Below are 56,833 nucleotides of genomic sequence, written 5' to 3'. Positions count from 1 at the left end.
CGCTTTCTCGCCGATGCGGCGCATGAGCTCAGGACGCCGATCGCAATCGTACGCACCAGAGCCGACCTCTTGCCCGATGACGCGCTGAGCCATCAGATCAGGGCTGATATCGATCGCCTCACCCGCGTTGCGCATCAGTTGCTGGAGATGCAGGCTGTGGGTGCGGTGGAACTGCCGGCGGAGCCGCGGGATCTCAATAAGCTTGTCGAACGCATCGCAACAGACCTTGCCCCGATTGCAATGGATGCCGGATATGAATTCGATTTCGAGCCAAGCGCGGATGCGGCCATCTTTACGGTGCAGGCATCAATTATCGAGATGGCGGTCGTCAACCTCCTGCGCAATGCAATCGATCATGCGGGCGGCAGAGGCGCAATCACGATCCGGGTCGACCCGGCAGGTGCGATTGAGGTCCGTGATGAAGGGCCGGGCATCCCGGTCTCCGAACGTGAGCAGGTATTCGAGCCGTTTCATCGGATCAACACCAACTCGCCCGGAGCCGGCCTTGGGTTGAATCTGGTCCAGAAGGCAGCGGAGCTTCATTGCGGCCGTGTCTTGTTCCTCGATCTCGATCCCGGCTTTTGTGTTCGGCTCGAAATTCGCTCGATCGCCTCAAAAGGCATTGCGGCTGGCACCGTTTAGCTGATGAGATTCTCGGCGAACGAGCTCCGATGACGAAATTACTTGCGATTTGGTTAAGGAAATTCCTCTAACTTGTTTAAATAAATAGATTATTTTGAATAATGCGCGCTCCATGCAATGCAAGCGCAATTCTCGCGGGGAAAATCCCCTTATCTGCTGAGCGCATCCACACGTCATGTCGGCCGGCGCAGCAGACAAACGGGAGCCGGTTTCCGGTTCTTCAACGCGAACTGAAACTTGGCTGCGCCGGAAGAAGGCGCATCGGTTTCGTCTGGAGTCATTCATGTCGATCATCAAGAAATCGCTTGTCGCCGCGACCGTCGCTGTTGCGGTTGCAGGCAATGCCTATTCCGCCGATCTTACGAACTATAATACGCAGCAGTCCTTCGATTATGGCAGTCAGCCGGCCTTCTCCTGGGACGGGGCCTATGTCGGTGTGCATGGTGGCGTCGCTTCCCCGAAATTCAACCCATTGGCCAGCGGCCGCGGCCTGACGGGCGGTGTTCAGGCCGGTTATAACTTCCAGTTCGGCTCGGGCGTGGTCGGCGCGGAACTCGAAGGTTCCTATCTCGGAAATGAGGCGCGTGTGCCCAACGGCCGGTTGCGGGAGCGTTTCCGCGGCGCGGCCAAGATGAAGGCCGGCGTGGCGCTTGACCAGACGCTCATTTACGGCACTGCCGGCCTGACCACGACGAAGTTCAAGGACGGCAATGGCGTGACGGGTCCCGATGGCTGGAAACAGGGCTATCTGGTCGGGGCAGGCGTCGAACAGAGCTTCGGCGGCGGCCTGTCGGCAAAGTTTGAATATAATTATTTGAGCACAGGAAATGTGGCCACGACGACTTCAAGCGGCAGGTCGAAGACCGATGTCAGCGATCATGTCATCAAGGCCGGCCTGAACTATCGTTTCTGATCGGCCCGCCCCATGACAGGCCCAGGGAGAATTTTCAAAAGAAAACCGCCGCTTTCAGCGTGAAGGCGGCGGTAGAACAGCATGGACCGCAAAACATGCGGCGCCGGATGAAATCCGGAAATGATTATTCGCATTCAAGCGAAGGCTGCCGGAAGCTTGTTACGTACCACTCGTTGCCGGAACTGCGCGTATAGAACGTATAATAGCAATCGATGCGTTCGACATAACCTGGCGTTTCCGACACTTCATATCGCTCACCGCGCCGCGTTGTCCGCACCTCACCACTCGATGACCCGGCAACGACCTGTGTCTTTTTCTTCCGCCATTGAAAGGCCTGCTGGCCGGGACCCAGGCTGTAAATATTGTCCGGCGGCCCATAGTCCAGCATCACGCTGGTAATGGGCGCGCCGATATAGCTTTTCATGACGGTCGAGGCGCAGGCCGTGAGCAGCATGGACGCGCCGGCGATAAGGATAATTGCTGTCGGGACTGCGAGTGATGCTCTGCTGGACATGGAAATTCCTTTCAGCTGCGGGGACATACCGCAGGGATAGGAACAGCTTGTTGCAAGTACATTGCACGGGAAGATCGTTGGGCGGGCCGTGACTGCCGATCGGTCTCAGCTGGAGAGCTAGTTCGCCGGCTATCTGTGTCAGAGGCCGGCGATGTTGCGGCCGATATGGCGCAGGATGCTTTTGAAAAGTTTTGCCTCAGTGGGATCGAGACCTTCGATGGCGGTTTTTTCGAACATGGCGGCGATAGGCATGAGTTCATCGGCCAGTTCCTCACCCTTCGGGGTGAGGGTGATGCGCACGATGCGGGCATTGTCGAGAGGCCGTTCACGGCTGACGAGGTTACGCCGGACCATGAGCCCAACGAGCCGGGACAGTGTGGAAATTTCCACAGACACCATGTCCGAAAGCTCGGTCAGCGTCTTGCTCTCCTGCTGCCGCAGCGTCGCCAGCACGCGGTACATCGGCAGGGTGATGTCATAGGAGGCCAGTCTCACGGAAAAGCGCTCGCCAAGCCGAACGCCCACCCAGTTGAGCAGGTAGGGTACCGAGTCGGTGAATTGATAAGACACGAGCAAATCCCCGTTTGAGAACCATTTGCGCAAATGCTGATGTGCGCCTATCGGCTGTACCGGCACAATCCATCGGTTTCAATAGCTTCGCCCCACAAGACGGGGAATGCGAGGTCCTCGCTCGCTCAATAAATGACGAAAAACATTTGCATTGACAAATGTTGCAAACGCAAATAAATAAGAACGCAGGATTTGGGAGGATCTCATGACATCAGCATTGTTTGGCCTGAGCGGCCTTGCACCCGAAGGCGTCGGCCAGAATTTTCGTTCGACGATGCGCCGTTTTCCAGCCACCGTAACCGTCATTACGGCCTGTGCTTCGGGTGATCAGCGCGACCACGGCATGACGGTTACGGCTGTCACTTCAGTTTCGATGGAGCCGCCGTCTCTGCTGGTTTGCCTGAACAATCGCACCCTGCTGCATGAATTGCTGCTGTGCCGGCCTGATTTCATCGTCAATGTGCTGACGCAGGACCAGATGGCCCTGTCGGATGCCTTTAGCGGCAAGGTGCCGCCGGAAGAGCGTTTCCGCGACGGTCAATGGCAGCGCCATGACAATGGCGTTCTCTATCTGCCGACGGCCCATGCCGCAATCGCCTGCCGTCGGGTTGCTGCCATGCCCTATGGAACCCATACCGTCTTTATCGGCCAGGTGGTTTCGGCCGATGTCAGCGAGACGACGCGGCCGCTGCTTTACGAAAACGCCCAATATTGCGCCGCAAGCCCCGCGAGCCTGCCCGCCTGATCATTACCGCTCAGACAATTCCGGCGGGATAACCGCCGGCCAGCAACGTCCGGCCAGTAACGTCCGGAAGGAGACAATCATGAACGATATGAGCCATGCGCCGCTGCCGGCGCAAACGAACCCGCGTGTCCGCCTCGCAAGCCGCGTCGCCGGCATAGCCGATCTTTTCCGGATGAGCGCCAGACAGACGGAGGAGGCCCGGCGTGTTCCCGCAAGCCATATCGAGGCGCTGCGCGGCATTGGATATTTCGATATCGTCAAACCTCGCGCTTTCGGCGGCAAGGGTGGAGATTTCGCCGAACTGGTCGAGGCTAATATCGAGCTTTCGGCCGCCTGTGCGTCGACCGGTTGGGTCGCCGGCCTGCTGTCGGCCCATCAATGGCTGCTGGCGATGTTTCCGGAAGAGGCGCAGGCCGATGTCTGGGGTGAAAACCCCGATGCGCTTCTGTGCGGTTCCTATGCGCCGGTGAAGATGGCGGAGCTCGCCGATGGCGGTTACCGCCTGAGCGGCAAATGGGCCTTCGCCTCCGGCTGCGAAAACGCGCAATGGTCCCTCTGTGCCGCCATCCTGCCGCCGCGGGGCGAAGGAAAACCGGTTCCGGCCTTCCTGCTCGTTCCTGCCGGGCAATATGTGATTGAAGACACCTGGCATGTGGTGGGCCTGGCCGGCACGGGTTCCAAGACGCTCGTTCTCGATGATGTCTTTATTCCCGAACACCGGGTTCTGACCTTTCCCGACGCCACCAGCGGAAAGACGCCCGGCGGGCATTATTATGCGGAGGAAGGCCTGTTCAACATGCCGCTTCTGACCGGCATTCCCTCCTGTCTCGCGGCGGCTGGCGTCGGCGCGGCCAAGGGTGCGCTTGCCGCCTATGTCGATCACGTCGGCGGCCGGGTCACACGCGGCGCGGTGGCGGGTGGCAATAATCGCATGGCCGAATTCCCGACCATTCAGCTGCGCGTCGCGGAAGCTGCCGCGAGCGTCGATGCGGCGTGCGAAATTCTGCTGCGCGATGTTGCCCGGGCACAGGCGCTCTCGCAGGCTCGTGTTGAAGGCCGGGCGGAATTTACGGTGGATGACCGGCTTCTCAGCCGTCGCGGCCAGTCCTTTGCGGTGTCTCTGGCACTGCGCGCCGTGCAGGCGCTCAACGATTCCACCGGCGGCGTCGGGCTCGATCTTTCCAACCCCGTGCAGCGGGCGTGGCGGGATGCGAACGCGGTCGGTCGCCACATCAGCATGAACTGGGATGCCGTGGGTACGATGATCGGCCAGAGCATGCTCGGGCTGGAACCCAAGGGTCAATATTGATCGCCTCTCGGGCGGCACATCACACAGTGAATTCGGAGGAAACTACATGCAAGGCAAGGTCGCTCTCGAGGAGCATTTCGCAATCCCGGAAACACTTCAGGATTCGGCCGGTTTCGTGCCCGGCGACTACTGGAAGGAATTGCAGCATCGCCTGCTCGACATTCAGGATACGCGCTTGAAGCTGATGGATGCGCACGGCATCGAAACCATGATCCTGTCGCTCAATGCGCCGGCGGTGCAGGCTATTCCTGACAGGAAGAAGGCAATCGAAAGCGCGCGGCGGGCGAATGACGTTCTCGCCGAAGAATGCGCCAAGCGGCCGGATCGCTTCCTTGCCTTCGCAGCATTGCCTTTGCAGGACCCCGATGCGGCAACCGAGGAATTGCAGCGCTGCGTCAACGATCTCGGCTTCGTCGGCGCGCTCGTCAACGGCTTCAGCCAGGAGGGCGATGGCCAGACGCCGCTTTATTACGATCTGCCACAATATCGCCCGTTCTGGGGTGAAGTCGAAAAGCTCGACGTGCCTTTCTACCTGCATCCGCGCAATCCGCTGCCGCAGGATTCGCGCATCTATGACGGCCATCCCTGGCTGCTTGGCCCCACCTGGGCTTTCGCGCAGGAAACGGCGGTCCATGCGCTGCGTCTGATGGCATCAGGCCTGTTCGACGAGCATCCGCGTCTCAACATCATTCTCGGCCATATGGGCGAGGGCCTGCCTTACATGATGTGGCGCATCGACCATCGTAATGCCTGGGTGAAGCTGCCGCCGCGTTATCCGGCCAAGCGTCGTTTCGTGGATTATTTCAACGAGAATTTCCACATCACCACCTCGGGCAACTTCCGCACCCAGACATTGATCGACGCCATTCTGGAAATCGGTGCGGATCGCATCCTGTTTTCCACCGACTGGCCCTTCGAGAATATCGATCACGCCTCCGACTGGTTTAATGCGACAACCATCGCCGAAGCCGATCGGGTTAAGATCGGCCGCACCAATGCGCGCCGTCTGTTCAAGCTTGACGGGCACTGAACCATGCAGCCGTTCGTCTATACGGCCGCTCCCGCCCGTATCGTTTTCGGCGCGGGTAGCTCGGCGGGCTTGGTGGAGGAAATCCGCCGCCTTGGCCTGTCGCGGGCGCTGGTGCTTTCCACGCCGCAGCAGAAGGGTGACGCGGAGGCGCTTGCTGCCCGGCTCGGCCGGCTTGCTGCCGGTGTCTTCTCCGATGCGGCCATGCATACGCCGGTCGAGGTGACAAAAAACGCGGTCGAAGCCTATCGCACCGCCGGTGCGGATTGCGTCGTGGCGCTCGGCGGCGGTTCCACCACCGGCCTCGGCAAGGCCATTGCGCTGCGCACCGATACGGCGCAGATCGTCATTCCGACCACCTATGCCGGTTCCGAGGTGACGCCCATTCTCGGCCAGACGGAAAACGGGGTGAAGACCACCATGCGCGGGCCGGAAATCCTGCCGGAGGTGGTGATTTACGATGCGGAACTGACGCTTGGGCTGCCTGTCGCCATCAGCATGACGAGCGGCCTCAACGCCATGGCCCATGCGGCGGAGGCGCTCTACGCGCGGGATCGCAATCCCATCGCCAGCCTGATGGCGGTCGAGGGGCTGCGGGCGATGATCGAGGCCCTTCCCGGCGTGAAGGCCGAGCCGCGGGATATCAAGGCGCGCGAAACCACGCTTTATGGTGCGTGGCTGTGCGGTTCGGTGCTTGGCGCCGTCGGCATGTCGCTGCATCACAAGCTTTGTCACACGCTGGGCGGCAGTCTCGACCTGCCGCATGCGGAAACCCATGCGGTGCTTCTGCCACACACCATCGCCTATGTGGAACAGGCGGTGCCGGATCTGCTCGCACCGCTCGCCGCTCTTGTCGGCGGCAGGGCAGGGGCCGGGCTTTATGATTTTGCCGCCCGGCTTGGCGCGCCGGCAAGCCTTGCGGCTCTTGGGGTCCGGTCGGACGATCTCGACCCCATGGCAGAGCTGGCGACGGCCAATCCTTACTGGTGCCCGCGGCCAATCGAAAAAACTGCGATCCGCGACCTTTTGCAACGCGCCTTCGAGGGCGCGCGGCCGGAGTAATGGGAGGAGACGATGGATATGAAGATGACCAGAGATGACGGCTACTTCGTCGAGGAGCGTTCGGCTGAAACCGTGATCGCGCGGATGCGCGATTGTGACGATCCGCGTCTGATGGAAATCATGGCGGTCGTGACGCGCAAGCTGCACGAGGCGGTGAAGGAAATCGAACCGACCGAGGAGGAGTGGATGAAGGCCATTCATTTCCTCACCGAGGTCGGCCAGATCTGCAATGAATGGCGGCAGGAATGGATCCTGTTTTCCGATATTCTCGGCGTCTCCATGCTGGTCGACGCCATCAACCATCGCAAGCCGAGCGGTGCGTCGGAATCGACCGTTCTCGGCCCCTTCCATGTGGCCGATGCGCCGGAAATGCCGATGGGTGCAAACATCTGCCTCGATGGCAAGGGCGAGGACATGGTGGTCACGGGCCGCATCCTCGATACCGGGGGAGCGCCGGTCGTCGGTGCGCGTATCGATGTCTGGCAGGCCAATGACGAAGGTTTTTATGACGTGCAGCAGAAGGGCATCCAGCCCGATTTCACCCTGCGCGGCGTTTTCATCACCGGCGAGGACGGGCGCTACTGGTTCCGGGCGGCGAAGCCGAAATATTATCCTATCCCGGATGATGGCCCGGTCGGGCTGCTGCTGCGGGCCATGGGACGGCATCCTTACCGGCCGGCGCATCTGCATTATATCGTTTCGGCCGAAGGCTTTACCACGCTCGTCACGCATATTTTCGATCCCGATGACCCCTATATCCGTTCGGATGCGGTCTTCGGCGTGAAGGAAAGTCTGCTCGCCGATTTCCAGCGGGTGGAGGATGTTAAGAAGGCGCGGGATCTGGGTTTCGTCAGCGACTGGTTCTGGTCGGTGAACCATGATTTCGTGCTCGCCCGATGAGCGGCGGGAGTAATCGACCCGGGCTTTACGTGCGTTTTGCCGAGAGCGATCCCGCTGCGGCGGTTGAGCGCGCGGCGCAGTTGAGCGCTCACAAGGCTCATCTGCGCAATGGCGAAGCCATGGCCGAAGGGTTTAGAATTCTTGCTTCCGGCCCGATGAATGCCGTCGCCGGCGGTCCTTCCGCTGCACTCATCATTGCCGAGGCGCTCTCGATCGAAGACGTCATCGCATTCAGCGATGCCGATCCCTTCGTCATTCACGGTGTCTATAACCGCATTCATATTTTGAGCTGGACGCCGACACTGTCGATAATTTCCGGGCTGGAACCCGACTGAATTTCGTCGGCGCGATGTGCTTGGCGTTTGTTAATATTTCATTTGCAATTTTTGCAAATGCAACATTTAATCGAAGGCGGGTGATGCCGGCGATATGTGGCTTGACAGGAGCGGGACACATATCAGGGTGGAGCACGCCGGGCACTCACGGAGGATATCGCAGGGACGGGAAGACGCTTATCCATTCCGGATGGCGCGTTCATGCGTGAAAGGGAGGAACATGTACACGAATTATCTGAGCGCCGCGTCAGTGCGGACGAAGAACCCGGCCGGCGTTATCGCGACATGCGGCCTGATGATCATGTTTGACGGTTACGATCTCGTCGTTTATGGCGCGGTCGCACCGGCGCTCTTGAAAGAAAGCGCATGGGCGCTCAACCCCGCCATGGTCGGGCGCGCAGCGGCGCTGACGCTGGTGGGCATGCTGCTAGGCGCGCTGTTTGCCGGCACCATGGCCGATCGCATCGGCCGCCGGAAGGTGGTTCTTCTCAGCCTCGCCGGTTTTTCGGCGATGATGATCGCCTCGGCCATGACGCCGAATTTTCTCGCCTTCGAAATCACGCGCTTCTTCGCCGGTCTCGGGCTGGGCGCGCTGTTGCCGACGGTTACCGCGCTGGTGCTGGAATTTTCGCCGCCGCAGCGCAGGGCGCAGGCCAATTCCCTGTCCTTCCTCGGTTATCTTATCGGCGGCATTATCTCCGGCGTCATGGGCATCCTCCTTCTGGAGACCTATGGCTGGCGGCCTTTGATGCTGATAGGCGGTCTGCCGCTTGTTCTTCTGCCGATCTTCATGCGGTTTCTGCCGGAATCGCCGGAATGGCTGGCAAGCAAGGGCCGGCAGGCGGAGGCTGACGGCATTTGCGACAGCTACGGTTTGCAACGCATCGCGCCGCATGCGAAAATTCAAAAGGGCGGTGTCGGCGCGCTGTTCTCGGAAGGCCGGCTGCTCTCGACGCTGAATGCCTGGGGCATCCACTTCTGCTCGCTGCTTCTCACCTTCGGCATGGTCAACTGGCTGCCCACCATCATGAACAGGATGGGTTATGACATCAGTTCGGCGCTCAGCTTTTCCGTCATGCTCAATGTCGGGGCCGCGATCGGCATCCTCATCGGCGGGCGATTTGCTGACAAAGGCAACGTCAAGGTGGTCGTGGCGATCCTGTTTGCCATCGGCGCCGCCTCGATCTTTGCCCTGACGGTGAACAAGGGTCCGCTTCTTTATGCCTTCGTCGCCCTTGCGGGAGCGGGCACCATCGGAACGCAGATTCTCGCCAATGTTCTGGTCGGGCGGCTTTATCCCGTCCATATTCGCGGTACGGGTCTCGGCTTTTCGCTGGCGGTCGGTCGGCTCGGCGGCATTGCCGGCCCGATGATCGGCGGCCTCGTGCTGCAGCGTGGTCTGGCGCCCGAATGGAATTTCTACATTTTCGGGTCGGTCGCACTCGTGGGGCTGATGCTGACGGTATTGACCCTGCTTTACCGCACCTCCGGTGACGCGCGGGTTTGATGAATGAAACGGCTGGCCGCGGAGGACTGAAATCCGCGGCCGGAGCATTTCCGGCAAAGCTGCGGAGCGGTTTTACGCCCGGAGAATGCTAGAAAACTCTAACTCATCATGCCTTACGGGAAACCGGTGCGATCGTCGCCATCTGCTGCAACGTCCGTTCGTTTGTGCGTTTGGCCCGTGCCAGCGCATCGTCGCGATCTTCCGGCAGCGTATAGGTCATATAGGAAAGCGACGTTTCGAGGTCGTTATTGTTGTGTCCGAGAATGGCGGCGAAATAGCTGTTCTTGGTCACATGCGGCGGCGCGAAATTGTGAAAGGCCACCTCGGCATAGAGATGCCGGAGGCCATACGGCTTGGGAAGCTCCTCCTTCGGCCAGAGATCCTCGAAAAGGTTAAAGACCGTATCCCTGAGCAGCAGGCGGGTTTCCGAAGAAAAATCATCGATCGACATGCCATGCCACAATTTTCCCTGCCCGCTTTCGCGCAGGCGCTTATAGGCAGCCAGAATGGTTTCCGAGCGGGCAAGCACCGGGATTTCATAGGTCACCCCGAATTTCGTTCCCTCACCCTGCTTCGTCTTGGCCTGGCCGTTGAACAGGAGGCTCCATTTGGAAACGCCCTTGCCATAGGGGGCAGGTGAAAATTCCGCCTGGGTAAAGACCTCATAGGGGCGGCGTCCGGTCATGCCGATCAGGCCGATGCCGATCATCAGGGGATCGGCGGACAGGAGTTTATCGGCGCAGATCTTCAGAACCTGCCGGTAATTCTCGAAGGTGATCAGTGCGCCGTGCTTTCTGGCGATCTTCTCCATCTTCACCCGGCGTGCATCGTCATACATCGCGGCATCGCCGGTGGCGATCTTCAACATCGGGTGATCGTCGCCGAAGGCCTCGCGGATGGCGTTACGATATTTGGTGATATAGGAGATGATCGTGGTCTGGGCTCTGCCCTTCATGGTGCTGATTTCAGCATTCCACAGGGTCTGCATCTCGTCTTTCGTTCCCATGCCATTCATCGCCGAAATGAAATCCGCGATGCGCAGAAGAACGGTCGGCTTGCGGCCGGCGGTATTGAATTCCGCCCGCTCGATTTTTTCGACAATCGATGTCGCGACGCCGTTTTTCGGATAGTCGGCCCGTTCGATATAGGTTTTCAGCCGCTCGCGCAGCTTCTTCATGTTGCAGATGGCAAGCGGAGTGCTCTTTGGGCCGAATTCAGCCTTCAGGGCATAGCGGTATTTCATGATGTAGAGTTCGAGCGTCTTTTCGGTGCGGCCATTGTCGAAATGATAGCGGACCTCGGCATCCCACAGATCACGGATTTTTCTGTTTCGCAGCGTCTCATCGCTTTTCATCGCCTCCCTGACCTCACCAACGAATTGATCGATGCGTTCGACGAGGACCGGTGTTTTTGTTTTTCGTTTTAAGGCGGGCATGCGGCGGCTCCCTGAACCGGTCGGGAAATATAAAATCCATCTTTGGCGATCAACAACAGCATGGTTGCGGGAATATGATGAACATTCGCCGCAGGCCGATTTCTTTTGAATAATAGTTTGACCGATTCCGCAAGCATGGCGGTGATTTAGGAAAATATGGGAAACGGTTTCCGAGCGGCGTCGCTCGCCCAGGAAGCTGGAAAATGCTGCCGGCTTCCATGGTTCATACCGGTAAAATCCAGCGGAATTATCCGCGCGGCTTCGGAATGTCTGCCAAGCCTGCCGCGATTGGCCGGCTTACTTCGGCAGTCGGGTCTTCAGCGCTGCCACGATCTTGTTGGCAAGCGCCTCGTAATCCTCGTCGAAATGATGGCCGCCTTCGATGCCGAGCGTTTCCACGCCCTTCGCCTTCAGGCCGGGGCAGGGGTCTTCATCCTCTTCCTCCGTACCATAGATGCACTGCACCAGTTTCGGATCGATCTTGGCGATATCATCCACGGTCTTGCCGCCCTTGCCCTCTCCGGCAACGCCGAGCCAGCCCTGAACGGAAATTTCGAAATCCACTTCCGTGGACAGGCCCATGAGAGTGAGCTGCACGACATGTGATTTCGCCCGTTCCGGCAGGAGGTTATAGGTGGCGGGAATGATGTCGGCACCGAAGGAATAGCCGATCAGCACGACGTTGCGAACCTTCCATTCCTTGCGATAGGTGTCGATGATGCGTGCAAGGTCGCCCGCCACTTCCTGTGGCTGTTTTTCTTTCCAGAAATAACGCAGCGCATCGACGCCGATCACGGGAATACCCTGCTTCTGCAATGCGCCGCCCACCTCTTCATCGAGATCGCGCCAGCCGCCGTCGCCGGAATAGATCACCGCCATGGTGTCCATGACCGGGCTGGTTTCCAGAACCTTGATCGGCAGACCGAGCGGGCTGTCGGTGTCGCCTGCGGCGTCGATGTGGTCGGACAGGGTCTGGGTCAGAACCTCGTCCGCCTTGTCATCCACATCCGTCACGTCGATATCGGGATGCAGCTTGACGAGTGCGTTGACGTGATCGCGGCCCTTCTGGTCCGCAGCCGGCGTGAACAGCACGCTCACGGGGGCGGGCAGCGGGCCATCGGTCAGGCCATAGACCGTTTCACCATCCGCCTTGTCCTTGGTGGCGGGGGTGCAGAGGATATTCTCCAGCGGCAGGCCTGCCTTGGGGTCGACGGCGATGGCTTCCCGCACGGTGGAGACCGGGCTCTGCGCAATCATCGCCAGTGCCAGCGTTCCGCCCTTGCCGATGCCGGAGAGGATGGGCTGGCGATAGCTGCTGGTGCCGGCGGTGCGCTGGATCTGCTGCGACAGCGACTCGATGTCCGAGATCATATAGATGCATTCGTCTTCATCGGCCTCGAGCGCCTTCAGATATTCCCTGAAGTCAATGCCGACCACGGCGGCGCCCTTTTCCACCAGCGTCTTGGCGCGGGTCTCGTCGGCGCTCGTCCATCCATCCGCGTCGGAAATCAGGAAGACGCTGGCGAGAATTTCGCCATCCGGCACCATGATGTGCTCGGCGGGGATCATGCCAGTCTCGTAAGCGGGCTTGTCCTCAGCAAAAACTGCGGTGGAGGCAAACAGGGCGGAGGCGGCAAGGACCGCTTTCAACACGCTGGATTTTCTCATTTTCCGATTACTCCTCTGACGCCGCCGCTAATCAGAACCGTCGCGTCCATCAGCGCCAGAGCGGCGTCTGCGCCATTCTGCACGGCGAGGTAACGCGGTTCCCATTTCGGGTGGAACTTTGCCTTGAAGGCGCGAAGTCCCTTGAAGTTGTAGAAACGTTCGCCGTGTTCGAACAGCGTGCTGCCGATGCGGTCCCAGACGGGCGCCGCATCGCGCTTCGACATGCCGGACATCGGCGCCATGCCGAGATTGAAGCTCTCATAGCCGGCCTCGCGCAGATATTGCATGATGCTGACGAAGAGAAAATCCATCGAGCCGCGCGGCGCATCCGGCGAAAAACGCATGAGATCGACGGTGGCTTCCTTTTTCGTGGCGGTCACCATCAGATTGGCGAAAGCGGTGATCTTTCCATCCTTGCGCAGCACGGCGACGGGTTGCGACAGGATGTAATCCGGCTCGAAGGCGCCGAGCGAGAAGCGCTTTTCCCGGGTATTGTGGTGGGCGAGCCAGCCGTCGGACACCTGTTTCAGCTCATCCATAATATCCGCTACCTGCGCTTGCTCGATCACCTCGAAGGTCAGTCCGTCGCGCGCGCCGCGGCTCAGCGACTGGCGAAGATTGGCGAGCTTGCCGCCCTTCAGCTCGAATGCGGTGAGATCGACCAGCGCCAGTTCGCCCAGCTTGAAGGCGCGCAGGCCCGCATCGGCGCAATGGGAGAGGAGGAAAGGTGAAATCTGATAGAAGGCGGCGCGTGCACCGGCAGCGCGGGCGGCTTCCACAAATTGCCAGACCAGATCCGGGAAATCATCCTCATCGCCGACCGGATCGGCAAACGCGATCCAGGAGCGGCCCTGAATGCCGTACATGATGAAGGCGTTGCCGCTTTCGGAAAACATCACATGCTTGTCGCCCATGCGCACCAGATTGGCGTCGGCCGCATCCTGTGTCATGACGATGCCGGTTGCGCTCGTGACGTCGTCGGCCTTGATGGCGTCCGGCCGGAAGGCCACCGGCCGCATCAGGCTGAAAATGGCGATGGTGGAGGACGCAAGCACGAGGCCTAAAAGGGCGCGCAATCCGCGCGGCGCTTCCTCTGAGAATTCGAACTGCCACCATAATGTCTGGCTGTAATCCGTGTCGCGGTAAACGAAGAGCAGGATTGTCGCTGCGCCGGCAATAATGACGGCCATGGCGGCGAGCCAGCTTGGGCCCAGCGCCTGTTTCACCAGCGAGGCATGGCGGTTGAAGCTGCGCATATTGACGGAAAGTGCCGCAATGAAGACGCCGAGAATGGCGGCTTCGAACACGGCAATGGCCTTGAGGAGGGAGAGAACCAGCGCCAGCGAGGCGGCGACCAGCGCAATCCACCAGGCGCCATCCAGCCGCTGCCCGAGGCCGCGCGAGGCGACGACAAGCACGAGGCCGAGAATGCTGGTCAGAAAATGCGCCGCCTCAACGATCGGCAGCGGCACGAAATTGGACAGGAAATCCAGATTGCTGTCGGGTGTCGGCGTCACGCTCGAGAAGATCAGCATGGTGCCGAGGATCATCGCGAAGGTCGATAACAGCGGCGGCGCGAGCCGCACGGCAAGCTGGCTGATATCGGAGACAACAGGCTTTGCCGCGAACTGCTTCATCTCCGAGACGAGCATGACCAGAATGGCCACCACAAGCGGCAGGACGTGATAGATCACGCGGTAGAGAACGAGGCTTCCGAGCAGCTGGTCGACGCTGATGGCGTTGCCAAGCCCCGCGACCATCACGGTTTCGAAGACGCCAAGGCCGGCCGGCACATGGCTGAGGACGCCGAGGCCGACGGCGGTGGCGTAGATTGCGAAGAATGTCGGCCAGCCGAGATGCGTGTCGGGCAGGAGGACATAAAGCACGGAGGCGGAGGCGGCGATATCGAAGGCGGAGACGAGGAACTGGCGCGACGATGTCCGGCTGTCGGGGAGGCGCAGCCGCCATTTGCCGAGCCGGATCGCGTGCCCGTTACGCCCGACATAGGCCGCCACCACGAGAACCGCGATGATGGCGAGCGCCGCACCTCTGAGGATGACGGCATCAACGCCGATAATGGCGGCGATGCGCGGTGCAACGATGAAGGTGGAGATCGCGCTGACCGAAAGCAGGCCAAGCCCGAAGGACAGCGTGACGAAGGCGATGACGCGGGCGATTTCGCCGGGCGACAGACCCAGCCGCGAATAGGCGCGAAAGCGGATGGCGCCACCGCTCAAAGGGCCAAAACCGGCGGTATTGCCGATGGCATAGGCCGCGAAGGCCGTTGCGGCCATGGGCGGAAAGGGCAGCTTGCGGCCGATATATTCGATCGCATTGGCGTCATAGAATATCAGCGCCAGAAAGCTGAGCGCGGTGAAAACGATGGCGAGCAGCACCGCCGAAGCCGAGGTCTGCGTCAGCGCATCGATGACGTCGTCATAACGGACTTCGGAGGTCAGGTGATAGATGGCGAAGGTCATCATCACGAAGACCAGCGTGATGGCAATCGCGGTCAGATAAGGACGGTTTCTGGCAAAAAAGCTTTCAACCGCGGATTCAGTAACATCGGTTTGTGTAATTTCGCTCTTGTCTGCCATTTACTTTGCCCAGCGCCCGTTCCTGTTGGCGAACCATAGGATTGTGTCGCTAATTCGTTTCTGTTGCGGAAATGTGATTAGCAGAAAAGCATGAAGTGTCGATGTGAAGTTTGTGCCCGATCATGCGCGAATTTCAACAAGTCTGGAGCGAGAAATACAACTATAGAATGCATGGTTTACGGGATTGTTCCGAAAGGCGGCAAATTGACCGTTGTGGTTGCTTGGTGGTGCCGTTTGATGCGATTACACGCTCCTTTCGATTGAAGGAGATGCCAATGAACATGCCCACAAGAATAGTTGTTTCACTCGTCGTCGCCCTCGTGGCCGGTGGCGGATACATGGCGGTGGACAAGATGCGCGGTGCCGAATGGGTCGTTTCGCCGCAACAGATTGCGGAGGCCAAGGCGAAAGGGCAGATGGGTTATGAATCCCGTCCGGGCACCGTGACCGTTTTGCCGATCCGCAGCGAGACGGCGGATGTGCTGCCGATGAAATGGGCGATGATCGGTGTTGTCGCCGGGCTTCTGGCTTTCCGGGCGAGCGGCAAGAAAAAAGCGGCAAAGGCTTAAGGGCCTGCCGCTTCCTGTCTCCGGCGCTCAGCGCCGGAGACGAATTGCAATTTACGCCTCACGCGCCCCAGGTTTTTTCGAGCACGCGGATCCAGTTGCCGTGGCAGATCTTGGCAAGCGCCTCGTCGTCGTAACCACCGTTTCGCAAGGCCTGGACCAGCAATTGCAGGTCGGCTGCATCCTTCATGGCGGCGGGAATGGTGGTGCCGTCGAAATCCGAGCCGAGTGCGACATGATCGATGCCGATACGGTTGACGATGTAGTCTACATGGCGCACCAGCTCGTTCAGATCGGTATTCGGGTTCTTCACGCCGTCCTGGCGCAGGAACAGAACGCCGAAATTGATGCCGGCGAGACCGCCCGTGTCACGGATGGCGTCCAGCTGACGATCCGTCAGGTTACGGCTGTGATTGCAGAGTGCATAGGCGTTGGAATGGGATGCCACCAGCGGCGCATCCGATATCTTGGCGATATCCCAGAAACCCTGCTCGTTCATGTGCGACAGGTCGATCATGATTTTCAGTTCGTTGCAGGTCTTTATCAGCCGCTTGCCGGCTTCCGTCAGGCCGGGGCCGATATCCGGCGTCGAGGGGAAACGGAAGGGCACGCCGTAAGCGAAGATGTTCGGGCGGCTCCAGACCGGTCCAAGCGTGCGAAGGCCCGCTTCGTAGAGAACGTAAAGCGCATCCAGATCAGCGCCGATCGCTTCCGCGCCCTCGATATGGAAGACGGAGGCGAAAGCGCCTTTCGCCATGGCATCGCGGATATCGGCGGCCGTGCGGCAGACCTTGAGCGCGCCTGCTGATTGTTTCTCGGCCCGGAACAAAAGGCCGGCCATGGCGAGCGTCGCCTTCAGCGCGTCCGCCTCGGTGGGTGTCGGATAGTCGCCGTTAGCGTCCTTGTCCATGCTGGGTGAAGGCACATAGGCGGCGCAGAGGCCGCCAGCGAGGCCGCCTTTCTTCGCGCGCGGAAGATCGATGTGGCCGACGGTATCCCCTTCGATGAGGAGCGTTTCGGGAGAGGCATTGCCCGATCGCCATAACCGCAGAAGCACGTCGTTGTGGCCGTCGAAGACGGGTACGGGTTTTTGATCGGTCATGGTCATTCACCTTCGGATAGGGGGAGGGCGCGGGCGCGCACCTATTCAGACTTTTGAGAATTGGTAGAGGAAAGGTCAAGGTCGGAGCAAATGCAATCCGTGCATAGGCTCTGCCAAATTTGGAATTGGTCGCGCCTCGTTTGCTCGTGGTAATCGCGGGAAAACATAAAAAAAATGACTGGATTGGGGCGAACCCATACCGTTTCCGAAAAATAAGGTCCGAAAGGGGATTTTCGATGATTTCAAGACGCAACCTGCTGATTGCCGGCGCTGCCGTACCGTTCCTGTCCTATGCGCGCATTCCGGCCTTTGCCGCAACGCCCAAGGATATTCTGGTGGTCGCCCAGCAGCTGGACAATATGACGAGCCTTGATCCGCATGAAGGTTTCGAAGCCGTGGGCGGTGAAATCATCTCCAACATGTACCAGAAGCTGGTGCGTGCAAACCGCGAAGACTCCACCAAGGTCGATCCGGTCATCGCGAAATCCTGGGAAGCCGATGCGGACAGCAAGGTCTTCACCTTCGTGATCGGTGACGAGGCAACCTTCTCGAGCGGTGCGAAAGTCACGGCGGAAGACGTTGCCTTCTCGCTGCAGCGCGCCATCAAGATGAACAAGAGCCCGGCCTTCATCATCAGCCAGTTCGGTTTCACGCCTGAAAATGCCGAGACGACCATCGTTGCCGCCGACGACAAGACGGTGAAGCTGACGACGGCAAAGCCGACCGCCATCTCCTTCCTGCTCTATTGCCTCTCCGCCAACATCGGCGCGATCGTCGAAAAGAAGGCGGTTCTTGCCAATGCTTCGGGCGAAGACCTCGGCAATGGCTGGCTGCAGAAGAACAGCGCCGGTTCCGGCGATTTCATGCTGCAGGCCTGGAAGCCGAGCGAAAGCGTAGCACTCACCGTCAACCCGAACGGTCCTTACAAGGGCAATATCAAGCGTATCGTGCTGCGCCACGTCACCGATCCGTCTTCCCAGCTTCTCATGCTGCAGAAGGGCGATATCGACATTGCCCGCGACCTCACCTCGGAACAGCTGCGCAGCGCCCAGAACGACGCGAACATCGAGCTGGAGCGCAAGAGCATTGCCTCGCTGGTGCTGATCTCGCTCAATCAGGGCAATGAGAACCTTGCCAAGCCGCAGGTCTGGCAGGCGATCAAATGGGCGCTGGACTACAAGGGCATGCAGGAAAACATCGTGCCGCTGTCCCACAAGGTCCACCAGAGCTTCGAGCCGGAAGGTTTCCCCGGCGCCGTCAACGACACGCCGTACCAGCGCGATGTCGAAAAGGCCAAGGCGCTGATGGCGGAAGCCGGTCTTGCCGACGGTTTCGAAATCACCATGGATCACTATTCCGCCCAGCCTTACCCGGATCTGGCGCAGGCCATCCAGGCAAATCTTGCCGATATCGGCATCAAGGTGCGTCTGCAGTCTGCTGAGAACCGTCAGGTCCTGACCAAGATGCGCGCTCGCGAACACCAGATGGCGCTTTCCGCATGGGGCACGGATTATTTCGATCCGCATTCCAACGCCGATGTCTTCAACATCAACAAGGACAATGGCGACGACGCCAAGTCGAAGCCCTTCCTGTGGCGTTCGCGTTTCAAGAACGACGATTTCGCCGCCAAGGCGGAAGCCGCCCGTGACGAGAAGGACCCGGCAAAGCGCGTGGAGCTTTATGAAGCGCTGCAGCGCGAGCACATGGAAAACAGCCCCTTCGTCTTCATGTTCCAGTGGAGCAAGACGGCCGCGTTCCGCAAGGGCGTTTCCGGCTTTGAACTCGGCGTTCTCTCCGAGGGCAATTCCTACCACGATGCTAAGAAAGCGTAACATTGAACAAGCGCGTCAAAAGCATATCGTCGACACTGAGCAGCGTCATTCTGACGCTGTTCGGGTTGATGGTCATCACCTTCCTGATCGGGCGCGTCATGCCTGTCGATCCCGTCATTGCGGCAGTCGGCGACAACGCGCCTGAAGACGTCATTGTGCGGGTTCGGGCCGAAATGGGCCTGGACCAGCCACTGGTCGTTCAGTTTTTCCACTATGTGTCGCAGGTGCTGCACGGTGATTTCGGCAATTCCATCCTGACCCGCAACCCGGTCTGGATCGATATCAAGCGCGTTTTCCCCGCCACCTTCGAGCTTGCTACGGCAGCACTCATTCTCGCTGCGCTGATCGGCATTCCGCTCGGCGTATGGGCCGCCGTGAAGCAGGGTAAGTTGACGGACCAGATCATCCGCGTCGTCTGCCTTGCCGGCCATTCCGTGCCCGTCTTCATGCTGGCGCTGATTTCGCTGCTGGTATTTTACGCCACGCTTGGCGTCGCACCCGGACCGGGCAGGCAGGACATTATCTATGACGGCATGATCTCGCCGGTCACGGGGCTAATGACGGTCGATACGCTGCTTGCGGGCGACTGGGACGCGTTTTACGACGCCATCGCCCATATGGTGCAGCCGGTCTGCATTCTTGCCTATTTCAGCATGGCCTATATCACCCGCATGACACGCGCCTTCATGATCGATGCGCTGAAGGGCGAATATGTCATTACCGCCCGTGCCAAGGGGCTTTCGGCAATGACCGTTATCTGGGGGCACGCCTTCCCGACGGTTGCCGTACAGCTCGTCACGGTTCTCGCACTCACCTATGCCGGCCTTCTGGAAGGTGCCGTGGTGACGGAAACCGTCTTTAGCTGGCCGGGCCTTGGCCAATATCTCACCGTCTCGCTCATGAACGCGGACATGAACCCTGTCGTCGGAGCGACCCTGTTGATTGGCCTGATCTATGTCGGCCTCAACCTGCTCGCAGACGTACTTTACCGAGTAATGGATCCCCGCGTTCGATGATGTTAGCAACTTTCAGAAACTGGGCTCTGGATGAGACGCCGCATTCCCGCAGGCAGGCTGCCTGGGGAAACCGGTACCGCATCTGGCTGAACCTCAAGTCCAATCCGCTGGCGGTGGTCGGTCTCACGATCATCATCGTCTTCATTGCGCTGTCGCTGCTGGCGCCGTTCATCGCGCCTTACGATCCGGCCGCGCAGAACCTCGGCAACCGCCTTGCCTTCCCGAGTGCCGAGCACTGGTTCGGCACGGATGAGCTGGGTCGCGACATTCTTTCCCGCATTCTTTATGGTGGTCGCGTCACGCTTGGCATGGTCATTGCCGTCGTCGTTCTCGTTGCGCCGATCGGTCTCGCCATCGGCTGCATCGCCGGTTATTTCGGCGGTATCGTCGATACGGTGTTGATGCGGGTGACCGATGTGTTCCTGGCCTTCCCGCGCCTCATCCTGGCGCTTGCCTTCGTCGCGGCGCTGAAGCCTGGCGTCGAAAGCGCCATTCTCGCCATCGCGCCCACCGCCTGGCCGCCCTATGCGCGTCTCGCTCGCGCCGAAACCATGACGGTTCGCGGCAGCGATTTCGTTGCGGCCTACCGGCTGACAGGCGCTTCCGCCTGGCGCATCATCGCCCGTCACATCGCGCCGCTCTGCGTGCCGAGCCTCATCGTGCGCATCACGCTCGACATGAGCTCGATCATCATCACCGCCGCAAGCCTCGGTTTCCTCGGCATGGGCGCGCAGCCGCCTTCGCCGGAATGGGGTGCGATGATTGCGACGGCCAAGCGCTTCATCTTCGAACAATGGTGGGTCGCCACCATTCCGGGCATCGCCATTTTCCTCGTCTCGCTCGCCTTCAACTTCCTTGGCGATGGTCTGCGCGACGTGCTCGACCCGAAGGGACATTGAGCCATGCTGGTCGAAATCGAAAATCTGAAGATCGCGTTCCAGACCCGCACCAGCCGCTTCGAGGCGGTGCGCGGTGTTTCCATGAAGCTCGGAACAGAAAAGCTCGGCATCGTCGGTGAATCCGGTTCGGGCAAGAGCCTCACGGCGCGCGCGCTGATGAAGCTTCTGCCCTCCAATGCTGATATCAGGGCCGACAAGCTTTCCTTTGACGGTATCGACGTGCTTTCCGCCAGTGAAAAGCAGATGCGCCAGATCCGAGGAAAACGGGCAGGTTTCATCCTTCAGGATCCGAAATATTCGCTGAACCCGGTCAAGACCATGGGTGCACAGATCGCGGAAGCCTGGCGCGCCCACAAGGGCGGCAGCAAGCGTGCGGCCATGGAGGCGGCAATCGCTCTGCTCGATCAGGTGAAGATCCGCAATCCGCGCCAGGTCGCTTCGTCCTACGCTCACGAGGTTTCCGGCGGCATGGGCCAGCGTGTCATGATCGCCATGATGCTGGCGCCCGATCCCGAGCTTCTGATCGCCGACGAACCGACGAGTGCTCTCGATGCCACGGTGCAGGCGGAAATCCTGCGGCTGATCGAGGAGCTGGTATCGGAACGCGGCATGGGTCTCATCCTCATCAGCCACGACCTGCCGCTTGTCTCGCATTTCTGCGACCGCGTGGCTGTCATGTATTCCGGCCGGGTGATGGAGGAACTGAAGGCTTCCGAACTCCTGAAAGCCCAGCATCCTTACACGCAGGGTCTCTTGAACTGCATTCCCTCGCTGACGCATCCGCGCGAGCGTCTTCCCGTTCTCAACCGTGATGCAGCGTGGTCCAGCCTATGATCGACGTCGAAAATCTCCGTATCAAGTTCGGCGACCGTGAAGTGGTGAAGGGCGTGTCCTTTTCGGTCGAAAAGGGCGGCAGCTTCGGCATCGTTGGCGAAAGCGGCTCGGGCAAGTCCACCATCCTGCGCGCCATGGCGGGTCTCAACGAAAGCTGGGAAGGCCGCATCGCCTTTGCCGGCAAAGACGCACCGCTGAAGCGCACGCCGGAATTCTTCCGGCAGGTGCAGATGGTGTTTCAGGACCCCTATGGTTCGCTGCATCCGCGCCAGACCATCGACCGCATTCTCAGCGAATTGCCGCTGGTTCACGGCATGGACAATATCGAAAAACGCATCCAGCAGGCTCTATCGGATGTTGCCTTGCCGCAGGCGGTGCGCTTCCGGTTTCCACACCAGCTCTCGGGCGGCCAGCGCCAGCGTGTGGCGATTGCGCGTGCCCTGATCGCCGACCCTGAGGTTCTGCTGCTCGATGAGCCGACCTCGGCACTCGACGTTTCGGTGCAGGCGGAAATCCTGAACCTGTTGCAGGATTTGCGGGCGGCGCGCAACCTCACCTATATCCTCGTCAGCCACAATCTGGCTGTTATCGCGCATCTGTGCCCACAGGTGGGCGTGATGCTGAATGGCGACATGGTCGAGAAACTGAGCGCCGGTGATCTGCGCGAGGGCCGCATCAAACATCCGCATACGGAAGAGCTGCGCAGCCTGAGCATCCGGCTGGAAGAGCCGGCCTGAGATAGGTCTTTGGGGATGATGGAGAGGCAGCACAAGCTTTCCTCCGTCATCCTCGCCCCTGAGGCGAGGATCCATGCACCCGTGAGAGGTGGATCCTCGGGTCAAGCCCGAATATGCCGTGTCGGTTCCCACGTCCGTCCGGCTTTCAATGAAGACACAAGAGACCGAACAATGTCACAGCAATTCGACTGGAACGCCGCTTCAACGCTTGCCGAGAGCTTCGTCTCGCAATGGGCGGGCAACGAGCCGGGCGGGGCGGTTATCGGTTTCGATATCGGCGGCATCCGGTTTGCCCATGCTGGTGGCGTTGAGAGCCTTTCGACCTTTGCGCCCTTCACGCCGAAAAGCGTGGTGCGTTATGCCTCCGTCACTAAACATGCCTTCTGCGCCATGGTGCTTGCCCATTCCGATCTGATCGGTCTTGACGATCCACTCGGCAAACATCTGCCGGAGCTGCAATCGCCGCTCCGCGAGGTGACGGTCGGGCAGGCGCTGGATATGAGCGGCGGCCTGCCGGATACGCGGGAATGCCTCTCGCTGCTTGGCCTTTCCGTTTACACCGAAACGAAGGCCGGACCGCTTCTCGGCTATCTGTCCAGGCTGACCCGACTGAATTTCGATGCCGGCAGTGAGGTGTCCTATTCCAATACCGGTTATCGTCTGGTGGAAGCGGCGCTGGAGCGTCGCGGTTTCCGTTTTGACGATTTCGTGCAGGAGCAAATTGCCGGTCCGTTCGGCGTGTTCCTGAAGGCGCCGGATGTCTGGAACGATCCGGTCGACGGCCTTGTGCCGGGTTACTGGAAGTCGGAAGACAACTGGCAGCTTTCGGCGGCCGGTCTGCATATCTCCGCTTCCGGCAGTCTTGCCGGCAGTGCCGAAGCGCTGACCCGCTGGCTGCAGGGGCTGATGCGGCGCGAGGGCAGTTTTGCGGGTGTTCTTGACAGGCTTTCGGCTGAGCGGCCGCTTACCGACGGGCGGATGAGCGAATATGGCCTCGGCCTGCGCTGGTCGCATCTGGGGGATACGCGTTTCGTCGGTCATGGCGGTTCGCAACCCCGCTACAAGACTTACTTCCTGCTCGATCCTGGAAACGGCACGGGTTTCGTCGGGGTGGCCAATCGCGAGGATCCCACCGGCTTCAAGATCGCGCTGGAAAGCATGGCGGCTTTGACCGGGCTGCCGCTGCCCAAGCCCGCCGCCAGCCTGCCTGATGGTCTTTACGTGACAGAAAGCGGGCCGTGGTGGCTGGAGATCAAGGGCAGCACCTCGACTTTCATCGATGGCGACGACACGCTTTATGAAGATGTCGATGGCTGGGTCTCTTCCCGCTCCGCATCCTCTCCGATGCGTCTCAGGCTTGAGGGCGATGCCATTGTCGGCGAGGTCGGTCACGCCGCCCGCTGCTTCCTGCCTGTCGCCGATCATGCCGTGCCGGATGATCTTTCGGGAACGTGGCGTTCGGATGAGGGGGCAGAATTTTCGATCAGCGGTTCGTCGCTGACGATGGGCATCGGTCCGACCCGCCGCAGTATGGCCCTGAAGGCGCTCGGTAACGGCCGTTTTCTCTTCACGCTCACAGATGGCCCCTGGACGAAGCGCGTCTGCCTCAACCGGCTGGGCGATGACCGGATCGAGCTGATCTCCAGCCGGGCGCGGATGATCGAATATTATCGAAGCCGCTAGGTCGTCAGGCCGATCCGGCGATTGGCCGCAGCCCCGCGCCTTACAAGAGGGTTTCATTCACGCCTCATTGCACCTAATAAAGACGCTTCTGAATAACCGGGAAGATATTTTTGTTGGGAGTGTGAGCCGTGGAAGTCAAATGGCTCGAGGATTTCCTGGCGCTGGCCGGAACGCTCAATTTCTCGAAAGCGGCGGAGGAGCGACATGTCACGCAATCCGCCTTTAGCCGGCGTATCAAGCAGCTTGAAGCCTGGGTAGGCGCGACGTTGGTCGATCGCGCCTCCTATCCGTCGCGGCTGACCGAGGCGGGCGTGAAGTTCGTGCCGGTGGCGCAGGAAACGCTGAAGCAGCTTTATCATGCGCGGCGCACCCTGCTGCAGGAAGAAGGAGCAGATGCCAGGACTGTTCGGCTGACGGCCCTGCATACCCTGTCCTTCACCTTCTTTCCCGACTGGCTGAAACGGGTCAACGAGACGGCCGGGCCGCTATTTTCAGTATTGCGCCCCGATTCCGGCAGCATGGAGGAAAACCTCAATTCGCTGGTGGACGGGCAAAGCGATTTTCTTCTGACCTATGCCCATCCCGAAGTGCCGATGCTGCTTGATGCGCAGACCTTCGAGTTCCGCGTGCTCGGCGCGGAAAACATCATTCCCGTTTCCGCGCCGGCGAAAGATGGTTCGCCGTTGCATGCGCTGGTGGAAAATGCGCGAAAACCCTTCGCCTATCTCGATTATGAAAAGGCCTCGTTCTTCGGGCCTTTGCTACGCGATCTCCTGAGCGCGCGCCTGCCGAAATTCGAACGTGTGCATGAAGGCAGCATGTCGGTGGGGTTGAAAGCCATGGCGATGGCCGGCTGGGGTGTCGCCTGGGTGCCAGAAAGCCTGATGCGACACGAGCTGGATGGCGGCGCGCTGGTGCGCGCTGCCGATCCCACCTTCGATATTGCGGTCGATATCAGGCTCTATCGATCGAAGGAGAACCGCCGGCCCGTTGTCGAGCGCATATGGGCGGTTCTCGAGGGTTAGAGCATTTCCAGGAAAAGTGGACCCCGGTTTTCCGTCCGGAAATGCGACAAACAAAACGCTTTCGATCAGATCGCCGTGCGGCGGGCGTTTTCGAGGTAGAGCGCGCGCAGGCGGGTCACCATCGGGCCGGGCTTGCCGTTACCCACCGGCTTGCCGTCGATCTTCGTGACTGAAACCACGAAGTTGGAGGCGCTGGTCAGGCAGGCCTCGTCAGCGTTCAGCGCTTCTTCCAGCGTGAAAGGCCGCTCTTCCAGCGTGAAACCGGCTTCCTTGGCCAGTTGCAGGGCGGCGAGACGGGTGCAGCCGGGCAGGGTTTTGTTGCTGTTGCCGCGGGTGATGATCTTCTTGTCGGCGGTGACGATGTAGGCGGTCGAGGAAGCGCCTTCGGTGACGAAACCATCCTCGATCATCCACGCCTCGTCACAGCCGTCAGCCTTGGCGATGCGCTTGGCCATGACCTGCGGCAGAAGGCAGACGGTCTTGATATCGCGACGTTCCCAGCGCTGGTCGGGAACCGATTTGACGGCGATGCCGGCTTCTTCGACCGGGGTGCCGATCAGCTTCTTGGCCTGGGTGAACATGACCAGCGTCGGCTTCAGATCAGCGGAGAACAGGAAGTTGCGGTCTTCGGCGCCACGCGTCAGCTGCAGGTAGATCATGCCTTCAACGAGGTTGTTGTCGGCGATCAGGCGGCGTTCGGCCTCGACGATCTCTTTCGTGGTAACCGGCAGGGCCACGTCGATTTCGCGGGCGCTGCGTTCCAGCCGGGCCATGTGCAGGTCGCTGTCGATCAGCTTGCCTTCCAGAACCGAGGTGACTTCATAAATGCCGTCGCCGAACAGGAAACCGCGGTCGAAGATGGAAAGGCGGGCGTCCGCTTCGGGCAGGAATTCGCCGTTGACGTAAACGATGCGACCGGATGGGCTAGTCATGAAAACTCCGTCTGGAAAAGTCAGGCTGAAAGAAGGGTTTTAAGGGTATCGATGCAAATGGCCTCGACCGTTGCGGCCTTGCCGGCGCCGGGATTGAAACCTGATGTCGTTGTGGCCGTGCAGAGCGAGTTGAGGATCGCCTCCTCGGTTGCCTCTATTGTGGCTTCGAAGAGCGGCGAGATCGCATCGTTGGAAAGCTCGGGATAGTCTGTGACGGCCTTGCGGCGTGCGGGCGTGCGGCGAAGGCGCTCGTCGGTGGAAAATGCCAGGGCATAATCGCCGGAGCCGTTGCTGAGTGCTGCGCCGGTGCGGGCCAGCCCACCAAAGCTTCTGGCGGCCAGGCGCTTCAGATTGCGTGACGACAGCGGCGCATCGGTTGCAACCACGATGACGATGGAGCCGTCCTTGTCTTTGTGATCAGGGCTGACATAGGGCTTGCCGCAGACCAGCAGATGGCCGCCGTAATTGGACTGCACGAGAACGCCGAGCGTATAGGTCTCCCCCGCGATGCTGGCGATGCGGGATGCAGTTCCGATGCCGCCTTTCATGCCGAAGGCAACCGTGCCCGTTCCGGCTCCAACGCCACCCTCGGCCACCGGGCCCGTGGCAGCGTTTCTCAGCGCGGCCGAAATTTCCTCGACGGTCGGACGTCCGGCGCGGATGTCGTTGAGGCGAGAATCGTTGGTCTCTCCGACGACCGCGTTGATGGACACCACTTTTTCATTACCCGGCTGCGAAAGCGTATGGAGGTTGATCGCCTCGATCGCCCGGCCGGTTGCAAGCGTATTGGTGAGGATGACAGGTGTTTCGAGTTCGCCGAGTTCCTCGATCTGGGTCGAGCCCGCAAATTTGCCGAAGCCGTTATAGACGGCGAAGGCGGCGGGCACCTTGTCCTGAAAAAGATTGCCGTCATGCGGCAGGATCGCGGTTGCGCCGGTGCGGATCTTGTCGCCTTCAATCACGGTCGAATGGCCGATGGTCACGCCTTCAACATCGGTGATGGCATTGAGCGGGCCGGTCTCGAAATGGCCGGGCGGCAAGCCGATATCGCGCAGTCTCGGGCGGGTCGTCTGATGCATCGGGCGATCACTTTTGCGGAATGCAGGCTCAAGGTGGAACAAGCGCGGCTTGCGAAAAGCTTTGCTCTGACTTGACGTTAGCCTAGTTCGCCGGGAAACGGCATCGCAAAAATGGAATAGTTTTATGCGGGCAATGGATGCGCTCAGGAGGCGCGTAGCGCCGGTCCCCGTTCACGCTCCAGCCATTGCCGCATCGCGTCTTCGGTCTCTTCGCGTGTGGGTGCGCCGATGCGGCCACCGAAGACGGTGCATTTCAGGGCAGCGGCAACGGAGGAGAGCCGGATGGCGGCGCGGCTTTCCATGCCTTCGGCTATGGCAAGCGCAAAGGTGCCGTGGAAAATGTCGCCTGCCGCCAGCGTATCCACCGCCTTGACCTGCATCGTTTCCTGAAAATGGACAGTGGGATCGCCAGCTTCCGTCCACCAGCAGCCTGCCGGTCCGGCGGTGACGGCGATGAAGGTTTGCGGGTAGCGGGCGTGCAGCACCGGCAGCATGTCCTCTACCGTCTCAGGCCCCGTCAGCCGGGCGGCGGCGGGTTCGGAAAAAACGATGTGGGTCGCGGCGGGTGCGAGCTTTTCGAGGGTTTCGACCGGCGCGACGTCGCCGTCGAGAATGGCGTGTTTGCCGAGCGCGCGTGCCACATCAAGAACATCGAGCGCCAGTTCCGGCCAGCGCACATCCACCAGCACGGCGTCGTAAGCGGCGAGGTCCGCTGGTGTGCAGGAGCGCTTCTTCTCATGCAGCCTGTGATCATAAAAAGGCACGATCAGCCTCTCACCGCGTTCATCGATAATGATTGTGGAGAGTGCGGAGCGTGCGCCGGCGGCGACTGTCATACCTGTGGTGTCGATACCGCTTTCGGCGAGATCGCGCAGGATGCGGGTTCCGGTCTCGTCGTCGCCCACAGCACCCCAAAGGCTGGCGCGCCCGCCCATGCGGTGTACCGCATAGGCTGCGCTGGATGCCATGCCCTCGGCGATCTGCAACATTTCGTAGGGCAGGACCTTGCCTTCACCCTTTGGCATGTCATGGACGCGAAACAGGGTGTCGAGCACGGCTGCACCCACGCACAGCACATGTTTGCGGCTCTCGTGTTGGCTGTCCATGCCCGTCACCCTATGTCTTTGTCTTACGCAATTTTACTCGGCATGCGCCTTAGATGCGCTTGCCGGTTGCCTTGTCGAAAAGGTGAACCATTTCCGGGTCGATGGCGATATGGATCGTATCGCCGAACCGCACGTCCAGCCGCTCGCGGAACAGGCAGGCGATCTCGTCGCCCTTGCAGTTCAGCTTGGCATAGATTTCCGAACCGGTGCCTTCGACCAGTTCGACCCGGCCTTCGATACCGCCGCTTGCTGCACGGATATGTTCCGGGCGCACGCCGTAGACGAGGTCGCGGCCGCCCAGTGCGGCAATGTCGCTGTTGGCGGGCAGGGGAAGGCTTAAGCCCTTCACGGTGCGGAACACGCCTTCTTCGACGCGTCCACGAATGAAGTTCATCGCAGGCGAACCGATGAAACCGGCAACAAAGAGGTTGGCCGGGCGGTCGTAAAGCTCCAGCGGCGCGCCGATCTGCTCGATCACGCCGTCATGCAGCACCACGATCTTGTCCGCCATGGTCATGGCTTCCACCTGGTCGTGGGTGACGTAGATGGTGGTGGTGCCGATGCGCTGGTGCATGGCCTTGATCTCACCGCGCATCTGCACGCGCAACTTGGCGTCGAGGTTGGAAAGCGGCTCATCGAACAGGAAGACCTGCGGATCGCGCACCAGTGCGCGGCCCATGGCAACACGCTGGCGCTGGCCGCCGGAAAGCTGGCGCGGATAACGGTCGAGCAGCTTGTCCAGTCCCAGAATGGCGGCGGCCTTGTCGACCTTGGCTTTGGTTTCGTCGGCGCTCACCTTCTTCAGCTTCAGCGCGAAGCCCATATTGTCCTTCACCGTCATGTGCGGATAAAGGGCGTAGTTCTGGAAGACCATGGCGATATCGCGGTCGCGGGCGGGCAGGTTGCTCACCTCACGCGCGCCGATGTGGATTTCGCCGTCGCTGACTTCCTCAAGCCCCGCAATCATGCGCAGCAGGGTGGATTTGCCGCAGCCGGAGGGGCCGACCAGCACGACGAATTCGCCATCCTTGATATCGATATCGATGCCGTGGATGATGTTGACCGCGCCGAAGCGCTTCTGGACGTTTAGAATATTGACCGGTGCCATGTTTTTGGTTCCCGTATTTTTAATTGGTTGATTCAGCCGCCCTTGACGGCGCCGGCGGTCAGGCCCGCCACGATCTGTTTCTGCGCGAACATGGTCAGCAGCAGCACCGGCAGCGTCACGATCAGCGCGGCTGCGGCAAGCGGTCCCCAGCTCACCTGTTCGAAGGACAGCATGTTGTAGACCGCCACCGGCAGGGTGCGCGTTTCACGGCTGGCCAGCACGATGCCGAAGACGAAGTTGTTCCACGAGAAGATGACCGCGAGGATAAAGGAAACGACGATGCCGGGCTTGGCAATCGGCAACGCCACCAGCCGGAACACCTGCCAGGAGGATGCGCCATCGATGCTTGCCGCTTCTTCCAGTTCCTTCGGCGTGGTTTCGAAATAACCGATCATGATCCAGACCACGATCGGAACCGTCACCACGAGATGGATGATGATCTGCGGCCAGAGCGTGCCGAGCAGGTTCAGCCATTGGAACAGCAGGAACAGCGGAATGAGGAAGGAGAGGCCGGGTGTCATGCGGGCGATCATGATGACGACCGCCGATTTTTCCGCCTTCAGCCGGGCGATGCCGTAACCGGCGGGAACGCCGATCACCAGCGCCAGAATGGTGGCGGCGCCGGTGACGAGGACCGAGTTCCAGAAATAGAGGAAGAAATTATTCTCCTCGAACACCTTCACATAATTTGACCAGGCGAAACGTTCGGGGATCAGGATCGGCGGATAGGCGCCGTTGTCGATCTCGTATTTGAGCGACAGCGAGATCATCCACATGAAGAACAGGACGACCGGCGAAATCATCACCAGCGCCACGAAGAAGAGGCCGATGCGGTCGAGGGTTTTACGTTTGAGCAATTGGCGGGTCATCAGCGGTCCTCCATCTCGTTCCATTGCGCACGCTGGCGCACCATCAAAAGTACGAAGGACAGCGCCACGATGATGATGAAGAAGACGACGGCCATGGCCGAGCCGTAACCGATGTCGTAATAGGCGAATGCCGTGTTGTAGAGATAGATGTTGATGGTTTCAGACGCCGTGCCGGGCCCGCCTTGAGTCATCGCATAGATGATGTCGAAGCTTTTGACGGCGTCGATGGAGCGGATGATGACGGCGATCATCAGAAATGGCGCGATCATCGGCATGGTCAGGTAACGGAATTTCTGCCAGGCGTTGGCGCCGTCGATTTCGGCGCTCTCATAGGGTTCGCGCGGCACGGCGGCGAGACCACCAAGCACGATCAGCATCACGAGCGGCGTCCATTGCCAAGTTTCCACCAGCACCAGCGAGGGGATGACGGTGGACTGGTTGTAGATCCATTCCAGCGGTCCGATATGGATGAAGGACAAGAGATAGTTCAGAACGCCGAGCTGCGGGTGGAACATCATGGTCCAGACGAGCGCGATGGCGACCGGGGTTGCCATCATCGGCATCACGAAGACGCCGCGCAGAAAACCGCGCAACGGAAACTGCGCATCGAAAACCAGCGCCGCCAAGGTTCCAAGGAACAGCGGGGCGACGACCGACAGCACGGTATAGATGAGCGTGTGCCAAAGCGATTCCCAGAAGCGTCCGTCACTTGCGAGTCGGATGTAGTTCTCGAAACCGATAAAGCTCTGCTCCTGTCCGAGCGTCCAGCGATGCGCGCTCATCCATAGCGTAAAGACCCATGGAAAAACGATCACCGCCGAGATGACGACAAGTGCCGGTATGACGAAGGGCCAGTAGTTGGGGGCAAGCCTTGCCGGCCTGCTCCCTTCCTTGCGACTGACGCCTGTTTTGGTGTTTTCGATGCTCACGGAGGCCATTATCCCTCGCTACGCGCCAGAACGGGTGCGAACTGTTCCGTCGCCTTCTTCAATTCGGCTGCCGGGTCTGCGCCGCCGATCATGTTGGTGAGGCCGACGCCGTAGATGTCGCGGAATTCCGTCACCGGAATGATGACGGGCAGGGCAAGCTGTGAGACCTTGCCGGAACCGACGACCGCATCCAGCCAGGCGGCCGGCATCTTCACGCCTTCGCGCACCTTCTGGTCTTCAAGGATGGACTGGCGGAACGGAACGCCGGCACCCGCCTGCAAGAGACGCGCACCCATTTCGTGCGAGATCGCCCATTGGCAGAAGAGATAGGCGGCTTCCTTCTTGCTGCTGGCTTCGACAACACCCAGACCATCGCCGAAAGTACCGGCGGCCTGTGCTGCCGGACCCTTCGGCATGACGCCGTAACCGACCTTGCCTACCACGCGGGACTTTTCCGGGTTCTCGATCGGCGGTGCAAAACCGACGCCATCGAACCACATGCCGATCTTGCCCTGCAGGAAGGCCGATTGTGCTTCCGCCCAGTTGAAGCCGGAGACACCGGGAGGGGCGGCTTTGGTCATCAGGCGCTGATAGAGTTTTGCTGCCTCGACCGCTTCCTTCGATTCGGTATCGATCTTTCCGTCAGCGCTGATCGGCTTTGCGCCGTAACCCAGCATCAGCGAGGTCCAGACCGGGGTATTGGCGTTCTTCAGGCCACGGGCGACGAAACCGTAGGTGTTGGTTGCGGGATCGGTGATCTTTTCCGCCGCCGTCACCAGTTCTTCGAAGGTCTCGGGGTATTTCAGGCCCTTGGCTTCGAAGAGTTCCTTGTTCCAGTAGACGATCCAGTAATCCACCGAGAAGGGCAGCGAGCGCAGCACGCCGTCGCTATCTTTGGCAAACAGCATGCCGGCTTCGGCAAAGTCCTTTTCGACGAGCGAAGGATCGGTCAGCGATGGGTCCTTCAGGAAGCCGCTGATATCGGCCAGCCACTTGCCCTTTTCAAACTGACGCTTCTGAACGTGGTAGCTCAGATGCACAACGTCGAAGCTCGGCTTGCCGGAGGAAAGCTCGATCACGACCTTCTGGCGCTGCTGCTGTTCCGGCGTTGCTTCGGCATTGACCTTGATGCCGGTCAGCGCTTCGAATTCGCCGAGATATTTGATCAGCGTTTCGCTGCGCGGGCTTTTGACGAGGTTGACTTCAAGGGTGGTGCCGGCGTGTTTTTTCCAGTTCACCGCCGCCGATGCCGGGCGAATGCCGAGCGCCGCGCTGCCGCCAAGCGCCGCCGTGCCTGCCAGAAAGGCGCGACGCGTGGGGTTGAGCAATGAATGCTTCATGTCAGTTCTCCTCCAGTTAGCCGGAAATTCTCCTCACCCCGGCTTGTTGCTTATTTTCTTGCAATTCCGGCGCAGGATCCTCTGTGTCCCTGCCGAAATTGCCCTACACCGCCAGCGCCCTGTCCCTTGCGTTGCGGATATGGGCGGTGAGCCGCTCCACGGCGTCTTCGACGGATCGCTTCTCGATGGCTTCGAGAATGGCGAGATGTTCCTTCATCACCGATTTGACGTGACCGGCGATGCGAAAGCGCTCCTGATTGATGAGGCGCATCTTGATGGAATTGACCCGGTAGGCGTTCGAGATGATCGAATTGCCGAGCGCATCGATAAAGGCGTCGTGCATGCCCCAGTCGACCTGCTGCGCGTGCTGATCCAGTTCCGGCGATTCCCCGCCGTTTTCAGCCGCTTCGGCAATATCGCGGTGCTGTTTCAACAGCTTGGCGATGGTCTCGTCGGAGGCCGAACGGGTAAAGAGCGCCACGGCCTCCTTTTCGAGAAAGATACGGAACTGGAACGCCTCGCGGATGAGGTTGATGTCGATATGGGCGACCTGCAACCCGCGCTGCGGCACGGTCTTGATCAGACCTTCCGCCTCCAGCCGTGGAATTGCTTCCCGGATCGCCCCTAGCGGCAAACCGGTCAATTCCACGAGGCGGCGTTGCGAGATGAACTGCCCCGGACGAACGTCGCGCGAGAGAAGGTGATGCGTAAAGCTTTCATACGCCCGTTCCCGCAATGTCTGTTCGCCGGTATCGTCCATGCTCAACCTTTCAAGGTCTGTTCAGGCGGCCTGCCTGCGAAACAGCGCGTCGAATGCGCCTTCGATCTGCCGCCGGTCCTCCGGTGAAATGGCAACGAGCGGCGCGCGCACGTCAGACCAGATATTTTCCCCTGTCGTGTGTGATACCAGCACCTTGACGGCGGGCGTAACCGGGAATTTCAGAAGTTCCACAACAAGATCGACGATGCGTGGGTCGTCCTTGCCGTCAACGGCCATGGCGCGGACTTCCTGCGTCAGGAAATTGGCAACGCCGGAGATAGCGCCCTGACCGCCGAGGCGAACGCCCTTGGCGAGATCGCGCTCATCGCCGATCAGGATGGCGAGATCGCCATGCTCCTTCAGCAGACGCTCGGTATGTGCCCAATTGCCGGAGGAGTCCTTCACGCCGGTGACGATGCCCGGAAACGCCTTCCTCAACCGTCCCACCAGCTCGACCGACAGTGTCACCATGGTCACGGAAGGAATGTTGTAGACGAGTACGTCGCGCGCGCCCTTGCCGATCTTTTCGAAAACCGCCGAGAACCAGGCAAACAGGCCGTCGTCGCTGACATTCTTGAAATAGGAAGGCGGGGCGAGAAGAATATTGCGGGCGCCTGCTTTCAGGGCCTCGGCCGATTGTTCCGCCGCATCCTCGATGGAGTCCACCAGAACGCCGGTGACCAGACGGGAGGGCGCAATGCCTGCCTCGATGAAGCGGGAGAGAATGACCTGCCGTTCGCGGCTGCCGACGGAGCATCCCTCGCCGGTGGTGCCGAAGAGTGTGACGCTGTCGCAGCCATTTGCAAGGCAGCGGCGGGCATGCGCGATCATGGCTTCGATATCGACGGTTCCGTCAGTTTTGAAAGGGGTCGTCAGGGCTGCCGAAAGGCCGAATTTCTGGGTCAATTAAGATGCTCCTCCAAGATGGCTGCAGATTGATGGCATACTGACATGTTAGTTGTAAAGCGGTAATTACAAGATGATTGTTCGGTAGGCTGGAATGGTGGGCGGATTGGTTCCGGAGGCTGCTTGATGGGGTATGTTGCATCCGGTGGGGCATGGTATGTTTGCGGCGGTTTTCGCAGATGCCATTTTTCCGCGGAACACCCAAAAATGCTAAAATAAAATTTGACTGTTTCAGTAAAGATTTTTATCAGGCAATCTGTTTGTGGGATAAAGGGAAGTATCATGACCGTTGTGGAGCCGTCAGCGCCTGTGGAAGAGATTGAGCAGAGCCGAGTGAAGCGCCTGAGGGCTGCGACGCGCGGCGCGCATGGTGGTCTCGATACCTTCATCATGGCAGCCAAGCCGTTTGAGAGCCGGGAGAACTTCGGCAAATTCGTGGAAACGCAATATCTTTTCCATCGCGACCTCGATGCCTTCTTCTCCAATGCAACGCTCGATGGCCTGCTGCCTGATCTCAAAGGCCGCCGCCGTCTCTCCATGATCGAGCAGGACCTTGCCGATCTCGGTCACGCTATTCCCGAAACGGAAGCCCCACGCTTTACTGACGAAACGCCGTTCGATCTGCCGGAGGCCATGGGCTGGCTTTACGTGGTCGAAGGTTCCAATCTCGGTGCGGCTTTCCTCCTGAAAGATGCCGCGAAGCTTGGCCTCAGCGAAGAATTCGGCGCGCGCCATCTGGCCGGCGCTCCGGAAGGGCGTGGCCTGCACTGGCGCACCTTCACCGCCGCGCTCGATGAAATTTCGCTGACGGTCGAAGAGGAAGAGCGTGTTGTCGCAGGCGCCGAGGCTGCCTTCCGCGCCGTGCATGCCTATGCGCAGCAGCGTCTCGTCTGAGGTTTTGGCATAGCTCCGTGATTGAAAATGGCGGCCGGTAGGTTAGCTAAAATTTGCCGACAGAACTCGCTCAGCATTCGACGTCATCCTCGGGCTTGACCCGAGGATCCATTGATTTCAGTGGGTTATGGATCCTCGGGTCAAGCCCGAGGATGACGGCGGAGAGGTTGGAGCTTTTTCGTCGCGTATATTGGGGACGGCTCGAGGGCCGTCCTTTTTCTATTTGTAACTGCCGAATAAACAGGCAAATATTTTGACCAAATGATAAATTTTTTATCTTTTGGTCAAGGCTCAAATGCGTCCCAAAATTTTATCCATTTGATAAAATTATTTTATTTGGTCTGGCACAGAACCTGCTACTCTTTTGTCAAGTCAGGAGACACCTGACGCTAAAAAGGGAACAGCAAAATGGAAGTTGGTGTTTTTATACCGATCGGAAACAATGGGTGGCTCCTCTCCGAAAACGCGCCGCAATACAAGCCGAGCTTCGACCTGAACAAGGCGATCACGCTGAAGGCGGAGCAATATGGTTTCGACTTTGCGCTGTCGATGATCAAGCTGCGCGGCTTCGGCGGCAAGACTGAATTCTGGGACTATAATCTTGAATCCTTCACCCTGATGGCGGGTCTTGCCGCCGTCACCTCCAAGATTAAACTGTTCGGCACCGCCGCCACGTTGGTCATGCCGCCGGCCATCGTCGCGCGCATGGCGACGACGATCGACTCCATTTCCGGCGGCCGTTTTGGCATCAACCTGATTACCGGCTGGCAGCGGCCGGAATACAGCCAGATGGGACTCTGGCCGGGTGATGATTATTTCGGCGACCGTTATGAATATCTCGGCGAATACACCACGGTGCTAAAGGAACTGCTGACGGACGGGCAATCGGACCACAAGGGCAAGTTCTTCCAGATGGAGGATTGCCGGATGAAGCCGGTGCCGCAGGGTGATGTGAAGCTCATCTGCGCCGGTTCCTCCAATTCCGGCATGGCGTTTTCGGCCAAGTTCGCCGATTACAGCTTCTGCTTCGGCGTCGGCGTCAATACGCCCAAGGCTTTTGCGCCCACCAATGAGCGACTTCTGGCGGCAACCGAAAAGACCGGCCGCGACGTCAAATCCGTGGTGCTGACCATGATCCTTGCCGAGGAAAAATCCGAGGATGCCTGGGCGAAGTGGGAGCACTACAAGGCGGGCGCGGATGAGGAGGCGATCAAGTGGCTCGGCCTGCAAAGTTCTGTCGACACCAAATCCGGCTCCGACACCAATGTCCGGCACATGTCCAACCCCGTCTCGGCGGTCAACACCAACATGGGAACGCTGATCGGCGCCTATGAGGAGGTGGCGGCCATGCTGGACGAGATGAGCGAAGTGCCGGGAACGGGCGGCGTGATGCTGACCTTTGACGACTTCCTCGAAGGCGTCGAAAAATTCGGCAAATATGTGCAGCCGCTGATGAAGAGCAGGGCGCATGTTCAGGCCGAACTGGAGGCTGCGGAATGAGCGAAGCCGTCGTGGCGGGTTACAAGGGGCCGGAAAGCCGTTCGGAAAGCGTGACGCTTCCCGCAAGGCCTGAGCCGATTACCCTGAAGCCCAGCGAGACCGCCGTTGTCGTGGTCGACATGCAGAACGCCTATTCGACCGAGGGCGGTTATGTCGACCTTGCCGGGTTCGATATTTCCGGGGCCAAGGGCACCATCGCCAACATCAAGAAGACGCTGGATGCGGCGCGGGCGGCGGGCGTTCAGGTCATTTATTTCCAGAACGGCTGGGACAAGGATTATGTCGAGGCGGGCGGGCCGGGTTCGCCCAACTGGCACAAGTCCAATGCGCTGAAGACGATGCGCAAAAGGCCGGAACTGCAGGGCCAGCTGCTGGCCAAGGGAACGTGGGACTATGCCATCGTCGATGAGTTGCAGCCGCAGCCCGGCGATATTCTGGTGCCGAAGACACGTTACAGCGGTTTCTTCAACACCAATATGGACAGCGTGTTGCGTGCCCGCGGCATCCGCAATCTGGTGTTCGTCGGCATCGCCACCAATGTCTGCGTCGAAAGCTCGCTGCGCGACGCCTTCCATCTCGAATATTTCGGGGTGATGCTGGAGGATGCCACGCATCATCTGGGGCCGGACTATATCCAGCAGGCGACGGTCTACAATGTCGAGAAATTTTTCGGCTGGGTGGCAACCGTCAATGATTTCTGCGGCGTGATTTCGCAGGCCGCACCCGTCACCGATTGATTGAGAAACACAAAGAGGAGAATGAAATGCCGAAGAAGATCGTGGTGCCTGCCGGTACCAGCAAACCCATCGCCCCTTTTTCGCCGGGAACCCTTGCCGATGGCGTGGTTTACGTTTCCGGCACGCTGCCCTTCGACAAGGACAATAATGTCGTGCATGTGGGCGATGCCAGCGCGCAGACCCGTCATGTTCTGGAAACCATCAAGTCTGTCATCGAAACCGCCGGTGGCACGATGGAGGACGTGACGATGAACCACATCTTCATCACCGACTGGGCCAATTACCAAGCGGTCAACACGGTCTACGCTGAATATTTTCCCGGCGACAAGCCTGCGCGTTATTGCATCCAGTGCGGCCTCGTAAAGCCTGACGCGCTGGTGGAAATCGCCACCGTCGCCCATATCGGCAAATAGGGCGAAGCGGCAAGATGATGCATTTCGAGGTTCATGGCCGCACCGATCCTGTGGCGCCCACCATCCTGCTGTCATCGGGACTGGGCGGATCGGGCACCTATTGGGCGCCGCAGATCGAAGCCCTTTCCGATCATTTCCGGATCGTCACCTATGACCATCGCGGAACCGGCAGGACCGGCGGCGAGGTGCCGGTGGATGGCGGCATATCGGCCATGGCGGATGATGTTCTGGAGATCGTCTCGGCTCTGAACCTCGAAAAATTTCACTTCATGGGCCACGCGCTTGGCGGTCTGATCGGCCTCGATATCGCGCTGCGCCAGCCCGGCCTCATCGACAGGCTTGTACTTATCAACGCTTGGAGCAAGGCCGATCCGCATTCCGGGCGCTGCTTCGATGTGCGGATCGAGCTTCTGGAAAAATCCGGCGTTGAGGCTTTCGTGAAGGCCCAGCCGCTGTTTCTTTATCCGGCGGCGTGGATGTCGGACCATCAGGAGCGGCTGGCGCGGGACGACGCGCATGGTGTCGCACATTTTCAGGGCAAGGCGAATGTGCTTCGCCGTATCGCAGCACTCCGGGCCTTCGACGTCGATGCCCGCCTCGGTGATATCGACAATCCGGTGCTGGTGGTGGCAACCAAGGACGATCTTCTGGTGCCCTATACACGGTCGCTGCGTCTTGTGGAGAGTTTGCCGCAAAGTGAACTTTGCCTTCTCGATTTCGGGGCGCATGCGGTCAATCTCACCGAGACTGACCTTTTCAACACGCGGCTTTTGCGGTTTCTGCTGCCGGCAACACGGCCATTCGGACAGGATTTTTAAGACAATGACGACAGCACTCGACGACAAGGCACTTGCAGCACTTTTCACCGCGGCACGCACCCATAATGGCTGGGCTGACAAGCCGGTCGGCGACGAGACACTGAGAGCACTTTACGATCTGACGAAGATGGGGCCGACCTCGGCCAATTGCTCGCCAGCGCGTTTCGTGTTCGTGCGCAGCCCGGAAGCTAAGGAAAGGCTGAGGCCGGCACTTTCTTCGGGCAATCTCGAAAAGACCATGGCTGCACCGGTGACGGTGATCGCTGCTATCGACCGCGAATTTTACGAGAAACTGCCGGTGCTGTTTCCACATGCTGACGCGCGTTCGTGGTTTACCTCTAGCCCTGCTGTCGCCGAGGAAACGGCCTTCCGCAATGCCACTTTGCAGGCGGGTTATCTCATTATTGCGGCCCGCTCGTTGGGACTGGATACCGGGGCGATGTCCGGTTTTGACAAAGGCAAGGTGGATGCGGCGTTTTTCGCGGGCACGACGTGGAAGTCCAATTTCCTGATCAATCTCGGCTACGGCGATCCGTCCAAGCTCTTTGGCCGCCTGCCACGCCTTGGCTTTGAAGACGCCTGTGTACTGGCTTGATGGCCTGTTAAGGAAGGATGGGTTAGATGCGGATGATGTCTCTTGAAAAGGAAGCGGAAATGGAGACGAAGACTGCTGAGCAGCGCAGCCTCGAATACAGAAACGCCATGGCGCGGCTTGGTGCGGCGGTCAACATTGTCACCACTGATGGTGTGGCTGGACGTGCGGGTTTTGCAGCGACGGCGGTTTGCAGCGTTTCCGACAATCCGCCTACCTTGCTCGTCTGCCTCAATCGCAATGCTTCCGCCTACAAGGTGGTGAAGAGCAACGGCGTCATCTGCGTCAACACGCTTGCCTCAAAGCACGAGGCGCTGAGCACCCTGTTTGGCGGCAAGACGCCAGTGGAGGAACGTTTCGCCGCCGGGCGCTGGGGCGTGCTTGAAACAGGCGCTCCGGTTCTGGAAGACGCTCTGGTCTCTTTCGATTGCCGCATCCGCGAAGCACATGATGGCGGCACGCACGATATTCTGATCTGTGATGTCGTCGATATGAAGATCAATGCGGGTGATGAGGCACTGATGTATTTCAACCGGCGTTATCGGGTGCTTTGAGGCGACCGTTTTGGCTGAACACAAGCTCGAACCTCACCGTCGTCATCCTCGGGCTTGACCCGAGGATCCACAACCCGACGCGCGATGGATCCTCGGGTCAAGCCCGAGGATGACGTCAAGGTGGAATGCGTTCTCAGAAAATCAAAAGGGCGTTTCCGGTCTCCCGGAAACGCCCTTTTCATTACTTGATGAGCGGCAGAAGTTCGTTGATCGACTTCTTGGCGTCACCGTAGAACATGCGGGTATTGTCCTTGTAGAACAGCGGGTTCTCGATGCCGGAATAACCCGTGCCCTGGCCGCGCTTGGAGACGATGACCAGCTTGGACTTCCACACTTCCAGAACCGGCATGCCGGCGATGGGCGAGTTCGGATCGTCCTGTGCGGCCGGGTTGACGATGTCGTTGGAGCCGATGACGATGACGACGTCGGTATTGGGGAAGTCGTCGTTGATCTCGTCCATTTCCAGCACGATGTCGTAAGGCACCTTTGCTTCGGCGAGCAGCACGTTCATGTGGCCGGGAAGGCGGCCTGCCACCGGGTGGATGGCGAAACGCACGGTCTTGCCGTCAGCACGCAGCTTGCGGGTCAGTTCGGACACCGCGCTTTGTGCCTGTGCCACCGCCATGCCGTAACCGGGCACGATGATAACGCTGTCGGCATCGTTCAGCGCCGAAGCAACGCCTTCGGCGTCGATTGCTACCTGTTCGCCATCGATTTCCATCGCCGGACCCGTCGTGCCGCCGAAGCCGCCGAGGATGACCGAGATGAAGGAGCGGTTCATCGCCTTGCACATGATGTAGGACAGGATCGCACCCGAGGAGCCGACCAGCGCACCTGTCACGATCAGGAGATCGTTGCCGAGCGTGAAGCCGATGGCCGCTGCCGCCCAGCCGGAATAGCTGTTCAGCATCGAGACGACGACAGGCATGTCGGCGCCGCCGATGCCCATGATCAGGTGATAGCCGATGAAGAAGGCGGCAAGCGTCATCAGCACCAGCGTCCAAGCGCCGGCGCCGTTGCAATACATGAGGAGCAGCACGAGCGACAGGATCGCAGCGCTTGCATTGAGGACATGTCCGCCCGGCAGCTTCTTAGCCTTGCCATCCACCTTGCCGGCCAGCTTGCCGAAGGCGACGACCGAACCGGTGAAGGTGACAGCGCCGATGAAGACGCCGAGGAAGACCTCGACCTTCATGATTGCCAGTTCTACCGGCGTCTTGTGGGCGAGGAGGGCGGAAAAGCCTGTTAGCAACGAACGCGCCGTCTCATCGAGCGAAGCGACATGCGCTTCCTCGATATGGGCGTTGAAGCCGATGAAGACGGCGGCCAGACCGACAAAGGAGTGAAGTGCTGCAACAAGCTGCGGCATCTCGGTCATCTGCACGCGGTTTGCGACGAAGTAGCCGAGAACGGCGCCACCCGCCAGCATCAGAAGTACGATGAACCAGTTGCCGACATCAGGTCCGAAGACCGTGGCGACAATGGCAAGACCCATGCCTGTTATGCCGTACCAGACGGCGCGCTTGGCGCTTTCCTGCCCGGAAAGACCACCGAGGGAGAGGATGAATAGAACGGCTGCGGCAACATAGGCCGCGGAAACGATACCAATGGTCATTATGTGTCCCCTACACGGCTCAGGACTTCTGGAACATGGCGAGCATGCGCCGTGTCACAAGGAAACCGCCGACGATGTTGATCGTCGCGATCAGGACGGAAAGTGAGGCGAGGAGCACCACCAGCCAGTTGCCGGAACCGATCTGCAGCAGCGCGCCGATAATGACGATGCCGGAAATCGCGTTCGTCACCGCCATCAGCGGCGTGTGCAGCGAGTGGCTGACATTCCAGATGACGGAGAAGCCGATAAAGCAGGCGAGCACGAAGACGATGAAATGGCTCATGAAGCTTGCCGGCGCGTAAAGGCCGACGAGAAGCAGGGCCGCCGTACCGATGACGAGCAGACCGACTTGGCTTTTCGTCTGCGCCTTGAACTCGGCCCGTTCCTTGGCGTGCTTTTCCTCAGGCGTAAGCTCTTTTGCTCGTTCCTTGGGTTTCTGCGCGGCGATGGCCTGGATCTTCGGCGGCGGCGGCGGGAAAGTGATCTCGCCCTGATAGGTGACGGTCGCGCCGCGGATGACGTCGTCTTCCATGTTGTGAACCGGCTTGCCGTCCTTTGCGGGCGTCAGGTCGGTCATCATGTGACGGATGTTGGTGGAATAGAGCGTCGAGGCCTGCGTCGCCATGCGGCTCGGGAAATCCGTGTAGCCGATGACGATGACACCGTTGTCGGAAACGACGCGCTGGTCGGGAACCGTCAGGTCGCAATTGCCGCCGCGCTCGGCAGCAAGGTCGATGATGACCGAACCCGGCTTCATTGCCGCCACCATGTCGGCCAGCCACAGCTTCGGGGCGTCGCGGCCCGGAATGAGCGCGGTGGTGATGACGATATCGATCTGCGGAGCGAGTTCGCGGAACTTTTCGAGCTGCTTCTCGCGGAATTCCGGCGAGGAGGGGGCGGCATAACCGCCGGTGGCGGCACCATCCTGGCTCTGTTCGGCGAAATCGAGATAGACGAATTCAGCGCCCATGCTTTCGATCTGTTCGGCTACTTCCGGGCGCACGTCGAAGGCATAGGTGATGGCGCCGAGCGAGGTGGCCGTGCCGATCGCGGCGAGACCGGCCACACCTGCACCGATGACCAGAACCTTGGCGGGCGGCACCTTGCCGGCGGCGGTCACCTGACCGGTGAAGAAGCGGCCGAAATTATTGCCCGCCTCGATGACGGCGCGATAACCGGCGATGTTGGCCATGGAGGACAGCGCGTCCATCTTCTGGGCGCGGGAAATGCGCGGCACCATGTCCATGGCGATGACATTTGCGCCCTTTTCCTTGGCCTGCTCCAGAAGGTCCTTGTTCTGGGCGGGATAGAAGAACGAGATCAGCGTCTTGTCCGAAGACAGGCGATCAATCTCCGACGTTTCCGGCGGGCGAACCTTGGCGATGATATCAGCGCCGGCGTAAAGCGCTTCGGCGCTATCGACGATGGTGACACCGGCTGCGCGATAGGCGTCGTCGGAAAATCCCGCCGCCTTGCCTGCACCGGTTTCGAGGATGCAATCATATCCGAGTTTCTGCAATGCCTGGGCGCTGTCGGGCGTCATGCCGACGCGCGCTTCGCCCTCATATAATTCCTTAGGCGTCCCGATCTTCAAAATGGCTCTCCCTCTGCCTGAAAATACAGGGGGGTCATAACCCATTCAGGGGGGCTTTGTCTCCATATTGATTTTGTCTTGCCTGCGACGGAATGACAGCCCCCTGCGACAGGCTCGTTCGATATGCTGGCCCGTGGCGCAATAAAAAAACCCGGCGCCTGCGCGCCGGGTTCCGAAAATGTCCTTCAGGTTGTCGCTCAATCCATGGTGTGGATGTCGCGATCCTTGGTTTCCGGCAGGAACAGCAGGCCGACGACGAGCGTGATGCCTGCGAAAACGATCGGATACCAGAGGCCGTAATAGATGTCGCCTTTCGCCGCGCTCATCGCGAAGGCGGTGGCAGGCAGAAGGCCGCCAAACCAGCCGTTGCCGATGTGATAGGGCAGCGACATGCCGGAGTAGCGGATGCGGGTCGGGAACAGTTCGACCAGCAGGGCCGCGATCGGGCCATAGACCATCGTCACATAGATGACGAGCACGGTCAGGACCGCGATGATGACGACCCAGTTCACGGCGGCCGGATCGGCCACCATGGCGAAGGCGCCGCCGCCGGCAATGGTGTAGACGGCCATCTCAGTCGCTCCGGCGGTCTCGGCCGGCGTCAGCAGCTTGTCCGCCACCAGCTTGTCGGTTGCGACCATCTTCTTGTCGGCGGCACGAACGGCTACCGCATTGAGGTTGAGTTCCGGGTTGGCTGCGATGAAGGCGTCCAGTTTCGCATCCGGCACCTGTGCCGCACCGCGCACCAGCGGGTAGCCGCCGTTGTGCAACGCGGTGTTGACCTGCTTCTGGAAGGCCTTGTCCTTTGCAGATGCATCCGCGCCGGCTGCGATGGCGTCGTAGCTGGCGATGGTGGCGTCGCCGATCTTGACGCTCGCCGGTTCGCCGGCCGCTCCCGCAACGACGTCATAGGGAACGGAGTTGCGCGTCAGGAACGAGGTGGCGATATCGCAGGATGTGGTGAATTTCGCCGTGCCTGTCGGATTGAACTGGAATTTGCAGTCGCCCGGAGCTGCGGTCACGGTGGCGCGAACGCTGGCCTGCGCTTGCGCAAGTGCCGGGTTGCCAGCCCAGGTGAGCGCCTTGAACAGCGGGAAGTAGGTCAGCATTGCGAGAACGAGACCGGCCATGATGATCGGCTTGCGGCCGATCTTGTCGGAAAGCCAGCCGAAGATCACGAAGAAGCTGGTGCCGAGGATGAGCGCTGCCGCGACCATGATGTTGGCCGATTGCCCGTCCACCTTCAGAATGCTCTGCAGGAAGAACAGCGCGTAGAACTGGCCGGTGTACCAGACGACGGCCTGGCCAATGACGGCGCCGACGAGGGCAAGCAGGGCGATCTTGGCGTTTTTCCACTGGCCGAAGGCTTCGCTGAGCGGGGCCTTGGAGGTCTTGCCCTCTTCCTTCATCTTCTTGAAGGCGGGGGATTCGTTCATTTTCAGACGGATCCAGACGGATACGCCGAGCAGCAGAACGGAAACGAGGAAGGGAATGCGCCAGCCCCAGGCGGCGAAGGCTTCCTTGCCGAGTGCGAACTGCACACCGAGGATGACCACCAGCGAGAGGAACAGGCCGAGCGTCGCCGTCGTCTGGATCCACGAGGTGTAATAGCCCCTGCGGCCGTTGGGCGCGTGTTCGGCCACGTAGGTCGCCGCACCGCCATATTCACCGCCAAGTGCCAGACCCTGCAGCATGCGCAGAGCGATCAGGATGATCGGAGCGGCGATGCCGATCTGCGATGCGCTGGGCAGCACACCGACGAGGAAGGTCGAAACGCCCATGATCAGGATCGTGACGAGAAAGGTATATTTACGGCCGACAATGTCGCCCAAGCGGCCGAACACCAGTGCACCGAAGGGGCGCACGAGGAAGCCGGCGGCAAAGGCCAGAAGCGCAAAGATGTTGCGTGTCGTTTCCGGATATTGGCTGAAGAAGTTCGCACCGATATAGATCGCGAGCGAGCCGTATAGATAGAAGTCATACCATTCGAAGACCGTTCCGAGAGAAGAGGCGAAAATCACCTTCTTCTCTTCACCCGTCATCGGACGGGCTGCGCCGCTTACGGCTGCAACATTTGCCATTGTCTGTCCTCCACAGATGTCCCAATCGGCGCATTGCGGAGCCCATCTCTCTCCTCCGGGCAAACCTTGCGGCTGCAATGCGCGTGATGTCAGAGTGACAGAAAATTAACCCCAATAAGAGCGATGCTTTCGGATTATGACTTTAGTCTAATGTATAATGTGCAAAAATGTCGCAGGGCGGTTTTGGCCTGCCCGCACCGGATGGCCTGAAACGCGCCTTTTTTCTTGACACAAACAAGAAACCTTCTAATAGCTTCTGGCGAAGAAGGAGCATCACCTTGCGCATGCATGTTGCAGACATGTTCGTCATGGAAGGACCGGCACAATCCGCCGGCGATGATCCGCGCCTTTCTTATTCTATCCGAATTACGGCCAAAACGACGATTAAAACCGTCTGACGTCTCTGGCCACCGCTCTCTCCCCGGTTTGGCCGGGGATCGTGGAAGCCGCGATCTAATGCGGGTTCCCACCTCACCAAAAAGAGGAGAGACAGAAAGAGAGCTTGATCATGGGTTTCAAAGTTGCAATTGCAGGCGCCACCGGCAACGTCGGTCGCGAAATGCTCAATATCCTGGCCGAACGCGGTTTTCCCGCCGATGAAGTCGTGCCTCTTGCTTCCGCCCGTTCGCAGGGCACGGAAGTCTCCTATGGCGATCGCACGCTGAAGGTCTCGAACCTCGAAAACTACGATTTTTCCGATACCGATATTTGCCTGATGTCTGCCGGCGGTGATGTGTCCAAGAAGTGGTCGCCGAAGATCGGCCAGCAGGGCTGCGTCGTCATCGATAACTCGTCCGCATGGCGCTACGATCAGGACGTTCCGCTGATCGTTCCGGAAGTCAATGCCGATGCGGTTGCGGGCTTCACCAAGAAGAACATCATCGCCAACCCGAATTGCTCCACGGCACAGCTCGTCGTCGCGCTGAAGCCGCTGCATGACTTCGCCAAGATCAAGCGCGTCGTTGTCTCCCCCTACCAGTCCGTTTCCGGCGCCGGCAAGGAAGGCATGGACGAGCTGTTCCAGCAGACCCGCGCCGTCTTCGTGGCCGATCCGGTCGAAACCAAGAAGTTCACCAAGCGTATCGCCTTCAACGTCATTCCGCATATCGATGTCTTCATGGAAGACGGCTATACCAAGGAAGAGTGGAAGGTTCTGGCGGAAACCAAGAAGATGCTCGATCCGAAGATCAAGGTAACCTGCACGGCTGTGCGCGTTCCGGTCTTCATCGGTCATTCGGAATCGGTCAACATCGAGTTCGAAAACGAGATCACCGCCGATCAGGCGCGTGACATCCTGCGCGAAGCGCCGGGTTGCCTCGTCATCGACAAGCATGAAGATGGCGGCTACATCACGCCGGTTGAATCCGCTGGCGAGGATGCGACCTATATTTCGCGTATCCGCGAAGATGCGACGGTTGAAAACGGCCTCAACATCTGGGTTGTTTCGGACAATCTGCGCAAGGGCGCTGCCCTCAATGCCATCCAGATCGCCGAACTCCTGGTCAATCGTGGTCTCATCAAGCCCCGCAAGGCGGCTGCCTGATCTACGATACGATTTTTTAAGGTTCGTTAAGTATAACCCGTCTGTTCTGTGTGGGGCAGGCGGGTTTTATAATTGGCGAGATCACGGCCAGTTTATTTGCAGGCCTTGCTGTCGAAAGGCAATTTAGGCCGCCAAAAGACAGTTTTGGCACCTGAATCATACAGTATTGACGGTTTGGTTCTCGGGAAAAATTCCCCAAAGGATATCGAAGGCAGATTTTGATGCGGGCAATGAAGGTAATTCTGGCTGGTGTGGCCATGGTTTCGGTTCTGGCAGCGACGCCGGTTATGGCTGCGCAATGCAGCAACACCTCGGCGGGCTTTGATGCCTGGGTCGGCGCCTTCAAGCAGGAAGCAGCGGGCCGCGGCGTCAGCGCCTCGGTGCTTGACCGTGCCTTCTCCGGCGTCTCCTACAACCAGGCGACGATCCGCGCCGATCGCGGTCAGCACAGCTTCAAGCTGTCCTTCGAACAGTTCATGCAGAAGCGCGGTGGTCAGACGATCATTTCACGCGGCAAGACCATGAAGAAGAACAATGCAGCTCTGTTTGCGTCCATCGAACGCGCTTATGGCGTGCCGGCTGGTCCGCTGCTCGCCATCTGGGGCATGGAAACCGGTTTTGGCGGCTTCATGGGCAACCAGCATACGCTTTCCGCCGTTGCGACGCTTTCCTTCGACTGCCGCCGTTCGGATTATTTCACCGAGCAGCTCTATGCGGCCCTTAAGCTCGTTGGCAGCGGTTCGCTGAACGTCAACGCCAAGGGCGCTGCCCATGGTGAAATCGGCCAGACGCAGTTCCTGCCGCTGAACGTCGTGCGCTATGGCGTGGATTTCGACCGCGACGGCCGTATCGATCTCGTCGGCTCGCGCGCCGATGCGCTGGCTTCCACCGCGAACTTCCTCGTCGGCCATGGCTGGCAGCGTGGTGCGGGCTATCAGCAGGGTCAGGCGAACTATGCCGCCATTCAGGGCTGGAACGCTGCAAGCGTCTACCAGCAGGCCATTGCGTTCATCGGCAAGGCGATCGACGGCCAATAAGGCTGTTTCTGCGGACTAAAATTTCGCTTTCGTCATGCCGGACTTGATCCGGCATCCAGCGACGTAGCGTCCGACAGAGGCTTCCCGCATAACCGACGTGATCCTCGGGTCAAGCCCGAGGATCACGAAGGAGAGGTTTGATTGCCGGGCAGATTAATGGCCACCCAGGACGTCTCGCTCTCTCAATCCGCTTCAATCACAGGTCCGGGCGGCGAAAGTCGCCCGTTTTGCTGTCCATCACCCACAATTCTCCGGTCGAAATATCGAACCATGCGCCGTGCAGCTTCACCTTGCCGGCGGTTTCCTGCGCCTTGACGAAGGGGAAGCCGCGCAGATTGGCGATGGAGTTGCGGATGGAAACGCGCTCCAGCGCCGTCTGGCGCTCGGAGGCGGTCATGATGTCGTTGCTCTGGATCTGTTCGGCCGCCGACTTGACCATGTTCATCCATTTACCGATGAAATCGCCGGGTGACAGCGGCTCGAGATTGGGATCGAGTGCTGCCTGAATGCCGCCGCAGCGGCCGTGGCCCATGACGACGATGTCCTTCACCTTCAGAACCTGCACGGCATATTCGATGGCGGCGGAGGTGGCGTGGTACTGTCCATCCGGCTCGTAGGGCGGCACCATGTTGGCGACGTTCCGCATGACGAAAAGCTCTCCCGGTCCGCAGTCGAAAATGGTTTCCGGCGCCGAACGGGAGTCACAACAGGCAATGAACAGGGTCTGCGGTTTCTGTCCGGTCTCGGCCAGAACGCGATATCTTTCGCGTTCGTCGACATAACGACCGCTCATGAAGTTCTTGTAGCCGTTGAGAAGGTTTTCCGGAAAATCTTTCATCTATCGCAGTACCGTTGTGCTTGGACCAAGATCAAGAGAAGAACTCGGTGCGTTGAAGACCAATCCTTTGGAGCATTTTCGCTTTTCTTCGAACCGCGAAGCCGCTCCAACTCCTTGTTTCCGCATTTCCAGCCGGAAAACCGGGGGCCACTTTTCCTGGAAATGCTCTAGTCGCTATTTGCGCTTGCTGCGCGAAGGATGCAAGAGATGACGCATCTGCACCATGGCCATGGGTGTGGAGAGACTTGAAGAGTCGGTCTCCAGCGTCAGTTCGTTCATGTCGCGTTTTTTGGTGCGGGCCAGAATTTCGAAGACGCTGGCGGTTGCCAGCTGCAGCGCCTTTTCATCATCGAGACCTTCCAGCAGGCGGGCGAGGAACAGCGCCGACATCAGGTCGCCGAGACCGTTCGGCGCATTTTCGATGGCGCGATGTTCGGCAAGCAGTGCGTGGCGGCCGCTGAGGTAGAGGTTGCCGGTGCCGCCCGTCATCATCGGCACGGCTGAGGTGACCAGCATTTTCGGCGGGCCGAGGGAAAGTGCGGCATCCATGATGGCATTGTTGGTCTCAAGCTCGGCGCCGCTCATCCAGGCCAGTTCATAACGGTTTGGCGTGGCGACCGTGGCAAGCGGGATGAGGTGATCACGGATGGCTTCGGCAGTCTCAAGGGGAATGTAAAGCCCGCCCAGATCGCCCATGACCGGGTCACAGGCATAAATCAGCGACGGGTTCTTTTCCTTCAGATTGCGGATCAGCCTTGCGACGGAGCGCACCTGCGCCGCGCTGCCGAAATAACCGGTCAGGACAGCCTTGACCTCGCCGATCCATTTGGCGTTTTCGAGGTCGGTCATTGCCTTGTCGAAATCGTCGTCCTGAAAGCGCATGCGGGTGGACGGGCCGTGGCCGGGATGCCAGGGCATGACGATGGTGGGCACCGCCCAGACAGGATAACCCAGCGTCTCAAGCGCAAAGACCGCCGCGCGGTTGCCGACGGAGCCACGCATGACATGGCTGGAAATGACGATGACAGCGCCCTGTGTATTTTCCTGCATCACGGCCTTCTTGCTTTCAAACGAGGCAGAAAGCCCGCAAGTGCACCTCGCCCTGCCACTGCCAAAGATCAAGATGCGCTCTCATGACATATCGCAAGGCCGGTTTCCACTGTTAATCCCGCAAGGGTCTGTCCCGCAAAAGCATGGCGCGGTCAGGTTCTTTGTCTCTGCCAGCGTTTCCTGCGTGTCATTGCGGGATTGCCGAAGTACTCTATAGTTGTACCATGCTTGATCTCGTCATTGCCTATTGGCCGCATATCCTTGCCGTTCTCTCGATTTTGATGGGAACCGTGGCGGCCGTGCATGCCACGATGACGAAGGAGGAGGTCCGCTCCGCGCTTGGCTGGGTCGGTGTTATCGTGCTGTCGCCCATCGTCGGTGCGGTCATCTATGCGATTGCCGGCATCAACCGCATCCGCCGGTCCAATATCACGCAGAAGCGGTCCTTCATGCTGGACGAGATCATGGATCGCGTGGCGCGTCTGGATGCGAGCGGGGACATGATCGCCGCGCGCTTCGGACGGCGTTTCGAGGCTATGAAGACGCTGGGCGACCGGGTGACGCGCCATGCGTTGACGACAGGCAATGGTATCGAGCCGCTTGTGACCGGAGACGCGGCCTATGCCGCCATGCTGGAGGCGATCGGGGAGGCGAAGCGGTCGATCATTCTCGAAACATATATTTTCGACAATGACCGGATCGGCGCCCGTTTTGTCGCGGCGCTCGAAAGGGCGAAGTTTCGCGGCGTGGAGGTGCGTGTGCTGGTGGATGCGGTGGGCGCGCGTTATTCCGTGCCGAGCATCCTGCCGACGCTCAGGGAAAAGGGCATCGTCTGCGATGTCTTCAACGGCAATGTCATCATGGGGCTGCGGCTGCCCTATGCCAATCTGCGCACCCACCGCAAGATCCTCGTGGTGGACGGGCGCATTGCATTTAGTGGCGGCATGAATATCCGGGAGGGGTTCACGCTGGAATTTGGCGGCGAAAGCCAGTCGCACGACACGCATTTCAAGATCACCGGACCGGTGGTATCGGATTTTTTCTCCATCGCGGCGGAGGACTGGCGCTTTACGACAAAGGAGCTTCTGGATGCGCCGGTCTGGGATATCGCCATTCCCGACGGCGTGCCGGGCTCGCAGATCGCCGCCCGCGTCTGCTCCTCGGGGCCGGACAAGAGCATCGAGACCAGTCACAAGATGCTGATGGGGGCATTTTCCGTCGCCCGTTCCTCCATTCTCATCATGTCGCCCTATTTTCTCCCCGATCGGGAGCTTATTTCGGCGCTCATTACCGCAGCAAGGCGGGGGGTCGTGGTGGATATCATCGTGCCGAAAAGCAACAATCTGGTGCTTGTGGACAGGGCGATGACGGCGCAATTCGACCAGATGCTGAAGAATTATTGCCGCATCTGGCGGGCGACGGGGGCTTTCAACCATTCCAAGCTTCTGGTGATCGACGGGCGCTGGAGCTACATCGGTTCTTCCAATCTCGATCCGCGTTCTTTGCGGTTGAACTTTGAGATCGATCTCGAAGTTATGGATGAGGAATTCGCAGCAACGATCGGGGAGCGCATCCGGGATGCACGTGCGACCGCCTTGCCCGTGCGGCTCAGCGAACTGAATGCGCGGCCATTCGTTGTCCGTTTTGTGGAGCGTGTCCTGTGGCTCGCTTCGCCTTATCTTTAGAGTGCGGTGCGTCCGACAGGGCGCAGCGCGAGACCGGAGGCATAAACGCGTGAAAAAAAACGGTTTGCTGGAGGATGAAAAAACGGCTTTGACGAAAAACACCAGCCTGTCCGCTTTCGTCATGCAGTCGCTGCGCGACCGCCGTCAGCGGCAGAGTGCGGCACCGGCGACGAAAGATCACTCCTTTCCGGTGATCGCCTCCTACAATGTGCATAAATGCGTTGGCCGTGACCGCAAGTTCGATCCCGATCGCACCAGCCGCGTCATTCAGGAAATCGGTGCTGACATCATCGCGCTTCAGGAGGCGGATAGCCGTTTCGGCGAGCGCACCGGCCTGCTTGATCTCGCCCGGCTGGAGCGGGAAAGCGGCCTCATCCCAGTGCCGGTGCTGGCCGGTGTGAAGGCCCATGGCTGGCACGGCAATGTCGTCCTGTTCAAGGAAGGCGCCGTCAGGGATGTGCATACGCTGAAATTGCCGGGGCTGGAGCCGCGCGGCGCGCTTGTCGTGGAACTGGATCTGAAAAGCGGCGGCACGTTGCGGGTTATCGCCGCCCATTTCGGGCTTCTCCGACATTCCCGCGCCCAGCAGGCGAAAGCGCTGATCGGCCTTCTGGAAGCGCGCAACGAATGCGCGACCATTCTCATGGGAGACCTGAATGAATGGCGTCTCGGCAACGGTTCGTCGCTCAATACGTTCCGGGATGCTTTCGGCGCCCTGCCGCCGGCGGTGCCGAGTTTTCCGTCCAACCTGCCGGTGTTGGCGCTCGACAGGATCATCGCCAATCGAAAAGGGCTGATCGAGCAGGTGGAGGCGCATGACAGCGCGCTGGCGCGTATCGCCTCGGACCATCTGCCGCTGAAGGCCGCGGTTCGGACCGACCTGCTTCCGGTCTAAGCCGCTGCGATATCAGGCGCAGCGTTCAGAGCCGGTGCGCTGCCGTCAGACGGCTGCGAAAACGTGCCTCAAGCAACGATGTTCGAATGGCCTCCATCAGCCGCTCGCGATTGTTCTTGGTCTTGCCCCTGTCCAGGTTCTGCGCGGAAAGCGCCAGATCCAGACCTTCATGCATCACTATCGAATAGGCAACGGTCGTTGCCCAGCTTTCGTAGTCCTGCTCCATCATGTAGCCCCTGAACTAAATCATTTAGTCCGAATCACCCTGTTCTTGGAAATTACCACAAAATACAAAGCATAAAATAGCACTGTTTCTTGCAGTTCTCTTCGTGTGATGGCTCTATATTGATTTTCGACAGTTTTAAAGCGGGGCAATATAGCCGTATTTGCCACTTAAGCATTTGAATCTGATTCTATTTCAGGATGGTTGCATAGACGTTCCCGCCCATGAAAAACGCCGCGCATCCGGGGGGATGCGCGGCGGGCTTGCGTCGAAGGTGGCGGTGGATGGGAGTATGGTCTCAGCCGGCCTTTTCGAGCTTGTAGTCCGAATTGGCCGGTTCTTCCTGCTTGTGCTGGATGAGCGGGCGGTTGCCCGACAGCTTGCGCACCAGCACGTAGAAGACCGGTGTCATGAAGATGCCGAAGAACGTCACGCCGATCATGCCGGAGAAGACAGCGACACCCATGGCCGCGCGCATTTCCGCACCTGCACCGGTGGAGACGACCAGCGGCACCACGCCCATGATGAAGGCGAGCGAGGTCATCAGGATCGGGCGAAGACGAAGCCGGCTTGCCTCGACCGCCGCCTGAAGCGGCGTTCGTCCCTCGAATTCCAGCTCGCGGGCGAATTCCACGATCAGGATCGCGTTCTTCGCCGACAAGCCCACAAGGACGACAAGGCCGATCTGCGTAAAGATGTTGTTATCCCCTCCCGTCAGCCAGACGCCGGTCAGGGCCGCGAGCACACCGAGTGGCACGATCAGAATGATCGCGATCGGCAATGTGAGGCTTTCATATTGCGCAGCCAGGACGAGGTAAACCAAGAGCAGCGCCAGCGGGAAGACGACGATGCTGGAGTTGCCGGCAAGGATCTGCTGGTAGGTCAGGTCCGTCCATTCGTAGTCAATCCCGGCCGGCAGGTTTTCCGCGAGGATTTTTTCCATCGCTGCCTGCGCCTGTCCAGAGGAATAGCCCGGTGCCGGACCGCCGTTGATATCGGCTGCAAGGAAGCCGTTATAGCGGTTGGTGCGTTCCGGTCCCGTCGTCGCATCCACCTTCAGCAGCGTCGAAAGCGGGATCATCTGACCCGTTGCGGAGCGAACCTTCAGGCGGCCGATATCTTCCGCATGGGCGCGGAACTGCGCATCGGCCTGCACACGCACGCTATATGTCCGCCCGAAGGCGTTGAAGTCGTTGACATAGAGCGAACCCAGATAGATCTGCAGCGTCTGGAAGACGTCGGTGACCGAAACGCCCAGCTGCTCGGCCTTGGCGCGATCGAGATCGGCGAAGAGCTGCGGCACGTTGATCTGGAAGCTGGAGAAGATGCCTGCCAGCTCCGGCGTCTGGTATGCCTTGGCGATCACGGCTTTCGCCGCTTCGTCAAGCGTCTGGTAGCCGTAACCGGCGCGGTCCTCGATCTGCAGCTTGAAGCCGCCCGTCTGGCCGAGACCGTTGACCGGCGGCGGCGGGAACATGGCGATGAAGGCATCCTGAATGCCCGCATATTTCTGGTTCAGCTGCATGGCGATGGCGCCGCCGGACAGTTCCGGCGTCTTGCGCTTTTCGAAGTCATCGAGAATCGCGAAGACGATGCCGGAGTTGGAGCCGATGGTGAAGCCGTTGATCGACAGGCCCGGGAAGGCGATGGCGTGGCTGACGCCGGGCGTTTCCATGGCGATATCGCTCATCCGCTTGATGACGCTTTCCGTCCGGTCGAGTGTCGCGCCATCAGGAAGCTGGGCAAAGCCGATCAGGTACTGCTTGTCCTGCGCCGGCACGAAGCCGCTCGGAACGGTCGTGAACATGCCGTAGGTTGCAGCCACCAGCGCCATATAGACCAGCATCACCAGGCTCTTGCGCGTCACCAGCCCGCCCACGGTCTTGCCGTAGCCGTTGGAGGCGGCGCCGAAGGCGCGGTTGAAGCCGCGGAAGAACCAGCCGAAAATCCGGTCCATGAAGCGGGTCAGCCAGTCTTTCGGTGCACCGTGCTCTTTGAGCAGCAGTGCCGCGAGAGCGGGTGACAGCGTCAGCGAATTGATCGCCGAAATGACGGTGGAGATGGCGATCGTCAGCGCGAATTGCCGGTAGAACTGACCGGACAGGCCGGAGATGAAGGCAAGCGGCACGAAGACCGCGACCAGAACCAGCGCGATTGCGATGATCGGCCCGGACACTTCCCGCATCGCCTTGTAGGTGGCGTCACGCGGCGAGAGCCCGTTTTCGATGTTTCGTTCGACGTTTTCGACGACCACGATCGCGTCATCCACCACGATGCCGATGGCGAGCACCAGCCCGAACAGCGTTAGCGCGTTGATGGAAAACCCGAAAGCATACATGACGGCGAAGGTGCCGATGATCGAGACCGGAACGGCGATCAGCGGAATGATCGATGCGCGCCATGTCTGCAGGAAGAGGATGACGACAAGCACCACGAGGCCAACGGCCTCGAGGAGTGTATCAACGACCTTTTCGATGGACGAGCGCACGAATTTCGTCGTGTCGTAGACGATCTCGTATTTCACGCCGTCAGGCATTGCCAGCTGCAGATTGTCCATCGTGGCGCGGACATTGTCGGCGATTTCGATGGCGTTGGAGCCGGGAGCCTGGAGAACTGCCACAGCCACGGCGGGTTCACCGTCGAGCAGCGAGCGCAGCGTGTAATCGGCAGCACCGAGTTCAATGCGGGCGACATCGCGCAGGCGGGTGATTTCGCCGTTGGCGCCGCTCTTGACGATGATGTTGCCGAATTCTTCCGGCGTCGTCAGACGGCCCTGGGCATTGACGTTAAGCTGCAGGTCGACGCCGTTGGGGCTCGGCGAAGCGCCGATGACACCGGCTGCCGCCTGTACGTTCTGCTGGCGGATGGCGTCGGAGACGTCGCTGGCAGCCAGATCGTGTTCGGCGACCTTCTGCGGATCGAGCCAGACGCGCATGGAATAGTCACCTGCGCCGAAGACCTGCACCTGGCCCACGCCTTCGATGCGGGCGAGGCGATCCTTGACGTTCAGCGTTGCGTAGTTACGCAGGTAGGTGATGTCATAGGCGTCGGTTTTCGACACCAGATTGACGACCATGATGAAGTCGGGTGAGCTCTTGACCGTCGTGATGCCGAGTGCGCGGACTTCCGCCGGCAGGCGCGGTTCGGCCTGCGAAACGCGGTTCTGCACCAGCTGCTGCGCCTTGTCGGGGTCGGTACCGAGCTTGAAGGTCACGGTCAACGTCAGCACGCCGTCGGATGTCGCCTGACTGCCCATATAGAGCATGCCTTCGACACCGTTGATCTGTTCTTCAAGCGGCGTGGCAACGGTTTCAGCGATAACGGCCGGGTTCGCACCCGGATAGGTGGCGCGGACGACGACGGATGGCGGAACGACTTCCGGATATTCGGAAATCGGCAGGGCGCGCATGCCAAGAAGGCCTGCCACCACAATCAGGATCGACAGAACGCCGGCGAATACCGGCCTGTCGACAAAAAATCTGGAAATATTCATATCCAGTCCCTCTCCGGGTATATTTTGGAATGCAAAGGCCGTTCCGGCGGCTTTTCTGCCGCCGGTGAAGGCCGGTTCTGTCTGAAGGGGCGTCTCGCGGGAGGGCGGGACGCTTATTGATCAAAAAGGCGGTTACTTACTGCGAGGCAGCAACCTTGTCCTCCGCCTGTGGTGCGATGGTTGCACCGGGGCGAATGCGCTGCAGGCCGTTGACGACGATCGTATCACCGGCGGCAAGGCCGCTGTCGATGATGCGCTGGCCATCAGCCGGTGCACCCGGCTTGATCTGGCGGTAGCTCACCTTGTTTTCGGCATCGACCACGAAGACGAAACGCTTGTCCTGATCCGTGCCGATGGCGCGGTCGCTGATGACGATGCGGTTTTCCGGCTTCGGCTCGCCCATGCGCACCCGCACGAACTGGCCCGGAATGAGCCTGCCGTCCGGATTGTCGAAGACGGCGCGGACACCGATGGTGCCGCTTGCCGAATCCACCTGGTTGTCGATCAGGTGCAGCGTGCCCTTGATCGGCGTGCCCTCATCCGAAAGCGTGCCGATTTCGACAGGGATCTGTTCGAGAGCGGGCAGGGCGCCATCGGTTTTCGGCAGTTCGGCAAGCGCCTTCGCAACCGTGCCTTCGCTGGCGTTGAAGCTGGCATAGATCGGGTTGACCGATACCAGCGTCGTCAGTGCAGGCGAGGTCGAGCCGGCGGCGACGAGGTTGCCGGCGGTGATTTCGATGCGGCCGACCCGACCCGAAACCGGCGCGATGATTTCGGTGTAGCCGAGATCAAGTTGCGCGGTGGTTAGGGCGGCCCGGGCGGCGCGAAGCTGCGCTTCGGCATCCGCAAACGAGCTCTGGCGCTGGTCGAGATCGCTCTGGGAGATGGTGCGGTTGTCGGAAAGCCTGCGGCCACGGTCGAGTTCAGTCTTTGCCAGGCTCACCTTGGCTTCGGCGGAAGCGACCTGTCCTTCAGCGCCTGCAACGGCAGCCTGATAGGGGGCCGGATCGATGGTGAAGAGGGGATCGCCTTCCTTCACCAGCGCGCCTTCGCGGAAATGCACGGCCTTGATCTGGCCGGCGACGCGGGAGCGGATCTGCACCCGGTTAACGGCTTCGAGACGGCCGGAAAATTCTTCCCAGCGCATCACGTCACGGCTTTCCACCTTGGCGACGGTAACCGGGATCGCCGGTGTTTCAGCCGGGGTGGAAGCGGCCGTTGCATCGCGGCTGGTGGGGAGGTCGAAAAACAATGCTGCGGCTGCAACGGACATAGCCAGCCCGATACCGGCACCCGTCAGGGCCCGGCGCTTGGTGTTCAGCGT

At 59.9% G+C, this 56,833-nt stretch carries 52 protein-coding genes (2 of these 52 cut by a window edge); 29 read left to right on the top strand and 23 right to left on the bottom strand.

The window, feature by feature from the left end; genetic code table 11:
• Both ASB65_RS08940 and ASB65_RS08935 read left to right on the top strand, forming a co-directional pair.
• A protein-coding gene (locus ASB65_RS08940) for a sensor histidine kinase (protein ID WP_174014739.1) crosses the window boundary here: on the top strand, positions 1-642 show its 3' end. Its footprint begins 759 nt before the window's first position; the window shows 642 of its 1,401 coding nt (coding positions 760-1,401); its start codon lies beyond the left edge, outside the window; its stop codon occupies positions 640-642.
• Between the two features lie 283 nt (positions 643-925).
• Positions 926-1,555: an outer membrane protein gene (locus ASB65_RS08935; protein ID WP_060723733.1), complete on the top strand. Its 630-nt coding sequence runs from the start codon at positions 926-928 to the stop codon at positions 1,553-1,555.
• Positions 1,556-1,679: 124 nt separating this feature from the next.
• Here the strand turns inward: ASB65_RS08935 and ASB65_RS08930 are convergent, their stop codons facing one another.
• Both ASB65_RS08930 and ASB65_RS08925 read right to left on the bottom strand, forming a co-directional pair.
• Positions 1,680-2,069 carry a hypothetical protein gene (locus ASB65_RS08930; RefSeq protein WP_060723717.1) on the bottom strand — a complete coding sequence of 130 codons (390 nt, stop codon included), beginning with the start codon at positions 2,067-2,069 and terminating at the stop codon, positions 1,680-1,682.
• Positions 2,070-2,207: 138 nt separating this feature from the next.
• Positions 2,208-2,639 (bottom strand): MarR family winged helix-turn-helix transcriptional regulator, encoded by a 432-nt coding sequence (locus ASB65_RS08925; protein WP_003503954.1) that lies wholly within the window; start codon positions 2,637-2,639, stop codon positions 2,208-2,210.
• Positions 2,640-2,844: 205 nt separating this feature from the next.
• Here ASB65_RS08925 and graD point away from each other — a divergent pair, with 205 nt between their 5' ends.
• The 7 genes from graD (at position 2,845) to ASB65_RS08890 (ending at position 9,524) form a co-directional block, all read left to right on the top strand.
• Entirely contained in the window at positions 2,845-3,384 is a 540-nt protein-coding gene (gene graD, locus ASB65_RS08920) for an FADH(2)-dependent resorcinol hydroxylase reductase component (protein ID WP_003503955.1), read from the top strand.
• Between the two features lie 79 nt (positions 3,385-3,463).
• Entirely contained in the window at positions 3,464-4,693 is a 1,230-nt protein-coding gene (graA, locus tag ASB65_RS08915; protein WP_060723716.1) for an FADH(2)-dependent resorcinol hydroxylase oxygenase component, read from the top strand.
• Between the two features lie 46 nt (positions 4,694-4,739).
• On the top strand, positions 4,740-5,723 hold the full coding sequence (tsdA, locus tag ASB65_RS08910) for a gamma-resorcylate decarboxylase (RefSeq protein WP_060723715.1): 984 nt from the start codon (positions 4,740-4,742) through the stop codon (positions 5,721-5,723).
• Between the two features lie 3 nt (positions 5,724-5,726).
• On the top strand, positions 5,727-6,782 hold the full coding sequence (graC, locus tag ASB65_RS08905) for a maleylacetate reductase (protein ID WP_060723714.1): 1,056 nt from the start codon (positions 5,727-5,729) through the stop codon (positions 6,780-6,782).
• A 12-nt stretch (positions 6,783-6,794) separates the two neighbouring features.
• Positions 6,795-7,682, top strand: a complete 888-nt coding sequence (gene graB, locus ASB65_RS08900) for a hydroxyquinol 1,2-dioxygenase (protein WP_060723713.1) — start codon at positions 6,795-6,797, stop codon at positions 7,680-7,682.
• Complete coding sequence (locus tag ASB65_RS08895; RefSeq protein WP_035212644.1) at positions 7,679-8,017, top strand: YciI family protein; 339 nt, start codon at positions 7,679-7,681, stop codon at positions 8,015-8,017. The genes graB and ASB65_RS08895 overlap by 4 nt, the downstream gene beginning before the upstream one ends.
• Before the next feature lie 220 nt (positions 8,018-8,237).
• The gene (locus tag ASB65_RS08890; protein ID WP_060723712.1) at positions 8,238-9,524 is read left to right on the top strand and encodes an MFS transporter; all 1,287 of its coding nucleotides are present in this window, start codon (positions 8,238-8,240) and stop codon (positions 9,522-9,524) included.
• A 106-nt stretch (positions 9,525-9,630) separates the two neighbouring features.
• Here the strand turns inward: ASB65_RS08890 and ASB65_RS08885 are convergent, their stop codons facing one another.
• The 3 genes from ASB65_RS08885 to mprF form a co-directional block, all read right to left on the bottom strand.
• Entirely contained in the window at positions 9,631-10,959 is a 1,329-nt protein-coding gene (locus ASB65_RS08885) for a telomere resolvase (RefSeq protein ID WP_060723711.1), read from the bottom strand.
• A gap of 297 nt (positions 10,960-11,256) precedes the next feature.
• Positions 11,257-12,627 carry a virulence factor gene (locus ASB65_RS08880; RefSeq protein ID WP_060723710.1) on the bottom strand — a complete coding sequence of 457 codons (1,371 nt, stop codon included), beginning with the start codon at positions 12,625-12,627 and terminating at the stop codon, positions 11,257-11,259.
• Positions 12,624-15,224, bottom strand: coding sequence for a bifunctional lysylphosphatidylglycerol flippase/synthetase MprF (mprF, locus tag ASB65_RS08875; protein ID WP_060723709.1), 2,601 nt, complete (start codon positions 15,222-15,224; stop codon positions 12,624-12,626). Before mprF ends, ASB65_RS08880 begins: the two co-directional genes overlap by 4 nt.
• 275 nt (positions 15,225-15,499) lie before the next feature.
• Between mprF and ASB65_RS08870 the strand changes: the two genes are divergently transcribed.
• A complete protein-coding gene (locus ASB65_RS08870; RefSeq protein WP_003503976.1) occupies positions 15,500-15,793 on the top strand; it encodes a hypothetical protein in 294 nt (97 codons plus the stop codon).
• A 58-nt stretch (positions 15,794-15,851) separates the two neighbouring features.
• Here the strand turns inward: ASB65_RS08870 and ASB65_RS08865 are convergent, their stop codons facing one another.
• Entirely contained in the window at positions 15,852-16,892 is a 1,041-nt protein-coding gene (locus ASB65_RS08865) for a dipeptidase (protein WP_060723732.1), read from the bottom strand.
• Between the two features lie 236 nt (positions 16,893-17,128).
• Here ASB65_RS08865 and ASB65_RS08860 point away from each other — a divergent pair, with 236 nt between their 5' ends.
• From ASB65_RS08860 to ASB65_RS08830, 7 genes are all read left to right on the top strand, one after another.
• Positions 17,129-18,724 carry an ABC transporter substrate-binding protein gene (locus ASB65_RS08860; protein ID WP_060723708.1) on the top strand — a complete coding sequence of 532 codons (1,596 nt, stop codon included), beginning with the start codon at positions 17,129-17,131 and terminating at the stop codon, positions 18,722-18,724.
• Between the two features lie 2 nt (positions 18,725-18,726).
• Complete coding sequence (locus ASB65_RS08855) at positions 18,727-19,740, top strand: ABC transporter permease (RefSeq protein WP_003514118.1); 1,014 nt, start codon at positions 18,727-18,729, stop codon at positions 19,738-19,740.
• Positions 19,737-20,639: a nickel transporter permease gene (gene nikC, locus ASB65_RS08850; protein WP_060723707.1), complete on the top strand. Its 903-nt coding sequence runs from the start codon at positions 19,737-19,739 to the stop codon at positions 20,637-20,639. Before ASB65_RS08855 ends, nikC begins: the two co-directional genes overlap by 4 nt.
• A 3-nt stretch (positions 20,640-20,642) precedes the next feature.
• A complete protein-coding gene (locus ASB65_RS08845) occupies positions 20,643-21,473 on the top strand; it encodes an ABC transporter ATP-binding protein (protein WP_003503986.1) in 831 nt (276 codons plus the stop codon).
• Positions 21,470-22,210 carry an ABC transporter ATP-binding protein gene (locus ASB65_RS08840; RefSeq protein WP_003503988.1) on the top strand — a complete coding sequence of 247 codons (741 nt, stop codon included), beginning with the start codon at positions 21,470-21,472 and terminating at the stop codon, positions 22,208-22,210. The genes ASB65_RS08845 and ASB65_RS08840 overlap by 4 nt, the downstream gene beginning before the upstream one ends.
• 171 nt (positions 22,211-22,381) lie before the next feature.
• Positions 22,382-23,893 carry a serine hydrolase domain-containing protein gene (locus ASB65_RS08835; RefSeq protein ID WP_060723706.1) on the top strand — a complete coding sequence of 504 codons (1,512 nt, stop codon included), beginning with the start codon at positions 22,382-22,384 and terminating at the stop codon, positions 23,891-23,893.
• Between the two features lie 128 nt (positions 23,894-24,021).
• The gene (locus tag ASB65_RS08830) at positions 24,022-24,918 is read left to right on the top strand and encodes a LysR substrate-binding domain-containing protein (RefSeq protein WP_060723705.1); all 897 of its coding nucleotides are present in this window, start codon (positions 24,022-24,024) and stop codon (positions 24,916-24,918) included.
• 65 nt (positions 24,919-24,983) lie between these two features.
• Here the strand turns inward: ASB65_RS08830 and ASB65_RS08825 are convergent, their stop codons facing one another.
• The 9 genes from ASB65_RS08825 to ASB65_RS08785 form a co-directional block, all read right to left on the bottom strand.
• Positions 24,984-25,850 carry a D-amino-acid transaminase gene (locus ASB65_RS08825; protein ID WP_060723704.1) on the bottom strand — a complete coding sequence of 289 codons (867 nt, stop codon included), beginning with the start codon at positions 25,848-25,850 and terminating at the stop codon, positions 24,984-24,986.
• A gap of 20 nt (positions 25,851-25,870) precedes the next feature.
• Positions 25,871-26,929, bottom strand: coding sequence for a P1 family peptidase (locus tag ASB65_RS08820; RefSeq protein ID WP_060723703.1), 1,059 nt, complete (start codon positions 26,927-26,929; stop codon positions 25,871-25,873).
• 143 nt (positions 26,930-27,072) lie between these two features.
• Positions 27,073-28,035, bottom strand: coding sequence for a sugar kinase (locus ASB65_RS08815; protein WP_060723702.1), 963 nt, complete (start codon positions 28,033-28,035; stop codon positions 27,073-27,075).
• A gap of 49 nt (positions 28,036-28,084) precedes the next feature.
• A complete protein-coding gene (locus ASB65_RS08810) occupies positions 28,085-29,143 on the bottom strand; it encodes an ABC transporter ATP-binding protein (protein ID WP_013636780.1) in 1,059 nt (352 codons plus the stop codon).
• A gap of 32 nt (positions 29,144-29,175) precedes the next feature.
• Positions 29,176-30,012 (bottom strand): carbohydrate ABC transporter permease, encoded by an 837-nt coding sequence (locus tag ASB65_RS08805; RefSeq protein ID WP_060723701.1) that lies wholly within the window; start codon positions 30,010-30,012, stop codon positions 29,176-29,178.
• Complete coding sequence (locus tag ASB65_RS08800) at positions 30,012-30,950, bottom strand: carbohydrate ABC transporter permease (protein ID WP_060723700.1); 939 nt, start codon at positions 30,948-30,950, stop codon at positions 30,012-30,014. Before ASB65_RS08800 ends, ASB65_RS08805 begins: the two co-directional genes overlap by 1 nt.
• Entirely contained in the window at positions 30,950-32,281 is a 1,332-nt protein-coding gene (locus ASB65_RS08795) for an ABC transporter substrate-binding protein (RefSeq protein ID WP_020810418.1), read from the bottom strand. Before ASB65_RS08795 ends, ASB65_RS08800 begins: the two co-directional genes overlap by 1 nt.
• A 103-nt stretch (positions 32,282-32,384) precedes the next feature.
• The gene (locus tag ASB65_RS08790; RefSeq protein WP_060723699.1) at positions 32,385-33,041 is read right to left on the bottom strand and encodes a GntR family transcriptional regulator; all 657 of its coding nucleotides are present in this window, start codon (positions 33,039-33,041) and stop codon (positions 32,385-32,387) included.
• Between the two features lie 21 nt (positions 33,042-33,062).
• Positions 33,063-33,947: a dihydrodipicolinate synthase family protein gene (locus tag ASB65_RS08785; RefSeq protein ID WP_060723698.1), complete on the bottom strand. Its 885-nt coding sequence runs from the start codon at positions 33,945-33,947 to the stop codon at positions 33,063-33,065.
• Between the two features lie 282 nt (positions 33,948-34,229).
• Here ASB65_RS08785 and ASB65_RS08780 point away from each other — a divergent pair, with 282 nt between their 5' ends.
• The 7 genes from ASB65_RS08780 to rutF all read left to right on the top strand — a co-directional run bounded on the left by ASB65_RS08780 (position 34,230) and on the right by rutF (position 39,455).
• Positions 34,230-34,841: a biliverdin-producing heme oxygenase gene (locus ASB65_RS08780; protein ID WP_060723697.1), complete on the top strand. Its 612-nt coding sequence runs from the start codon at positions 34,230-34,232 to the stop codon at positions 34,839-34,841.
• Between the two features lie 408 nt (positions 34,842-35,249).
• Entirely contained in the window at positions 35,250-36,341 is a 1,092-nt protein-coding gene (rutA, locus tag ASB65_RS08775) for a pyrimidine utilization protein A (RefSeq protein ID WP_060723696.1), read from the top strand.
• Complete coding sequence (rutB, locus tag ASB65_RS08770) at positions 36,338-37,078, top strand: pyrimidine utilization protein B (RefSeq protein WP_060723695.1); 741 nt, start codon at positions 36,338-36,340, stop codon at positions 37,076-37,078. Before rutA ends, rutB begins: the two co-directional genes overlap by 4 nt.
• Positions 37,079-37,104: 26 nt before the next feature.
• Positions 37,105-37,491: a pyrimidine utilization protein C gene (gene rutC, locus ASB65_RS08765; RefSeq protein WP_003492069.1), complete on the top strand. Its 387-nt coding sequence runs from the start codon at positions 37,105-37,107 to the stop codon at positions 37,489-37,491.
• Positions 37,492-37,505: 14 nt separating this feature from the next.
• Complete coding sequence (gene rutD / locus ASB65_RS08760) at positions 37,506-38,309, top strand: pyrimidine utilization protein D (protein ID WP_060723694.1); 804 nt, start codon at positions 37,506-37,508, stop codon at positions 38,307-38,309.
• 4 nt (positions 38,310-38,313) lie between these two features.
• A complete protein-coding gene (locus ASB65_RS08755; RefSeq protein WP_060723693.1) occupies positions 38,314-38,904 on the top strand; it encodes a malonic semialdehyde reductase in 591 nt (196 codons plus the stop codon).
• A gap of 26 nt (positions 38,905-38,930) precedes the next feature.
• Positions 38,931-39,455: an NADH-dependent FMN reductase RutF gene (gene rutF / locus ASB65_RS08750; RefSeq protein ID WP_060723692.1), complete on the top strand. Its 525-nt coding sequence runs from the start codon at positions 38,931-38,933 to the stop codon at positions 39,453-39,455.
• 181 nt (positions 39,456-39,636) lie between these two features.
• Here rutF and ASB65_RS08745 read toward each other — a convergent pair whose 3' ends face one another.
• The 3 genes from ASB65_RS08745 to ASB65_RS08735 form a co-directional block, all read right to left on the bottom strand.
• Complete coding sequence (locus ASB65_RS08745) at positions 39,637-41,070, bottom strand: NAD(P)(+) transhydrogenase (Re/Si-specific) subunit beta (protein WP_060723691.1); 1,434 nt, start codon at positions 41,068-41,070, stop codon at positions 39,637-39,639.
• Between the two features lie 19 nt (positions 41,071-41,089).
• A complete protein-coding gene (locus ASB65_RS08740) occupies positions 41,090-42,664 on the bottom strand; it encodes a Re/Si-specific NAD(P)(+) transhydrogenase subunit alpha (RefSeq protein ID WP_060723690.1) in 1,575 nt (524 codons plus the stop codon).
• 197 nt (positions 42,665-42,861) lie between these two features.
• The gene (locus tag ASB65_RS08735) at positions 42,862-44,745 is read right to left on the bottom strand and encodes an MFS transporter (RefSeq protein WP_003504034.1); all 1,884 of its coding nucleotides are present in this window, start codon (positions 44,743-44,745) and stop codon (positions 42,862-42,864) included.
• Positions 44,746-44,912: 167 nt separating this feature from the next.
• Here ASB65_RS08735 and ASB65_RS28495 point away from each other — a divergent pair, with 167 nt between their 5' ends.
• The 3 genes from ASB65_RS28495 to ASB65_RS08720 all read left to right on the top strand — a co-directional run bounded on the left by ASB65_RS28495 (position 44,913) and on the right by ASB65_RS08720 (position 47,325).
• Positions 44,913-45,143, top strand: a complete 231-nt coding sequence (locus ASB65_RS28495; protein ID WP_003504036.1) for a hypothetical protein — start codon at positions 44,913-44,915, stop codon at positions 45,141-45,143.
• A 110-nt stretch (positions 45,144-45,253) separates the two neighbouring features.
• On the top strand, positions 45,254-46,288 hold the full coding sequence (locus ASB65_RS08725; protein WP_060723689.1) for an aspartate-semialdehyde dehydrogenase: 1,035 nt from the start codon (positions 45,254-45,256) through the stop codon (positions 46,286-46,288).
• Positions 46,289-46,509: 221 nt separating this feature from the next.
• Entirely contained in the window at positions 46,510-47,325 is an 816-nt protein-coding gene (locus ASB65_RS08720; protein ID WP_003504041.1) for a lytic murein transglycosylase, read from the top strand.
• A gap of 196 nt (positions 47,326-47,521) precedes the next feature.
• Here ASB65_RS08720 and ASB65_RS08715 read toward each other — a convergent pair whose 3' ends face one another.
• Both ASB65_RS08715 and pdxY read right to left on the bottom strand, forming a co-directional pair.
• Positions 47,522-48,163, bottom strand: a complete 642-nt coding sequence (locus ASB65_RS08715; protein WP_003504043.1) for a carbonic anhydrase — start codon at positions 48,161-48,163, stop codon at positions 47,522-47,524.
• 174 nt (positions 48,164-48,337) lie between these two features.
• Entirely contained in the window at positions 48,338-49,213 is an 876-nt protein-coding gene (gene pdxY, locus ASB65_RS08710; RefSeq protein ID WP_003504045.1) for a pyridoxal kinase PdxY, read from the bottom strand.
• Positions 49,214-49,437: 224 nt separating this feature from the next.
• Here pdxY and ASB65_RS08705 point away from each other — a divergent pair, with 224 nt between their 5' ends.
• Together ASB65_RS08705 and ASB65_RS08700 are read left to right on the top strand one after the other, a co-directional pair.
• The gene (locus ASB65_RS08705; protein WP_060723688.1) at positions 49,438-50,898 is read left to right on the top strand and encodes a phospholipase D-like domain-containing protein; all 1,461 of its coding nucleotides are present in this window, start codon (positions 49,438-49,440) and stop codon (positions 50,896-50,898) included.
• A gap of 49 nt (positions 50,899-50,947) precedes the next feature.
• Entirely contained in the window at positions 50,948-51,793 is an 846-nt protein-coding gene (locus ASB65_RS08700; protein ID WP_020810175.1) for an endonuclease/exonuclease/phosphatase family protein, read from the top strand.
• A 25-nt stretch (positions 51,794-51,818) separates the two neighbouring features.
• Here ASB65_RS08700 and ASB65_RS08695 read toward each other — a convergent pair whose 3' ends face one another.
• The 3 genes from ASB65_RS08695 to ASB65_RS08685 form a co-directional block, all read right to left on the bottom strand.
• Positions 51,819-52,022: a hypothetical protein gene (locus ASB65_RS08695; protein ID WP_060723687.1), complete on the bottom strand. Its 204-nt coding sequence runs from the start codon at positions 52,020-52,022 to the stop codon at positions 51,819-51,821.
• 292 nt (positions 52,023-52,314) lie between these two features.
• Positions 52,315-55,509, bottom strand: a complete 3,195-nt coding sequence (locus ASB65_RS08690; protein ID WP_060723686.1) for an efflux RND transporter permease subunit — start codon at positions 55,507-55,509, stop codon at positions 52,315-52,317.
• Between the two features lie 136 nt (positions 55,510-55,645).
• A protein-coding gene (locus ASB65_RS08685) for an efflux RND transporter periplasmic adaptor subunit (RefSeq protein ID WP_060723685.1) crosses the window boundary here: on the bottom strand, positions 55,646-56,833 show its 3' portion. 3 nt of this gene lie beyond the right edge of the window; the window shows 1,188 of its 1,191 coding nt (coding positions 4-1,191); the start codon falls outside the window, past its right edge — the gene reads right to left on this strand; it ends in the stop codon at positions 55,646-55,648.

This window comes from Agrobacterium tumefaciens str. B6 (genome assembly GCF_001541315.1).
Classification (GTDB): domain Bacteria; phylum Pseudomonadota; class Alphaproteobacteria; order Rhizobiales; family Rhizobiaceae; genus Agrobacterium; species Agrobacterium radiobacter.
Note: the sequence above shows the minus strand (reverse complement) of the source record. Positions and strands in the feature narration are given on the sequence as shown.

Excerpts from the sequence above, each read along its gene's own strand:
- ASB65_RS08895 (WP_035212644.1), top strand. The coding sequence starts at position 7,679 with ATGAGCGGCGGGAGTAATCGACCCGGGCTTTACGTGCGTTTTGCCGAG.
- ASB65_RS08755 (WP_060723693.1), top strand. The coding sequence starts at position 38,314 with ATGACGACAGCACTCGACGACAAGGCACTTGCAGCACTTTTCACCGCG.
- ASB65_RS08865 (WP_060723732.1), bottom strand. The coding sequence starts at position 16,892 with ATGACCGATCAAAAACCCGTACCCGTCTTCGACGGCCACAACGACGTG.
- ASB65_RS08705 (WP_060723688.1), top strand. The coding sequence starts at position 49,438 with ATGCTTGATCTCGTCATTGCCTATTGGCCGCATATCCTTGCCGTTCTC.
- ASB65_RS08825 (WP_060723704.1), bottom strand. The coding sequence starts at position 25,850 with ATGACTAGCCCATCCGGTCGCATCGTTTACGTCAACGGCGAATTCCTG.
- ASB65_RS08860 (WP_060723708.1), top strand. The coding sequence starts at position 17,129 with ATGATTTCAAGACGCAACCTGCTGATTGCCGGCGCTGCCGTACCGTTC.
- ASB65_RS08840 (WP_003503988.1), top strand. The coding sequence starts at position 21,470 with ATGATCGACGTCGAAAATCTCCGTATCAAGTTCGGCGACCGTGAAGTG.
- ASB65_RS08690 (WP_060723686.1), bottom strand. The coding sequence starts at position 55,509 with ATGAATATTTCCAGATTTTTTGTCGACAGGCCGGTATTCGCCGGCGTT.
- graD (WP_003503955.1), top strand. The coding sequence starts at position 2,845 with ATGACATCAGCATTGTTTGGCCTGAGCGGCCTTGCACCCGAAGGCGTC.
- rutC (WP_003492069.1), top strand. The coding sequence starts at position 37,105 with ATGCCGAAGAAGATCGTGGTGCCTGCCGGTACCAGCAAACCCATCGCC.
- ASB65_RS08695 (WP_060723687.1), bottom strand. The coding sequence starts at position 52,022 with ATGATGGAGCAGGACTACGAAAGCTGGGCAACGACCGTTGCCTATTCG.
- ASB65_RS08715 (WP_003504043.1), bottom strand. The coding sequence starts at position 48,163 with ATGAAAGATTTTCCGGAAAACCTTCTCAACGGCTACAAGAACTTCATG.
- ASB65_RS08935 (WP_060723733.1), top strand. The coding sequence starts at position 926 with ATGTCGATCATCAAGAAATCGCTTGTCGCCGCGACCGTCGCTGTTGCG.
- ASB65_RS08745 (WP_060723691.1), bottom strand. The coding sequence starts at position 41,070 with ATGACCATTGGTATCGTTTCCGCGGCCTATGTTGCCGCAGCCGTTCTA.
- ASB65_RS08815 (WP_060723702.1), bottom strand. The coding sequence starts at position 28,035 with ATGGACAGCCAACACGAGAGCCGCAAACATGTGCTGTGCGTGGGTGCA.
- graB (WP_060723713.1), top strand. The coding sequence starts at position 6,795 with ATGGATATGAAGATGACCAGAGATGACGGCTACTTCGTCGAGGAGCGT.
- ASB65_RS08820 (WP_060723703.1), bottom strand. The coding sequence starts at position 26,929 with ATGCATCAGACGACCCGCCCGAGACTGCGCGATATCGGCTTGCCGCCC.
- ASB65_RS08805 (WP_060723701.1), bottom strand. The coding sequence starts at position 30,012 with ATGACCCGCCAATTGCTCAAACGTAAAACCCTCGACCGCATCGGCCTC.
- mprF (WP_060723709.1), bottom strand. The coding sequence starts at position 15,224 with ATGGCAGACAAGAGCGAAATTACACAAACCGATGTTACTGAATCCGCG.
- ASB65_RS08880 (WP_060723710.1), bottom strand. The coding sequence starts at position 12,627 with ATGAGAAAATCCAGCGTGTTGAAAGCGGTCCTTGCCGCCTCCGCCCTG.
- ASB65_RS08795 (WP_020810418.1), bottom strand. The coding sequence starts at position 32,281 with ATGAAGCATTCATTGCTCAACCCCACGCGTCGCGCCTTTCTGGCAGGC.
- ASB65_RS08885 (WP_060723711.1), bottom strand. The coding sequence starts at position 10,959 with ATGCCCGCCTTAAAACGAAAAACAAAAACACCGGTCCTCGTCGAACGC.
- rutD (WP_060723694.1), top strand. The coding sequence starts at position 37,506 with ATGATGCATTTCGAGGTTCATGGCCGCACCGATCCTGTGGCGCCCACC.
- ASB65_RS08780 (WP_060723697.1), top strand. The coding sequence starts at position 34,230 with ATGACCGTTGTGGAGCCGTCAGCGCCTGTGGAAGAGATTGAGCAGAGC.
- graC (WP_060723714.1), top strand. The coding sequence starts at position 5,727 with ATGCAGCCGTTCGTCTATACGGCCGCTCCCGCCCGTATCGTTTTCGGC.
- ASB65_RS08720 (WP_003504041.1), top strand. The coding sequence starts at position 46,510 with ATGCGGGCAATGAAGGTAATTCTGGCTGGTGTGGCCATGGTTTCGGTT.
- ASB65_RS08735 (WP_003504034.1), bottom strand. The coding sequence starts at position 44,745 with ATGGCAAATGTTGCAGCCGTAAGCGGCGCAGCCCGTCCGATGACGGGT.
- rutA (WP_060723696.1), top strand. The coding sequence starts at position 35,250 with ATGGAAGTTGGTGTTTTTATACCGATCGGAAACAATGGGTGGCTCCTC.
- pdxY (WP_003504045.1), bottom strand. The coding sequence starts at position 49,213 with ATGCAGGAAAATACACAGGGCGCTGTCATCGTCATTTCCAGCCATGTC.
- nikC (WP_060723707.1), top strand. The coding sequence starts at position 19,737 with ATGATGTTAGCAACTTTCAGAAACTGGGCTCTGGATGAGACGCCGCAT.
- ASB65_RS08845 (WP_003503986.1), top strand. The coding sequence starts at position 20,643 with ATGCTGGTCGAAATCGAAAATCTGAAGATCGCGTTCCAGACCCGCACC.
- ASB65_RS08835 (WP_060723706.1), top strand. The coding sequence starts at position 22,382 with ATGTCACAGCAATTCGACTGGAACGCCGCTTCAACGCTTGCCGAGAGC.
- ASB65_RS08870 (WP_003503976.1), top strand. The coding sequence starts at position 15,500 with ATGAACATGCCCACAAGAATAGTTGTTTCACTCGTCGTCGCCCTCGTG.
- tsdA (WP_060723715.1), top strand. The coding sequence starts at position 4,740 with ATGCAAGGCAAGGTCGCTCTCGAGGAGCATTTCGCAATCCCGGAAACA.
- ASB65_RS08790 (WP_060723699.1), bottom strand. The coding sequence starts at position 33,041 with ATGGACGATACCGGCGAACAGACATTGCGGGAACGGGCGTATGAAAGC.
- graA (WP_060723716.1), top strand. The coding sequence starts at position 3,464 with ATGAACGATATGAGCCATGCGCCGCTGCCGGCGCAAACGAACCCGCGT.
- ASB65_RS08930 (WP_060723717.1), bottom strand. The coding sequence starts at position 2,069 with ATGTCCAGCAGAGCATCACTCGCAGTCCCGACAGCAATTATCCTTATC.
- ASB65_RS28495 (WP_003504036.1), top strand. The coding sequence starts at position 44,913 with ATGTCGCAGGGCGGTTTTGGCCTGCCCGCACCGGATGGCCTGAAACGC.
- ASB65_RS08725 (WP_060723689.1), top strand. The coding sequence starts at position 45,254 with ATGGGTTTCAAAGTTGCAATTGCAGGCGCCACCGGCAACGTCGGTCGC.
- ASB65_RS08800 (WP_060723700.1), bottom strand. The coding sequence starts at position 30,950 with ATGGCCTCCGTGAGCATCGAAAACACCAAAACAGGCGTCAGTCGCAAG.
- ASB65_RS08890 (WP_060723712.1), top strand. The coding sequence starts at position 8,238 with ATGTACACGAATTATCTGAGCGCCGCGTCAGTGCGGACGAAGAACCCG.
- rutB (WP_060723695.1), top strand. The coding sequence starts at position 36,338 with ATGAGCGAAGCCGTCGTGGCGGGTTACAAGGGGCCGGAAAGCCGTTCG.
- ASB65_RS08810 (WP_013636780.1), bottom strand. The coding sequence starts at position 29,143 with ATGGCACCGGTCAATATTCTAAACGTCCAGAAGCGCTTCGGCGCGGTC.
- rutF (WP_060723692.1), top strand. The coding sequence starts at position 38,931 with ATGCGGATGATGTCTCTTGAAAAGGAAGCGGAAATGGAGACGAAGACT.